Source organism: Janthinobacterium sp. GW821-FHT03C10 (assembly GCF_059420865.1).
On sequence record NZ_JBWKUN010000001.1, the window covers coordinates 1,707,383 to 1,765,053 of the forward strand.

Here is a 57,671-nt window from a genome sequence, read left to right on the forward strand (position 1 = left end):
TTCGGGTCGCGCTGATAGCGCTTGACCTCGTAGTCGAGGCCCAGCTCCTCGAGCAGCCAGAGCACGCGCTGCGAGCGCGAATTGTTCAGATGGTGGACGACGATCATGGCGATTTCCGTTGGCAATGGTTGAGTCCCAGTATAGCCGGGCGCTGCGCACAGGGCGCGCGCCGCTCCGATTCGGTCATTCAGACGAAATATATTACGCCTGAACAATATTTTTATTGACAACTTCTTGACAATCATGCATCTTAATTCTTTTTCAATTGCAAGGATTCCTGGCGTGGATATCGACACCAACAACCCGAACACCCAGCGCGAAGGCATTACCTTCAGCGCCACCGGCAGCGAATACTTCCGTATCTGGATCGTCAACCTGCTGCTGAGCATCGTCACCCTGGGCATTTATTCCGCCTGGGCCAAGGTGCGCCGCAACCGCTATTTCTATTCCAGCACCCACCTCGCTGGCAGCAGCTTCGAATACCACGGCAATGCCGTCGCCATCCTGAAGGGCCGCATCGCGGCCGTGGTATTGATCGGCGGCTACAACATCGCCTTCCAGGTCTCGCCCATCGTCGGCCTGATCATGCTCGTGCTGATGATGGCCGTGCTGCCATGGCTGGTCTGGAAAAGCCTGCAGTTCAAGCTCTACAACACCAGCTACCGCGGCATCCGCTTCGGCTTTGACGGCAGCGCCAGGGAAGCCTACAAATACTTCCTGTGGCTGCCGATCCTGAACACCTTCACGGCTGGCCTGATGACGCCGTTCCTGCACCAGCGCCTGAAGCGCTTCCAGCACACGCAGAGCCGCTTCGGCAGCAGCAATTTCAGCTTCGACGCCACGGTGGGCAGCTTCTACAAGACCTATTTGCTGTTCTTCGCCCTGCTGCTGGCCGGATTCCTGGTCCTGATCTTTGTCGTCTTCGCCAGCGTCTTCGCCACCTTTGCCACCGATGCCAATGATGTCACCAAGGCCGGCAGCATCTTCGGCGCCGTGGCCGCCCTGTATGCGTGGGCCTTTATCGTGCTGCCGCTGTTCCTGACCATGATCCAGAACCTGATCTGGAACCACACGCGCCTGCAGCAGCACCAGTTCCAGTCGCAGCTGACCTGGGGCCGCACCACCTTCGTCATGCTGACCAACCTGCTCGGTATCGTCGTCACCCTGGGCCTGTTTTCGCCGTTCGCCCAGGTGCGCTGGCTGAAGTACCGCCTGGAAGCGACATCGATGCTGGTGCATGGCAGCCTGGACGCCTTCGTCGCCGCCACCGGCGAGCAGGTCTCTGCCACGGGCGAAGGCATGGTCGACCTGCTGGACTTCGACCTGTCGCTGTAGCATGACGCTCGATCACCAAGCGCCGGGCGCGGCCCCCGTGCCCGCGCGCTATTTCGACGGCCAGACCTCGCGCCTGTACCACGTCACGCTCAGCGTGCACGATGGGATGGCCGTGCTGGCCGGCGACATCGCGCGCAGCTGCCCGCTGGGCGAGCTGCACGTGTCCGAACGCAGCAGCCACGCCGTGCGCAAGGTCAGCTTTCCCGACGGCGCCTACCTGGAGATCGCCGACCAGGCGGCCTTCAACAGCCTGCTGCACGACACGGGCCACCGCGACGGCTGGGTGGTGCGGCTGCAGCAAAGCTGGCGCGGCGCCCTGCTGGCCACGGTCGCCACCGTGCTGGCCCTGTGGCTCAGCTATCAGTACCTGCTGCCCGTGGTGGCGAAGGGGGTCGCGTATGCGATTCCCCAGTCCGTCGAGCGCCAGCTGGGCCAGGGCGTGCTCGATTTCCTCGACGGCCACGTGTTTGAGGCAAGCAAGCTCGATGGCAAGCGCCAGCAAGCCTTGCGCGCCCGGTTCGCGCGCCTGGCCACGCCCGGCGACAGCACGCCCGAACACCGCATCGTTTTCCGCAAGAGCAAGATCGGTCCGAACGCGTTCGCCCTGCCGTCGGGCGACATCGTGCTGACCGATGAAATGGTGGAACTGATGCCGGACGACGACGCCATCATGGGCGTGCTGGCGCATGAACTGGGCCATTTGCAGCAGCGCCACCTGACGCGCCGCCTGATCCAGACCTCGGCCGTGGGCGCCGGCGCGGCGCTGCTGTTCGGCGACGTCTCGACCGTGGTGGCGACCTTGCCGCCGCTGCTGCTGGACCTGAAATACTCGCGCGACGTGGAGCGCGAGGCGGACGACTACGCGATCGCCATGCTGCGCCAGAACGCTATTCCACTGGAACACCTGGCGCAGGTGTTTGTCGCCCTGGGCAAGCTGGACGAAGGCACGCCGTATCTGTCGAGCCATCCGGCCAGCACCGAACGGGTCGAGCGCATCCGCGCCGCACAACGGTGAACACCTGACCAAACCTACTGCGCGTCGCGCTTTGCGGCCGGCGATGCTCACCGTACTAAAGTACGGTTGCGCTTCTCGGCCACAAATCACTGCCGCTCGCTACGGTTTTGTCAGGTGTCGCATGCGTGGATAGCATCGCTCCAACCGCACACTTTCCCATTCAGCAAGATCCACAAATCACCGGTACACTCAGCAATATCAGTCTGACTTCCCCGGAGTGCCCATGCACCTAGTACCATTTCGCTACCTGACCTTCATTGCGACGGCAGCCATCTTTGTCCTGTCCCTGTTCTACTACGACCATTACTGGCTGCCCGTGCTGGCCGGTGCCCTGACCCTGGTCGGCATCAGCGACCTGCTGCAAACCAAGCGCGCCCTGCGCCGCAACTATCCCATCCTTGCGCATTTCCGCTTCTTTTTTGAGAGCATCCGCCCCGAAATCCGCCAGTATTTCCTGGAAAGCGACAGCGAGGCGACGCCGTTTTCGCGCAGCCAGCGCAGCATCGTCTACCAGCGCGCCAAGGAGCAGACGGACAAGCGCCCGTTCGGCACCCAGCTCGACGTGTATGAGGCGGGCTATGAATGGATCAACCACTCGATCGCCCCCGCCAAGGTCACGGGCCACGACTTCCGCATCGAGATCGGCAACCATCCGGACTGCCCGCGCGCCAAGCCGTATTCGGCCAGCGTCTTCAATATCTCGGCGATGAGCTTTGGCGCCCTGTCCGCCAACGCCATCCTGGCCCTGAACGGCGGCGCGCGCAGCGGCGGCTTTATGCACGACACGGGCGAAGGCAGCATCAGCCCCTACCACCGCGAAAACGGCGGCGACTTGGTGTGGGAAATCGGCTCCGGCTACTTCGGCTGCCGCAATCAGGACGGCACGTTTTCGGAAGAGCGCTTCATCGCCAACGCCAGCTCGGAGCAGGTCAAGATGATCGAGCTGAAAATGTCGCAGGGCGCCAAGCCGGGACATGGCGGCGTGCTGCCCGGCCCGAAAGTAACCATCGAGATCGCCACCACGCGCGGCGTGATGGTGGGCGAGGATTGCGTCTCGCCGGCGGCGCACAGCGCCTTTTCCACGCCGCTGGAAATGCTGCAGTTTATCGACCGCCTGCGCACGCTCTCGGGCGGCAAGCCGACGGGCTTCAAGCTGGCCATCGGCCATCCATGGGAATTTTTCGCCATCGTGAAAGCCATGCTGGAAACGGGCATCACGCCCGACTTCATCGTCGTCGACGGCAGCGAAGGGGGCACCGGTGCGGCGCCCCTGGAATTTACGGACCACGTGGGCACGCCCCTGCAGGAAGCGCTGGTGCTCGTGCATAACACCCTGGTGGGCGCCAACCTGCGAGACAGGATCAAGATCGGCTGCTCGGGCAAGATCATCACGGCCTTCGACATCGCCCGCCTGCTGGCGCTGGGCGCCGACTGGTGCAATTCGGCGCGCGGCTTCATGTTCGCGCTGGGCTGCATCCAGTCGCAAAGCTGCCACACTGACCGCTGCCCCACGGGCGTGGCCACGCAAGACCCGCAGCGCCAGCGCGCGCTGGTGGTATCCGACAAAATCGCCCGCGTGGCGCACTTCCACCAGAACACCATGAAGGCGCTGGCCGAGCTGATCGCCGCCGCCGGCCTGGCGCATCCGCAGGAACTGCGTCCGCACCACCTGGTGCGGCGCATCTCGCCGAACCAGGTGAAACTGGCGTCGGCCCTGCTGCCCTTCCTGGAAGCGGGCCAGCTGCTCGACCCGAGCCAGCTGCCGCAGTTGCCGCCCGTGTTCGGCCTGTACTGGCCCAAGGCGCAATCGGCCTCGTTCCAGCGCCTCGATTGATGGGGTGCTTGCGCAAGTGCATTAATACCACTTAATAACCACTTGCGCAAAAACCCAAATCCAATACAATACCAAAACAAGTACAAAACCAAGGCAGCTTTTCCGGTGACCGCCACGATGCGCCACCACGGTGCCAGAATACGTATGCCGTCGTCACAATCAATACCGGAGGAGTTGCAGCATGGAGCAGGGTTTGCGCGAGAAAATAGGACAGTTGTTCATGGTGGGCTTCGACGCCCTGCAGGCGGACGAGCATATCAAGACCTTGATACGCGAAAAGAAGGTAGGCGGCGTGATCCTGTTCCGCCGCAATGTGCACACGCCCGCGCAAGTGTCGGCCCTGTGCCGCGAGCTGCAGGAAATCAACGCGGAAGTGTCGGACATCCCGCTCTTGATCTCGATCGACCAGGAAGGCGGCATGGTGATGCGCATCGAGCAGGGCGTCACGCCGATTCCCGCGGCGATGGCCTTCCAGGCGGCCGGCTCCATCGAGGACTGCGAACGCATGAACCAGATCAGCGGCGATGAAATGCGCCAGGTCGGCATCAATATGCTGCTCGCGCCCGTGCTGGACGTGAACAACAACCGCAACAACCCCGTCATCGGCGTGCGCGCGTATGGCGAGGATGCCGCCACCGTCATCGACTACGGCATGGCAGCCATGCGCGGCCAGCGCGCCAGCGGCGTGGCCGTGACCGCCAAGCACTTCCCCGGCCACGGCGACACGGCCATCGACACGCATTACGCCATGGCGCTGGTCCCGCACGACAAGGAACGCCTGCGCGCCGTGGAACTGGCGCCCTTCCGGGCGGCCATTGCCGGCGGCGTGGACGCCATCATGACGGCGCACGTGGTCTTCCCTGCCTTCGAAGCCGACACCAGCGTGCCGGCCACCCTGTCGAAGGGCGTGCTGACGGACCTGCTGCGCGACGAGTTGAAATACCGGGGCGTCGTCATCACCGACTGCCTGGAAATGGCGGCGATTGCCGACGGCATCGGCATCGCCCAGGGCGCCATCGCCACCCTGCAGGCGGGCGCCGACATCGTCCTCATCTCGCACCGCGAAGCGCAGCAGACGGCCGCCATCGAGGCCGTCATCGCCGCCGTGGAGCGGGGCGACATTGCGCTCTCCCGCATCGACGCGGCGTGCGCGCGCGTGGCGGAACTCAAGCGCAACCGTGCCGTGCGCGACTGGCGCACACGCCCCCTCGCCCCGCCAGCGCTGATGCAGCCGGCCGCCATGGCCCTGTCTCAGCTGCTGCAAAAAGCGGCATTGCGCGTGCAGGGCGACTACCGCCCGCTCGACGCGGGCCTGCCCGTGACCCTGCTGACGGTGGAAGTGCGCTCGCGCAGCGAGATCGACGAAGTGGCGCTGGGCCGCAACAAGGAAGCGCGCAGCTCGATGCTGCCGGCCCTGCTGGAAGCGGGCCTGGATGTGCGCGAATACGCCTTGTCGGCCGAGGCGCTGGACGACGAAGTCGACGAGGCCATCGCCTTTGCGCAAGGCGCGGGGCAGATCGTGCTGCAAACGTATAACGCCATGTTCGTCGACGGCCAGCGCCGCCTGATCGACGCCCTGCCGCACGACAAACTGTGGCTGGTGGCAGGCCGGCTGCCCTACGACCTGGACCTGGCGCCCCACGCGCAAGGCCGCCTGGCCGCCTTCGGCTGCCGCCCGGCCGCGCTGGTGCCGGTCGTCGACAAGCTGGCCGGCAAGGCGTAAATCCACGCCGCCATCATGCACATGCCGGGCACTGCCCGGCATTTTTTATGCCGCGTCGCAATCGAAGCGCATGCCCGTCATCTGCTCGCTCTGCGCCCATAGCCGGCGTGCCTGCGCGGGGTCGGCGGCCCAGCGCCGCACGCCCGGCCCCGTGCTGTCGTCCGCCACCAGAGTGGCGATGTCGCAATCCTCGCAATACACGCCGCCCAGACCATCGAGCTGCGCGCTGGTGGCGCACCAGACGGCGGTGGCCGCGCCCTGCGCCACATTCTTGAAACCCGATTGCGGCGGTGGATTCACCTGGCCCTCGTCATCGAGCGCCCCGACCCGGCGCAAGTCGTCGAGGTCCAGATGGCGCACCAGCGGCGTCAGGATGGCGCCCGGATGCAGCGAGTAGGCGCGCACGCCGTGCGCCGCGCCGCGCCGGTCCAGCTCCAGGGCAAACAAGGCATTCGCGCTTTTCGACTGCGCATATGCGCGCCATTTATCGTACGGCTGGCGCAGGAAATGCGGGTCGTCCAGGTGGACGGCAGCCTGCCGGTGTCCCAGCGACGACACGCACACGACGCGCGCGCCTTGCGCCTGCCTAAGGGCGGGCCACAGGCGTGCCGTCAGCTGGAAATGCCCCAGGTGATTCGTTGCGAACTGCCCCTCGTAGCCGCGCGCATCACGCAGCAGAGGCGTGGCCATGATGCCGGCGCCGTTGACCAGCACGTGCAAAGCGCGGCCGGTGGCAAGAAAGGCGGCGGCAAAGGCATCGATCGATTGCGGATCGAGCAGGTCGAGCGCGGCGACCTCCACGCCGGCCATACCATCCAGGGCCGCTTGCGCCTGATGCGGGTCGCGCGCCGGCACCAGTACCTTGGCGCCGGCACCGGCCAGCACGCGCACCGTTTCCAGCCCCAGGCCCGACGCGCCGCCCGTGACGATGGCCTGCACGCCGGACAGGTCGCGCCCGGCCAGCGCCTCGGTGGCGGTCGTGGCGGCATCAAAGCCGGAGCGCAGGGGAATTTGTTGCTTGTTGATGCTGTCCATGGGATCTGCCTTTGCAAGTGGCGCCAGTCCGAATGGCTGGCGAGATGGATATGTTGCGCGCAAAGAACTGGACTGTGAATGGCATAAAATCTTCAATACTATCGCCATCGTCCAGAATTGAGCTCCGCCATGGATTTACTCTCCGATGTACTTTCGCTGTTTGATACGCGCAGTTCCTATTTTGCCGGCCTGAAGGCGGGCGGCGACTGGGCCATCGACTTTCCGCCGCCGGACGGCATCAAGTTCAACGCCGTGATCGAAGGCGGCTGCTGGCTGACGGTCGCGGGCATCGACGCTCCCGTACAACTGCATACAGGCGACTGCTTCCTGCTGGCGCAGGGGCATGCGTTCACCCTGGCCAGCGCACCCGGCTTGCCGGCCGCGCCGGCGCTGGAAGTGTACCGGCACGCGCAGCACGGCGTGGCCCGCCACGGCGCGCCACAGCACGATTTTTTCCTGATCGGCGGACGCTTCAGCTTTGGCGACGAGGCGGCCATCCTGCTCGACTGTCTGCCGCCGCTGCTGCACGTGCGCGGCGACACGGACCAGGCCGGCGTGCTGCACTGGGCCTTGCAACGCCTGGCGCAGGAGCTGCAGGCGACGGCGCCCGGCGCGGCGCTGATGACGCGCCACCTGGGCCACATGATGCTGCTGCAGATGCTGCGCCAGCATCTGGCAGCGCAGGCCTCGCACCCGGCAGGCTGGCTGTTCGCGCTGGCCGATCCCCGGCTGCGCGCGGCCATCGAAGCCATGCATGCGCAGCCGGCGCAGCGCTGGACATTGGCGCAGCTGGCCGCCGTCGCCGGCCAGTCGCGCTCCGCCTTTGCCCTGCACTTCAAAACCAGGGTGGGCGTGACGCCGCTCGACTACCTGCTGCGCTGGCGCATGCGCCTGGCCACGCGGCGCCTGAAGGACAGCGGCGCGCCCATCGCCTCGATCGCGCAGGCGCTGGGCTACGATTCGGACAGCGCCTTCAGCCACGCCTTCAAACGCGTCATGGCGTGCTCGCCGCGCCAGTACCGGCTGCGCCACGCGGGCATGCAGGCGTAAAAAAACCCGCAATGGCGGGTTTTGAAAAACGGGGTCAGGGTGGCGGCACGGGCGGCAGGGCCGCTACCGCCAGCAAGGCAAAGGGGCCGAGGAACAGGCCGATGCCGAACCACAGTCCCCCGTGGCGGCCGCGCCGGCTGGCCAGCAGCCAGGTGGCGACGGCAAACAGAAACATGAAGATCAACAGTATCGCCATTGCCACTCCTTGCCATGCGAAAAGCCCAGTGTAGCCCACGGGCGCACCCGTGGCTACACTGCAATACAGGCTTTAGCGCTGTACCTGCATCAGGATCACGCGCTTGCTGCTGCCGTCGGCCGGCGGTGTATTTGACGGCGGCGGCGGGCTGTCGCAGGAGCCGCAGGAACCACAGCCGCTGCCGCAGCCCGGCGCCACCTTGAAGAAGGCCGACAGCTTCGCCTCATCGAGGCCGCAGCGCACCAGGCCGCGCACGATGGCGCGGCGCACGCCGGCCGGCAGGTACCTGGTCGAAAAATGCAGCAGCGCGGCGGCGACGATCAGGGCGACGATAAGGGTTTGCCACATGGTTTTCTCCTAAGCGCCCAGCATCAGGGCGACGCGGTACGTGATGAACGAGGCGGCATACGCGAGGGCGAACATATAGCCGGCCATCAGCAGCGGATAGCGCCAGCCGCCCGTTTCGCGTTTCACGACGGAGAGGGTCGACAGGCACTGCGGCGCGAAGACGTACCAGGCCAGCAAGGACAGCGCGGTGGCCATCGACCACGAATGGGCGATCAACGGCTCCAGCGTGGACGCCAGCGCGTCGCCCGTTTGCGACAAGGCGTATACGGTGCCCAGCGCGCCGACGGCCACTTCGCGCGCCGCCATGCCCGGCACCAGCGCGATGCAGATCTGCCAGTTGAAGCCGATGGGCGCGAAGACCACTTCCAGGCCGCGGCCCAGGATGCCGGCCAGGCTGTAGTAGATGGGCGGATGGATCGCGTTGTCCGGCGCGCCGGGGAAGGTGCTGAGGAACCACAGGATGATCATCAGGCTCAGGATGATGGTACCGACGCGCGTGAGGAAGATCTTCGCGCGCTCCCACAGGCTGACGGCCAGGTTGCGCAGATGCGGCCAGTGGTAGGCCGGCAGCTCCAGCAGCAGCGGCTGGTTGCCGCGCACGCCCATGCTGCGCTTCATGACCCAGGCCACGGCCATGGCCGAGATGATGCCGGCGAAGTACAGCACGAACAGCACCAGGCCTTGCAGGCTCAGGTAGCCCCACACTTCGCGCTCGGGGATGAAGGCGGCGATGATCAGCGCATACACGGGCAGGCGCGCCGAACACGTCATCAGCGGCGCGATCATGATGGTGACGAGGCGGTCGCGCGGATTCTGGATGGTGCGCGCCGCCATCACGCCGGGAATGGCGCAGGCAAAGCTCGACAGCAGCGGGATGAAGGCGCGGCCCGACAGGCCCACGCCGCCCATCAGGCGGTCCAGCAGGAAGGCCGCGCGCGGCAGGTAGCCGCAGTCTTCCAGGCTCAAAATAAAGAAGAACAGGATCAGGATCTGCGGCAGGAACACCAGCACGCTGCCGACGCCGCCGATGATGCCTTCCACCAGCAGGCTTTTCAGGTGGCCATCGGGCATGTTCGCCGTCAGCAGGGCGCCCAGGTGGCCCACGCCATCGGTGATCATTTCCATCGGCGTGGCGGCCCAGGCAAACACGGCCTGGAAGATCAGGAACATCAGCACGGCCAGGATGATGGGGCCGAAGACGGGGTGCAGCACCACGTCGTCGATCTTTTCCGTCAGGTTGCCGCTGTCGCGCGTGTCGTTGCTGACGGCGGCCAGGATGCGGCGCACTTCGCGCTGCGTCTCTTCGACGCTGACGGCGTCGATGGCCGCCAGCGGTTTCGGTTCCACTGCCGGCAGCGGCAGCATGGCATCGATGGCGCCCAACAATGCCTTTTCGCCGTCATGCTGCACCGCGACGGTTTCCACCACGGGCATGCCCAGTTCCTGCGACAGCCTGGCCGTGTCGATGAGCATGCCGCGCTTGCGCGCCACGTCCGTCATGTTCAGCGCCAGCAGCATGGGCAGGCCCAGGCGCTTGACTTCCAGCACCAGGCGCAAATTCAGGCGCAGATTGGTGGCGTCGACGACGCAGATGATGGCGTCCGGACGCGGGTCGCCGCGGCGCAGCCCGCCCACCACGTCGCGCGTGATGGCTTCGTCGGGCGTGGTAGCCGACAGGCTGTAGGCGCCCGGCAGGTCGAGCACGCGCACGGGCTTGCCGGCGGGCGAGGTGAAATGGCCTTCCTTGCGCTCGATGGTCACGCCGGCGTAGTTCGCCACTTTCTGGCGCGCGCCCGTCAAACGGTTGAACAGGGCCGTCTTGCCGCAGTTCGGATTGCCCAGCAAGGCGATTTGTGGCTGGTGCGGCGGCTTGTGCGCGCCCGCTTCCACGATAGTTTCGACAGCACCCATGGTTATTCCGATTGAGACAGCGGTTGAATCGTGATCAGCGCCGCTTCGAAGCGGCGCAGTGCGAACGTGGCATTGCCGACCTTGATGGCCAGCGGATCGCCGCCGGGAATGCCGCGCTTGAGCATGCGGATGCGTTCGCCGGGAACGAATCCCAGCTCCATCAACCGGCGGACGAGGTCGACGCCGTCTTCCGTCTGTCCTGCCGCGTGGGGCGTGATATGCAACACCGTGCCGCTCTGGCCGACTGCCAGCGCGTCGAGCGTCATCATGGGTGGAACTAGAGTCATGAGCAAATTCCGTTCAAATTAAGAACACCGGGACAGACTGCTGCGCCTGGCGCATGTCCTGATGTTGTGAGGTAAAACGCAACTGTTGCGCATTACCGACAAGCGGCCTTTCAATGTGTCCGGACGGCGACCGTCCGAGACAATACCAGCATTATAAACATGAATGCGAATTGTTTTTATTTAGCCCGGAGAGCCGCCCCCATCAAGGGCTGCGCCATGCGCGCAAAGCGCATGGCAAGCTGCCGGGCCAGCCCGCCAACTGCCGCACATTTGATCAAAATCGCTTGCATTGTCCTGCACTTTGCGCGACAATGAAACGTAATGATAATGATTCTCATTAAAACACTAGCAACAATGCTTCACGGTACTAGTGTCTGTTCATCCTCCAGCCAGAAGGTGTATCAATGATTGTATGTGTCTGCAACAACATATCTGATCGTGAAATCCGTCAAGCCGTCGATCTTGGCCTGTCCAGCATGGCCGAACTGCGCCGCGACCTGGGCGTGGCCACCTGCTGCGGCAAATGCCACACCTGCGCGCGGGAAGTGCTGAACGATCACCTGACCGCCACCGTGGCGCTGCAAGAAACCGTATTGATGCGAGCTGTACTGACAAACTAAAGAAAGCGATGAACGCCATGACGATGATGCCCCCGCCCGTAACGGTGCAGGCCGTGCAGCAATTTGCCGACTTCGACAAGAAGCGCAACAAATTCGCGCCGCTGATGGCCATCGTCGTCCTGCATATCGCCGGCTTCTACGCCATCCAGAGCGGCCTGCTGAGCCGCGTCGTCACGGCGGCCATGCCGACCATCACGACCATCAGCATCATCGCCCCGCCGGCACCACCGAAACCGCCGGCGCCGTCCGTACCGAAAACCGTGGAACTGAGCGCACCCGTGCCGCGCGCCGTGATCCCGCCGCTGCCGCTGATCGCCGTGGTGCCCACCGAACCGACGATCACGCCGCCGCAGCCGACGCGCGCCGAAGCGGCACCGGTCGCCACCGCCGCGCCGACGGCGCCAGCGGCACCGGCGCCGACGCCACCGGCGCCAGCGACGCCGCGCACCGTCAGCAGCGTCGAATACATCAAGGCGCCGCAGCTGATCTACCCGAATCTGTCGCGCCGCCTGGGCGAAAGCGGCACCGTGGTGTTGCGCATCCTGATCAATGAAAAGGGCTTGCCCGAGCAAATCCTGATCCAGAAATCGACCGGCTACACGAATCTCGACGAAGCGGGCCGCCAGGCCGCGCAGCGCGCGCTGTTCAAGCCCATGATCGAAAACGGCAAGCCCGTGCCCGTGTACGTGCTTGTCCCCCTGACCTTCCAGCTGAGCTAGCCTTCCTGCGGCCCTAGGGCCGCTGCCAGCCCGCAAGCACCGCACCCTGTGCCCTGCTTGCTTTTTTGCGCCCGTTTTTAGTCAAGCGATTTGCTTGTTTCAGTCTGCCAGCCTACATCCCCGGGCCAGGCAGACTTTTTTTTGCCGGTGCATCACGCAGTATCGTAGGTCGGATTAGCGAGGCCAAAGGCCGCGCGTAATCCGACATCACCACGATTACATCTCCGCCCACATGCGCAGCAAATTATGATAATGCCCCGTCAGTCCCACGGTGGCCGGCGAATCGCCATGCTCTGCGCGCACGCTCTGGATGTTTTGATCGAGCTCGAACAGCATGCTGCGCTTCCAGTCCTCGCGCACCATGCTTTGCGTCCACAGGAAGGAGCAGATGCGCTCGCCGCTGGTGACGGGCAGCACCTGATGCACGCTGCTCGACGGATACACGATCACATCGCCGGCCGGCAGTTTCACTTCGTGCGTGCCGTAGGAATCGACCACCACCAGCTCGCCGCCCTCGTACTCGTCCGGCTCGCTCAGGAACACGGTCGACGAGACGTCGGCGCGCATCGACTGCATGCCGTTTTTCGGCGTGCGGATGGCGCCATCGATATGCAGGCCATAGTGCTCGCCGCCCGCATAGCTGTTGAAGAAGGGCGGCAGGATGCGCAGCGGCAGCACGGCCGCAAAGAACAGCGGATGGGCCATCAGCGCGCGGCTGACGATCTCGCCCAGCTCCAGCGCCAGCGGCGAACCTTCGGCCAGCTGGCGGTTGCGCTTGACTTGCGCCCCTTGCGCCCCGACGCTGGCGCGCCCGTCGACCCAGTCCGTCTGCGCCAGGCGCTGGCGAAACTGCGTCACCTGTTCCGGCGTCAGCACGCCGGGTATATGCAGCATCATCTTGCTATCCTTTTTTCAGTAAATAACGCTGCCTGATTATCGCATCGCCGGCAGCGGCCAAGAAGCCACAAAAGCAAGAATGGCCCAACATTTCCCGCCTGTTCAGCGCGGTCATGCACGCGATCCGGCGGCGCCAAAAGCGGGCCAGAAACGCGAATGAGAATGGCCTTCATTTTCCTTAACAAATAAAAAACGGCGCAAGCGGGCAATCCACTTGAGAATGGGTTTTATTCGCACGATATTTACGTTAAAAAGACGGAAAAATGCCGTTTCACACCGAAAACCACCCATATTTTGCGCTATCATGCGGGCATAGCGAAACCGGCAACCTGCGCGCCACCAGGCAGCCCTGCGCCACCCGGCCGTGAACGCCAGCAGCCTGCGGTTTCATCATCGAACGCGACACAGAACAAAGGAAATGCCATGAAGGGCGATAAAGAAGTCATCCGCATGCTCAATGCACAGCTCACCAACGAACTGTCGGCCATCAACCAGTACTTCCTGCATGCGCGCATGTACAAGCACTGGGGCCTGGAAAAGCTGGGCAAGAAGGAATATGAAGAATCGATCGGCGAAATGAAACACGCCGACAAGCTGATCGACCGCATCCTGATGCTCGACGGCCTGCCTAACCTGCAAGCGCTGCACAAGCTGCTGATCGGCGAGAACACGCCGGAAATGCTGGAATGCGACCTGAAGCTGGAACGCGCCGCGCACGCCACCGTCAAGGAAGGCATCGCCATCAGCGAAAAAGCGGGCGACTACGTCTCGCGCGACCTGTTCCTGATGATCCTGGAAGACACGGAAGAGCATATCGACTGGCTCGAAACGCAGATCGACCTGATCGCCAAGGTCGGCATCCAGAACTACCTGCAAAGTCAGATGGCGATTGAAGAGTAATCTTTTTCGCAGCATCAAAAAAAAAAACCGGCAGTGCCGGTTTTTTTTCGTCCGTCCTCAAGTCTTTGTGGCCTGCGACGGGCGCAGCTTGACGAACAGCACCGCCACCGCCGCGCACAGCAGCAGGGCGCCGGCCAGCCGGATGACGTTCTCCGGATTGCCACCCAGCCAGCTGCGGTAATACAGGGGCAGGGTGAAGATCTGGATGATCATCGGGATGACGATGAACATATTGAAAATGCCCATGTAGACGCCCGTGCGCTCGGGCGGAATGCAGCCGGCCAGCATGATGTAGGGATTGCCCATGATGCTGGCCCAGGCCAGGCCCACGCCCAGCATGGGCAGCAACAGCAACGCCGGACTGTGGATCAGCGGGATGCTCAGCATGCCCACGCCGGCCGCGCACAGGCACAGGCTGTGCATGCGCTTGGGGCCGAAGCGGCGCGTGAACGGCACCAGCGCAAAGGCGGCGACAAAAGCGACGAAATTATAGAACGCGCCCACCTGCCCGTTCAGCAGGCCCGCGTCGCGAAAACCTTGCGACGCGGGATCCGTCGTGTGAAACAGGGTCGCCGCCAGCGACAGCGCGATGTACTGCCAGTAGCAGAACAGGGCGTACCACTGGAACAGGTTGACGAGGGCCAGCTGCTTCATCGTCGGCGGCATATCGCGCAGGGCCGCGCCGATATCGGCCAGCGTATGCCGCCAGCCCGGCGGGCGGCTGCGGATGGCCGCCAGCTCGGCCGCCGTGAGCGGATTTTCCGGCGTCGTCTTCAGGGTCCACAGCACCGAAGCGAGGGAGAACACGGCGCCGATCAGGAAGGCGGCGATGACGATGTGCGGGATATGGCTGCCATTGACGGCATCCTTGTTCATGCCCAGCATGACCAGCAGCGACGGCGTCAGGTAGGCCAGCGTTTGCCCCAGCCCCGTAAACGCGCTTTGCGTGAGAAAACCCAGCGAGTGCTGCTTCTTGTCGAGCTTATCGCTGACAAAGGCGCGGTACGGCTCCATCGTCACATTGTTGGCCGCGTCGAGTATCCACAGCAGGCTGGCGGCCATCCACAGGGTGGGACTGAACGGCATGGCCAGCAGGCCCAGGCTGCACAGGATGGCGCCGATCAGAAAATAGGGCGTGCGGCGGCCCCAGCGCGTCACCGTGCGGTCGCTCATGGCGCCGATCAGCGGTTGCACGAGCAGCCCCGTCATGGGACCGGCAAGCCACAGGTACGGCAGGCTCGCCTCATCGGCGCCCAGGTATTTATAGATGGGGCTCATGCTGCTTTGCTGCAGCCCAAAACTGAACTGAATGCCGAAAAATCCGACGTTCATGTTGACGATCTGCCAAAACGACAGATGCGGACGGTGCGCGCTGGCGTTGCTCATGCTGGCTCCCGATCTTGCTCCCGCTCCAGCCACAGCATATGCCATGGCTGCAGGCCTACCGTGCCGGCCAGCACGCTGCCATCGAGGCTGTTGCGCCATTCGCCCGCGGGCAAAGTGAAACGCTGGCTGACGCCGCTGAAGTTGCTCAGGTTGAGAAATCCGTCGCCGCGCAGCAGCGCCAGCACGGCCGGCGCATCGGCCTGCATCACGCTGCGCGGCGCGGCGGCGGCCAGTGCCGGCAAGCGCCCGCGCACGTCGATCAGCTGGCGCAGCGCCAGGTACAGCCGGCCGCTGGCGCTCACGCCATCGTGGCGCCATGCCAGCAGGCTGTCGTCGAACGCGGGACGCTGCAGCCAGCGGCTGTCCATCGCCCGGTCGGCACGCTGCGTGTAGCTGTGATCGTTGGTCATGCCCAGTTCATCGCCCATGTACAACACGGGCAAGGCGCCAAAGCTCAATGCCAGGCCATGCAGCAGCAGCAGGCGCCGCAACGCGTATTCCTGCTCCTGCACCGTGACGGCGCTTTCCAGGCCGGCCAGCGAGGCGGCCATGCCGTTGCTGCCATGCGCCCTGTCGGCGCTGCTGCTCTGGAAGGCGGCGCCGCGCGCATAGCTGCCGGTGGCGCCGGCAAAGAACTGCGCGATGCGCGCCAGGCGCGCCGGTCCGTCCGCGCCCGCCTCATTGAGCAGCACGTTCCAGCCGATGTCGTCGTGGCAGCGCACATAACTGAGCCAGCTTGCGGCCGGCGGCAGCGGCGGCGTGGCCGCGATCACCTGCTGCAGCAAGTCCGTGCTTTCCTCCGCCAGCGCGCCCCAGCCGGCGGCCATCAGGCTGCTGTGATAGGCGATATGGCACTCGGGCGCCGCATCGCTGCCAAAGTAAGCGGGCAGCTTGGGCGTGGGCACGATGGCTTCGGCCTTGAGCAGCACACCCGGCGCGACGATGGCGGCAATCGCCCGCAGGGCTTGCAGCAGGCTGTGGGCTTCGGGCTGATTCATGCAGTCCGTGCCGTCGCGCTTCCACAGGAAGGCCGTCGAATCGAGGCGGAACACTTCGATGCCCTTGTTGGCCAGGCCCAGCATGGCGCCGGCCATGGCCGCGAAAACGGCCGGATTGGCGTAGTTCAAATCCCACTGGTACGGATAGAACGTGGTCCAGACCCAGCGCTGGAGTTCCGGCACGAACGTGAAATTGCCGGGCGCCGCCTGCGGAAAGACCTGGCCCACGGTGCGCTCGTAGCGGTCCGGCTGCACGCGGTCGGGATAGGTGTGGAAAAAATCGCGCAGCAGCGCGTCGCCCGCCTTGGCGCCCAGCGCCCACGCATGGTCGTCGGCCACGTGATTGAGGATCAGGTCCGAGCACAGGCTGATGCCGGTCGCGCGCAGCTGCGCCGTCAGCGCCAGCAAGTCGGCATTGCTGCCCAGGGCGGGGTCGACTTCCTCGAAGCTGGCGACGGCAAAACCACCATCGCTTTCGCCGGCGCGCGCACGCAAGAACGGCAGCAGGTGCAGATAGGTCACGCCCAGTTCGCGCAGATGGGCAATGCGCGCCGCCACGCCCTGCAGATTGCCGCCGAAGCGCTGCACGTAGGCGCTGTAGCCCAGCATGGACTGGCTGGCAAACCAGTCCGGCTGTTCTTCGCGCTGCGCATCCTGGCGCAGCAGCGCCGGCGCGCGCGCCGCATACAGCCGCCCCACGCTTTCCATCAGGTCGCCCAGCCAGGGCAGGAAATCAGGCCGCTGGCCATACAGGCTGCCCAGACGGTCGAGCAAGACCGCCTCCTGGCGCGCATAGCGGCGCGCCGCATCGGCGCGCAAGTGCGTGGGGAGCGGCGCGAGCAGGCGCGCCAGGGGGCTGCGTATCGACATCATGAATCCTATCCTTGCTTAAAATGCGTATTTCAGGCTGACCTTGACGGCGCGCCCCGTGATCGAGCGGGCCGCATGGCCATCGCCCTCGACTTCCGTATAGCCGATCTTGTTGAGCAGATTATTCGCCGTCAGCGCCACCTGCATTTGCGGCGTGAGCTGGTAATTGACGAAGGCGTTGAGCACCTGGTAGGCGGGCAAGGTGATCGTGTGCGCATCGTCGCCCCACGACTTGCCCGTGCCGACCAGGCTGGCGCCCAGGGTGGCGGCTCCCCATTCATAGGTGGGCGCGATCTGGTACACGACGCGCGCCTGGCGCCGCGGCATATTGCCGATCAGCGCCACGTCGGCCGCCGCCGTGCCCGTGATCTCGGCATCCGTGAACGTCAATCCGCCGTTGATGCGGAAGTCGCCGGCGCTGTAGGCCGCTTCCAGTTCCACGCCCTTCGCTTCATAGCTGTTGGCCGTGCGCAGCTGGGTGGTCGCTTCGTAATTGCTTTCCCTCGTCTTGGCCTGGAACACGGTGACGAAGGTACTCAGGGGACCCTGACGCCATTTCACGCCACCTTCGAGCTGGCGCACGGTGTTGATGGCGACCGGCACGCTGCCATCGAGCGGCGTGCCGAACAGGATGCGGTCAGCATTGAAGGCCACGCCTTCGCTGACGCGGGCAAACACGGCCAGGCTGGCTTGCAGCTTGTAGTTCGCGCCCAGCGAGTACGACGTGTGGCCCAGGGTGTAGTCGACCTGCTGCACCGTCGACAGCAGGTACGCTTGCGCGCCGGTGGCGATATTGGCCATGCCGCTGGCATGCTGGCGGTCGCGCCGCAGGCCGCCGTCGAGGTTCAGCGCGCCGCTTTCCCAGGCCAGGTTCAGGTAGGGCGAGGTCGTGCGGTATTCCATGTCGACGGCGCGCGAACAGCAGGCGCCGAAGGCCGGGCCGATGTAGCCGGGCGTGCCGCTGGCCGCTTGCAACAGCGCCGGCTGGTCGCCCGTGGCCTGCATCAGGTATTCATTGAAGTTCCAGGTCAGGCCCAGCTTTTGCTGCGACAGGTACAGGCCGGCCGTGGTGGTCAGCTTGCCGCTGTCGAGCACGAACGTCCTGGCCAGCTTGGTGTCGCTCAAGATATTGCTGGCGTCGTCGATGGACGTGTTGAACACCACGGCGGAAAACGCGCGGCCGATATAAGGCTTGCCCCGATTCGGGCCGCTGGCAAACACATAGCTGCCGTCGCTGCCGTTATTCGACGGGAACACGCCGGTGAAGCGCCCCGAATTGTCGGCGTAGCGGAAGTTTTCGCTCACGCTCCAGCCCTGCCCCAGCTTGAACGATGCCTCCAGGCCCACGGTATCGCTTTTGACGTGCAAGCCGTCGTTGACGCGGGTGGCCACGCGCTGGTTATCCTTGTTCAGCACCATGTCGGGCACCCAGTACGGCGAATAGAAGCTGGCCTTGCGCGGGTCGATGCCGGCGATTTCCGCGATGCGGCCATCGCGCACGCTGACCGGCACCGGCAGGGCCGTGGGCGACTGGTCGTCGAGGTGCTTGAACGACAGGCGCACGAAGCCGCTGTCGAATTCATGCGTGACATTGCCGCGGATCTGACCGCCCTTTTCGCTGTTGACGCCACTGTGGCGGATGCCTTCTCCCGTGCGCCAGGAGCCGCCGATGAAGAAGCGCGTGCGCTCCGACACCGGCGCGCCATAGTCGAAGTCGACCCTCGTCTGGTCGTAGCCCAGGCCGCGGCTGATGGCCACGCTGCCGCCCTTCTCCTTGCCGTTCTTGCTGATGAAATTGATGATGCCGCCCGGCGAATTGGTGGCCAGGGTGGAAGCCGAACCGCCGCGCACCACTTCCAGGTGGTCGAGCGTGGAATCGATCTTGACGAAGCTGTCGGGCGTGGTGAAGTTGAAGTCGCCGAACTGCAGCACGGGCAAGCCGTCTTCCTGGATCTGCACATAGCGCGCGCCGCCGGCGGAAATGGGCAGGCCGCGCACGGTGATGTTGGCATTGCCTTCGCCGCCCGAAGACTCGGCCCGCAAGCCCGGCACCGAGCGCAGGACTTCGGCGGCGCTGGTCGGCGCATTGTGCAGGATGGTATCGAGCTCCATGCTGCTGACGGAATTGCTCGATTTCATTTTGGACGTGCCGCCGGTGGTGCCCGTGACCACGATGCGTTCCAGGTTCAGGCCATCGGCAGGGGCGGCGCTGGCGGTGTTGCCGGTCGATTGCGCCTGGGCTGCGCCCAATTGCAGCATGGCCAGGGCGACGGCGGCGGCCATGCCGCCGCGTTGAGCAGTACGTGTCTTCATCTTGTCTCCAGTGTTGTATGCCGATACGTCGAGGTATCGGCTTGTTATGAGTCCTGGCCGCCGCATGCCGTGTCGCGCTGACTGGGCCGGTACGTCATTATTCAACGAATAAGAATTTATTGCAATCGATTGCAATCGAGCACTGCAACATGGAAATGTTGTTGTTTTTAAGAGAAAAACACGGGCAACATAGAGGAAAACAGGCGGGATGTCAGGCGAATTCAGCCTTTTTTATGCTGCTGTGCAGCATAAAAATAACGGGGGAAATTTGAAATTATTGCAATCGGTTGCAATGACTGACAACGGTGCTTCAGCGGCCCGAGGCGCGTACGATCAGCTCGGTTGGCAATTGCCGGGATGGCGCAGGCGCGCCGTCGACCAGCGCCAGCAGCGAAGCCACCAGCGCGCGTCCGGCAGTACGGATCGGCTGGCGCACGGTGGTCAGCGGCGGATGGAAATACGCGGCCAGTTCGATATCGTCGTAGCCGACCACGGCCACCTGTTCCGGCACGGCCACGCCGCGCGCACGCAGGGCGTTGATGGCGCTCATGGCCAGCAAGTCGCTGCAGGCAAAGATGGCGTCGAACGGCAATTGGCGGTCCAGCAGTTCCTGCACGTCCGTCGCGCCGCCCTGCGGCAGGAAGGAACCGGCCACGTACAGTTGCGGGTCGGGCGCCAGTCCCTGCGCGGCGAGCGCCTGCGCATAACCCTGGTGGCGCTGCGCCACTTCGGGCAGCTTGGCGTCGCCAAAGAAGGCGATGCGCCGGCGCCCCGCCGCCAGCAAGTGTTCCGTGGCCAGCCTGCCGCCCGCGACGTTATCGCCGCCGACGGTGCAATACAGCTGCTGCGGCAATTGCGCGCCCCACACGACGATGGGCACCTGGCGCGCGGCCAGCTGGTTCAGTTGTTCATGGTGGCGCCACTGGCCGATCAGGATGATGCCGATCACGCGGCCGCTGTCGAAGGACTGGGCCGCCGCATCGAGCGTTTCCGCATCGACGCGTGAAATGAGCATGTCGAAGCCCTGCTCCGTCAGCGCATCGGCCAGGCTGCCCAGCATGCTCAGAAAGAAAGGATCGGACAGGTGCTGGCGCGTGGCCGCGTCATACGGCACCACCACGCCCACCGTGCGGTTCTGTTTCAGGCGCAGGTTTTGCGCGCCGATATTGATGGAATACTTGAGCGAACGGGCCAGCGCGATGACGCGCGCGCGCGTTTCTTCATTGACCAGCGAACTGCCGCTCAGCGCGCGCGACACGGTCGACGTGGACACACCGGCCAGGCGCGCGATATCGGCCATCTGCAGGCGCTGCTGCGCCTTCGAGTCGGAACCGGTCATCGTGCGCTCACTGCGGCACGGTGTCCTTGAACGATGGCCGTTCGGACAGTTTGTCGAACAGGCGCGCCAGCGCCGGGTGCTCCGCGCGCCAGTCGATTTCCGGGAAGCGGAAGCTGAGCCAGCCCAGGGTACAGCCCACGGCCACGTCGGCCAGGGTGTAGTTCTTGCCGGCGCAATACGCGCTCTCGCCCAGGCGCGCCTCGAGCGCGGCCAGGCCCAGCGTGACCTTGTCCAGCTGGCGCGCGATCCAGGCGGCGCTTTGCTGCTCGGGCGGGCGCTGCGTGCGCTCCAGGCGCACCAGCACGCCCGCGTCGAGGATGCCGTCGGCCAGCGCTTCCCAGTTCTTGATATCGGCCCGCTCGCGGCCATTGCCGCCGGCCGGCAGCAGTTTACAGACGGGCGTGAGGGTGTCGAGGTATTCGACGATGACGCGCGAATCGATGAGCGCGCTGCCATCTTCCATCACCAGGCAGGGCACCTTGCCCAGCGGGTTGGCCTGGGCGATGCGGGTTTCCGGCACCCACACGTTTTCCAGCTCAAAGACATAGTCGAGCTTTTTTTCCGCCAGCACGATACGGGCTTTGCGGACATACGGGCTGGCGAGGGAGCCGATCAGTTTCATAGGTACTTTAAGGTAAGGAGCAGCGCTCAGTATAGCATCGGCGGCAGCCGCCTTTTGGCGGCACGCACCCGGCGCACCGCCCAGTGTGGCAGGCATGCCGCATCGGGGCCGGATTCGGCCAAAATGGGAGGCGCCGGCAGCCGACGGACGGCTGGCAGGCCCCCAGCGGTGGTAAAATCGCCCTTTACTGTGGCGCCGTCAGTGTTGCTGTATTGCAATAGCCCTGCCCTCCCCGCGCGCCACACGCCAACCGTTTCTTTAACTTGCGTCCGCTCTCATGACTTCTACTACTCCGTATTCCACGCTGTCGGCCCTGTCTCCGCTCGATGGCCGCTACGCCAGCAAGACCGATCTGCTGCGCCCGATCCTGTCCGAAGCCGGTTTCATGCACCACCGCGTGAAAGTGGAAATTTCCTGGCTGCAAGCGCTGTCGCAAGCCGGTTTCGCCGAAATCAAGCCGTTCTCGGCCGAAGCGAACGCCCTGCTCGACAAGATGGCGGCCGACTTCTCGGAAGCCGACGCGGCCCGCATCAAGGCCATCGAAGCGGTCACCAACCATGACGTCAAGGCTGTCGAATACTGGCTGAAGGAACAAGTGGCGGACGTGCCGGAACTGGTGGCGGCGTCGGAATTCATCCATTTCGCCTGCACCTCGGAAGACATCAACAACACCTCGCACGGCATGATGCTCAAGGCCGCGCGCGACGGCGTGATGCTGCCGGCATTGAACGGCCTGGTGGCCAAGCTGACGCAGATCGCGCACGACAACGCCGATGTGCCGATGCTGTCGCGCACGCACGGCCAGACGGCCAGCCCGACCACCCTGGGCAAGGAATTCGCCAACGTCGTGGCCCGATTGCAGCGCGCCGTGAAACGCATCGAACAAGTGGAAATCCTCGGCAAGATGAATGGCGCCGTTGGCAACTACAACGCCCACCTGTCGGCCTACCCGGGCTTCGACTGGCCCGCATTCTCGCAGGCCGTCATCGAACAGCGCCTGGGCCTGGTCTTCAATCCGTACACCATCCAGATCGAGCCACACGACTACATGGCCGAGCTGTTCGACGCCTTCGCGCGCGCCAACACGATCCTGCTGGACCTGAACCGCGACATCTGGACGTATGTCTCGCTGGGCTACTTCAAGCAAAAGCTGAAAGCGGGCGAAATCGGCTCGTCGACCATGCCGCACAAGGTCAACCCGATCGACTTCGAAAATTCGGAAGGCAACCTGGGTCTGGCCAATGCCGTGCTCAAGCACCTGTCGGAAAAACTGCCCGTCTCGCGCATGCAGCGCGACTTGACCGATTCGACCGTGCTGCGCAACATCGGCGTGGGCCTCGGCTACACCCTGCTGGCGTATGACAGCTGCCTGCGCGGCCTGAACAAGCTGGAAGTGAACCACGCGCGCCTGGCGCAAGACCTGGACGCGACCTGGGAAGTGCTGGCCGAACCCGTACAAACCGTGATGCGCCGCTACGGCATCGAGAACCCGTACGAGCAGCTGAAAGAGCTGACGCGCGGCAAGGGCATCTCGAAAGAGGCGCTGCAAACCTTCGTCAATGGCCTGGCCATTCCGCAGGATGCCAAGGACGTGCTGCTGAGCATGACGCCGGGCAACTACATCGGCATCGCGGCGCAATTGGCCAAAGCCATCTAAGCCGTTTCCACATGGGGATCGTCCGATCCCGCTCCCGCGGGGCGGCCAGCATACAAATGCTGCCCGCCCCGCGGTTTTTCCCGCACTCTTTCTTGTAGAATCTCCAGCACGCAGCGCAATTTGCTTTTCTTTGGTATATTAGGCCGAATTAGTCCTAACACGTACTACATTCAAGAAAGCCGCCGATGCAACGCTACACCACCACCGCCATCATCCTGCACTGGCTGACCGCCCTGCTGATCATCAGCGCCTTCGTCATGGGCCTGGTCATGACGGATATTCCCGGCCTGACGCCCACCAAACTCAAATATTTCTCCTGGCATAAATGGCTGGGCGTGACCGTGCTGGCCATCGCCGCCATCCGCCTGCTGTGGCGCAAGGCCAACGTGCCGCCGCCGCACCCGGCCAGCATGGTTGCCTGGCAAAAGAAGGCGGCCGATGCCATGCATGTGCTGCTGTACATCCTGATCTTCGCCGTGCCCATCTCCGGCTACCTGTACACCCTGGCCGCCGGCGTGCCGGTGGTCTACCTGGGCCTGTTCCAGTTGCCCGTCATCATGGCGCCGAATCCGGAACTTAAGCCGCTTTTAAAAGAAATTCATTATGTTCTGAACATGACGATGGCCGCCGCCGTGGCCGCCCATGTGCTGGCGGCCCTGAAGCACCAGTTCATCGACCGCGACGGCGTCCTCAAGCGCATGCTGCCCTGACATCGACTTCCCCTTGCTCACTGAAACTACAGGAAAAAAACAAGATGAAAACCACCCAACGTATCGTCCTCGCTTCCCTGCTGGGCCTGTCCGTAGCCGCCACCGCCGCCACCCTGCTGAAAGTCGATCCCGCCAAGACCAGCGTGTCGGCCGTGTTCAAGCAAATGAACGTGCCCGTGGAAGCGAAGTTCAAGAAATTCAATATCGCCATCGATTACAACCCGGCCGCGCCGGACGCCTCGAAGGCGTCGGTGGAGATCGAGACGGCCAGCATCGATATCGGCGACCCCGAGTACAACAAGGAAGTGGCGAAGAAGGAATGGTTCAATTCGGCCCAGTTCCCGAAAGCCACCTTTGTCTCGAACAGCATCAAGGCCGCCGGCGCGGGCAAGCTGACGGTAAGCGGCAAGCTGAGCATCAAAGGCAAGACCACCGACGTCACCTTCCCCCTGACGGTGAAGGCTGATGGCGGCAAATACGCGTTCGACGGCGCCCTGCCGATCAAGCGCCTGACCTACAACATCGGCGAAGGCGAGTGGAAAGACACGAGCATGGTTGCCGACGAGGTCACGATTAAATTCCACGTCGCTGCTCAGTAACACCTGAGAAAACGTCCATGACTGCGTTGCTCTTGCCCTGAACGTTTTTCAGGCGTTACATATCAGATCAACGCCCAAAAATCTGTTGTTTAACTTAGTTAGGAATTCAATGAAATTGAAGCACTTGATGATCGCCGTGCTGGCAGCCGCCGGCGCGGGTTCGGCCATGGCCGCTACCGACACCTACAATCTCGACCCGACGCACACCTTCCCCAGCTTCGAAGCCGATCACATGGGCATGTCCGTGTGGCGCGGCAAGTTCAACAAGACCAAGGGGACGGTGACCCTGGACCGCGCCGCCAAGAGCGGCAGCCTGGATCTGGTCATCGATGCCGATTCGATCGACTTCGGCCTCGACGCCATGAACACGCACGCGAAAAAAGCGGACATGTTCAACGTCGAGAAATTCCCGCAAATCACCTACAAGAGCACCTCGCTCAAGTTCAACGGCGAGCAGCTGGTGGAAGTCGATGGCGAACTGACCCTGCTGGGCGTGACCAAGCCCGTCAAGTTGAACGTGAGCAAGTTCAAGTGCATCATGCACCCGCGCTACAAGCGTGAGGTGTGCGGCGCCGATGCCACGGCGGAATTCAAGCGCAGCGACTTTGGCCTGAACTACGGCATGCCGGCGTTCTCGCCGGAAGTCAAGCTGGCCATCCAGGTGGAAGCGATCAAGGCCGACTAAACACGATCTTGCCGCATGATAAGCCCGCTTCGCTGCCCGCAGCCAGGCGGGCTTTTGCATGCGCCATGCGAATCCGCTGGACTTTTCTATCGTGCGGCATCACTATCGATTGGCATGATGTTGTTCTGACATGCCACACCCACTTATCCACCGCGCGGAGGACTACATGAATTTCATTATCTGGATCGTTATTGGCGGCGTCATCGGCTGGCTGGCCAGCATGGTCATGAAAACCGATGCGCAACAGGGCATCTTCCTCAATATCGTCGTCGGCATCGTCGGCGCCTTCCTGGGCGGCTGGCTGCTGGCGCCGCTGTTCGGCACGGGCACCATCAATAGCGACAATTTCAGCCTGTCTTCGCTGCTCGTTTCGTTCCTGGGCGCCGTGATCCTGCTGGGCATCGTCAATCTTTTGCGCCGCGGCAAAATACGCTAAGCAAGCAAAAAGCAGGGCATGGCAAGTGGCCGGGCCGCGCAAGCGCCCGGCCATTTTTCATTGCCGCCAGGACACGTATGGACAAATACCACAACCGCCGCACGAGAAAATGCGGGTTGCCAGCCGCTTCCAGCGCCTCCGCCAGCGCAAAACATATCATTCAGGCAAGCACTTGCGAATATGCTGCCAGGAAAATGTGATTGACTAGTGCGAGTCCGATACGGATACTCTATGTCGCCCGCTGCATAATCAGCGGGTACACCGCTGATTCCGACTTCCCTACAATGTAAAAGAACAGAACTCGAATGAAAAAATCTCTCATCGCGCTCGCCATCCTGAGCAACTTCGCACACGCCGACGAAGGCATGTGGATGCCCCAACAGCTGCCACAAGTAGCCAAGGAACTGAAAGCCGCCGGACTGAAACTGGACCCGGCCACCCTGACCAAACTGACCGAATTCCCGATGGGCGCCATCGTCAGCCTGGGCGGCTGCTCGGCGTCGTTCGTCTCGCCGCAAGGCCTGGTTGCCACCAACCACCATTGCGTCTACAACAGCGTGGCGGTCAATTCGACCAAGGAGCGCGATTTGCTGGCCAACGGTTTCCTGGCCAAGACGTTCGCTGAAGAATTGCCGGCCGCCCCGGGCAGCCGCATCTTCGTCACCTCGGCCGTGACGAATGTCAGCGACAAGATCATCAGCGCCGACGTGGCCAAGCTGCAAGGCAAGGCCCGCATCGATGCGATCGAGAAAAACCAGAAGAAACTGGTCGCCGAATGCGAAAAAGAAGCGGGCTTCCGCTGCACCGTGTCGAGCTACTACGGCGGCCTGGAGTTCTACCTGATCAAGCAACTGGAAATCCGCGACGTGCGCCTGGTGCACGCGCCTCCAGCGGGCGTGGGTAAATTCGGCGGCGACACCGACAACTGGATGTGGCCGCGCCACACGGGCGACTACGGTTTCTACCGCGCCTATGTCAGCAAAGACGGCAAAGCTGCCGACTTCAGCAAGGACAACGTGCCGTACCAGCCAAAACACGTGCTGAAACTGGCCAAGGATGGCTTGAAGGAGGGCGATTTCGTCATGGCGCTGGGCTACCCGGGCCGCACCAACCGTCACCGCCTGCCATCGGAAGTGGCGTTCACGTTTGACTGGAACTACCCGGCCTTCGTGAAAGCGTCGGGCGAAACCCTGGCCATCATCGCGCGCGAAACCAAGGACAACAAGGACGTTGCCCTGAAATACGCGGGTCAGGTGGCTGGCGTGAATAATTACTACAAGAACCGCCAAGGCATGCTCGATTCCTACGCCGGCAGCGACTTCCTGGCGCGCAAGACGACGGAACACGAAGCCCTGAAAACCTGGGTCAACGCCAATCCTGCCCGCAAGGCGGAATTTGCCGGCGACATCGAGCAAGTGGAAAAGCTGATCGCCGAACGCGATGCCGACACCAAGCGCGACTTCTTCCTCAGCTACGCCCAGCCACGCCTGCTGAACACGGCACGCAGCCTGTACCGTTTATCCAACGAAGGCACCAAGACCGATACGGAACGCAAGTCCGGCTACCAGACGCGCGACTTGCCACGCCTGGAAGCGGGCATCACCTCGGTCGAGCGCACCTACGATGAAAAAGTCGACAAGGCGCTGGTACTGAACAGCCTGACCAAGTACGCCGCGCAACCGGCCGCACAGCGCCGCGCCAGCTTCGACGCCGCCATCGGCATCAAGGACGGCATGTCGCAAGCCGACCTGGCCGCCGCCCTGGACAAACTGTATGCCGGCAGCAAGCTGGGCGACAAGGCCGAGCGCGCAGCCTGGCTGAAACGCACGCCAGCCGAATTCCAGGCCAGCAAGGACAGCTTCATCCAGGCCGCCGTCGCCATGTATCCGGATTCGCTGAAAAACGAAGCGGAAGAGGAAGAACTGGCCGGCAAGATCCAGCAAGCCTACGCCAACTACATGAAAGCAAAGATCGCCTTCATGAAGAGCAAGGGCCAAGCCGTCTACCCTGACGCCAACAGCACCCTGCGCGTGACGTTCGGCCGTGTTGCCGGCCGTGACCATGGCGCCGACGGCACCACCTGGACCGCCTTCACCACCGTCAATGGCGTCGCCGCCAAAGCCACGGGCGAAGGCGAGTTCAATGCACCGGCGAAGCAGCTGGCCGCGATCAAAGCCAAGGACTTCGGCAAATTTGTCGATCCGAAGCTGAAAACCGTGCCGGTCGACTACCTGGCCACCCTGGACATCACCGGCGGCAACTCCGGTTCGGCTGCCCTGAACGCGAAAGGCGAATTCATCGGCCTGGCATTCGATGGCACCCTGGACTCGATCATTTCCGACTGGGACTACAACAAGGCCAACACCCGTTCGATCCAGGTCGACCTGCGCTACATGCTGTGGAACATGAAACACATCGACCACGCAGACAACCTGCTGAAAGAAATGGGCGCCGAGTAATTCGCGGATAACAACAACTAATAAGCCCGGCAACGGGCGGTTGTTCCCTGAGCCACTCCTGCGGGAGTGGCTTTTTTTCGTCTAACGTTTTATTTTGGTGAAACGGTAAGGCGCGGCTTGCTCCTCGCCAAACACGTGCGCGCGGCCGCTTCCCAGCGGCAGCATCACGCGCCGGCCATCCTGCAGCAGCAAGGCCAGGTCGGCGCCGGGAAAGCGCTGAGCCAGCAGCGGATAGGCTGGCCGGGCGATGCCCGTGGCGGGAATCACGATGCGGTAATCGCCATCGCCAAAGTCCAGCAGCAGCGCGGCCACCTCATCCGGCCCCGGCAGCGCCGTGATGCGCAGGCGCGTGCTGCCCTTGACGAGTTCGAAGGCCGACCATACGGGCAAGGCACGCTGCATCGCGCCGACCCGCAGCTGCGGCACTTGGCCCGCCTCCGCCGACGTCAGCAAGACGTCGGGCCGCTCCTCCGATACGGCGCCATCGACGGCCAGCAGCCAGCCCCGGTAGCGTATCAGCGCGCCCTGTGCGGCGGCCGTCACGGAGCCGCCCTGCGCCATCGGTTCCTTGCCCGCTGGCAAGCGCAACGGCGCCGCCTGTGCCGCCAGGCATATCCCCCACACCAGTGCCGCCATCGCCGTCTTGCCCATGCCGCCTCCCTTGCGCGTGAAACGTATTCATAACACAAGTTCGACCCGGCCCATCTGCCGCGCCTCAAGGCGCCAACGCCGGTGCTACAATTGGCCCCTAGCGGGCGTACTTACCCAGCGCGCCTTCCCCCTCCCAGACTCAGACCGCTATGCCACCAGACTTGCGCACGACCTACGAACTCGGTAACCACAACCAGACCACGACCTGGCTGGAATGCATCACCTTCTATCAAGATCTCGCCGCACGCTATCCGCAGGTGCTGCACTTCGAACAGATCGGCCTGTCCGACTCGGGCGTGCCCATCCACGCTGGCGTCGTCAGCGCGGACGGCGTGTTCGACCGCGAGCAGATCAAGCGCGCGGGCCGCACCGTGTTCTTCAACAACAACGGCATCCACCCAGGCGAACCGGAAGGCATCGACGCCTGCATGGCCATCGTGCGCGACCTCTGCACGCAGCCGAAACGCCTGGCGGCGCTGGGCAGCACCGTGCTGCTGTTCATCCCGATCTACAACGTCGACGGCAGCCTGAACCGCGCCAATACCTCGCGCGTGAACCAGGATGGCCCGGAGCAATTCGGTTTCCGCGGCAACAGCCGCCACCTGGACTTGAACCGCGATTTCATCAAGTGCGACAGCCTGAACGCGCAAGTGTTCAACCGCCTGCTGGCCAGCTGGGACCCGGACGTGATGGTCGACACGCACACGTCGAACGGCGCCGATTACCCGTACACGATGACCCTGATCCACACGCAGACGGATAAGCTGGGCAATGGCCTCGGTCCCTTCCTGCAAGACACCATGCTGCCGCACATCTTTGCGCAGATGGAACAGGCCGGCTGGCCCACCTGCCCGTATGTGAACCCCGTCAAGGACAGCCCCGACCACGGCATCGCCGAATTCCTCGAAGTACCCCGTTTCTCGACCGGTTTTGCGGCCCTGCATCACGTCATCGGTTTCATGCCGGAAACGCACATGCTCAAGCCCTTTGCCGACCGCTACGCTTCCATGCGCGCCCTGCTCGACATCACCATGGCCTTTACCATCGAACATGGCGAACAGATCAAGCAACTGCGCGCGCAAGCCAAAGCAGCGGGACGCACGCAAGCCGAGTGGCCGATCCACTGGGCCATGAACGAAGAGCAACCGTCGACCTTCCCCTTCAAGGGCTACGCAGCAAAATACACGCCAAGCGTGCTGGGCGACTACCAGCGCCTGTCCTACGACCGCTCGCAGCCGTGGGAACGCGACATCGCCTATTACAACCGCTTCGATGCGGACGTCACCGTGGCCGCGCCGAAAGCCTATGTCGTGCCGCAAGCGTGGCGCGAAGTGATCGAGCGCCTGCGCTGGAACGGCGTCGACATGACCCGCATCACCGCCGAACAGACGGTAACGGCGCGCTACTACCACATTGCCAACGTCGGCACGCGCGCCGCCGCCTACGAAGGCCACATGTTCCACGACACGGTGGAACTGGAAGCGCGCACGGGCCAGTTCACCTTGCAGGCGGGCGACTATGTGGTCAGCCTGGAGCAGGACAACGCGCGTTATGCCGTGGAAACGCTGGAACCGCAGGCGCACGACAGCTTCTTCCGCTGGGGCTTCTTCAACAGCGTGCTGGAGAAGAAAGAAGCGTTTTCGGATTACGTCTTTGAAGACATGGCGTCGGAACTGCTGCGCGACGAACCGGCGCTGGCCGCTAAATTTGCCGAGTGGAAGGCAGCGAATCCGGCCCTGCTGAGCAATCAGGAAGCCGTGCTCGACTTCATTTTTGAACACTGCCAGCGCTTTGCCGAGCCGGAATGGCGGCGCTATCCCGTCATCGCCCTCATGTAACTGGGGACTGTAGCGACTGCAACATCCTGGCGCCGCATCGGAGACCCCGGTGCGGCGCCTCTTTCTGTGCCCTGCCCACAAGGTAATCCCATGCACTACGCACTGAACCTGCGCACCTTTATCTACAGCCATTATTTTTACCTGGGCTTGCGCGTGGCCATCGGTCTGGTCGGCCTGGCCTTGCTGACCCAGGAAATCAGCGACAGCGCCACCGCCATGACGGTGTGCATCGGCGCCCTGTGTACGACCCTGATGGACATGCCCAGCCCGCTGCGCCACAAGTTCAATGAAATGCTGGCCTCGGTCCTGCTGTGCAGCGCCGTCACCTTGTTGATCAGCCTATGCGGTCCCGTGCAGTGGCTGCTGATGACGGTGCTCGTGCTGGTCAGCTTTCTCGCCAGCATGATGGTGGTGTACGGCAAGAAATCCATGCCCTTGCAACTGGCCGCCCTGTTCATCATGACCATGTCGATGGAACACCAGATGACGTGGCAGCAATCGTTTCACCACGCGGGCCTGTTCATGCTGGGGGGATTGATCTATCTGGCCTATGCCATGGCCATTGCCTGGGTCTTGCGCCACCGTATCAAACAGCAAGTGCTGGCCGAAGCCCTGTTCGAATTGGCCGCCTACATCGACATCAAGGCCGATTTCTACGACACGCGTTTTAATTTGACGGAACAGTTCAACAAGCTGGTGCGCCATCAAAGCATTCTGGCCGACCGCCAGCAGGCGTCGCGTGACTTGATTTTGCGCAGCCACAAGAACAGCAAGGATGCCATCGTCGTGCAGGTGCACGTGTGCATGCTGGATCTGTATGAACTGATCCTCTCCACGCATACCGACTACGCGCTGCTGCGCCAGCACCTGGCCGATTCCGATGTCTTGAAATCTTTGCACGACCTTGCCTACAAGGCGGCGCGCGATATCGAAGCCGTGGCGTATGCCGTCACGCGCAAGCGCGCCTCGTATGCGCAGATCAGCTATGACAAGGAATGGGCCGACATCGAAGCGGAGATCGCCCGCCTGCACGCCAAAGGCGACGGTGCGCAGGAAGCGCTGGCGACCCTGCGCGCGCAGCGCAACAAGATCCGCGCGATTCTGAAAATGATCGCCGAGCTGCATCTTGCCACGCAAAAAGTCTATGCCGACGTGCCGTTCTGGAGCGGCGCGGACATGGCGCCCTTCTTGTCGCAGCAGAAATACGAACTGAAGACCTTACTATCGAATCTGCGCCTGGATTCGCCCGTGTTCCGCTTCGCCCTGCGCGTGTCGATGGCCATCTCGGTCGGATTGCTGATCGGCCACTGGCTGCCGTATGCGGCGCACAGCTACTGGATCGTCTTGACCATCGTCATCATCCTGCGCCCTACCTTCAGCATGACGCGCCAGCGCCGCGCCGACCGCATCATCGGCACCATCATCGGCTGCGTCATCACGGCCATCGTGATCCGCTTCGTGCACAGCAATATCGTGCTGATGGCCATCTTGTTCCTCTCCATCGTCGCCACGCCCACCTTCATCTATCTGCGCTACCGCTACACGGCCATTGCCGTGAGCCTGATGATCTTGCTGCAAATGCACCTGGTGGCGCCCAGCAACCCGAACCTCGTCAGCGAACGTTTGATCGACACCCTGATCGGCGCGGCGGTGGCCACCGTGTTCAGCTTTGTGCTGGCCAACTGGGAATACCAGAGCCTGCCGCGCCTCGTGCGCCAGGTACTCAACGTGAACCTCAGCTATATGCAGGCCAGCTTCGCGCTGCTGCAGGGAAAATGTTTCGACGATTTCGCCTACCGCATCGAACGCAAGCGTTTGATGGACAGTCTGGCCGCGCTCAGCTCGGCGCTGGTGCGCATGCTCGACGAACCGGCCAGCAAGCAGCGGGCCGTGGAAGACATCAACCTGTTCATCGTGCAAAATTACTTATTGGTCGCCCACGTGGCGGCGCTGCGCTCGATCCTCGGGCGGCATGCCAGCCAGCTGCCCGTCGCGCCCGTTAACGCCTTGCTCAGCCACAGCCATACGCAAGTGTGCCTGACCCTGTCGCGCGCGCTGGAACAGCTCGACGACAAGATCGCCATCAGCGCGCCGCTGGCCCCTCCTGCCGCGCCGCCCGTCAGCGACGTGGCCTGGTCGGGCTGGCCGCTGGTGCAGCGCCGCATTCGCCTGTTGCAGGCAGATGCGGACAAGATCGTGGTACATAGCGCGGCGATCGTGCACATCGTTGCACCGCGCGCCTGACAAAAAGTCCATGGCGTTGTTGCCGCGCCTCGTCGTACATTCGTACTGCCTTCGGCACGGCGCCTAGCCCTGAACATGTTGTCAGCCGCTTTATCCAGGCTGGCCTGCCTTTGGCAGGCCACTGATCACTACTTCAAGTAGCGTTCAAACCAGCCGATAGTACGCTTCTGCAAGTCGCGCTGGTGCTCAGGCTTGCGGAAGGAATGGCCTTCACCGTCGTAGATGAACAGGCTGGACGGCACGCCCATGGCGCGCAAGCCATGCCAGAATTCCAGCGACTGGGCAGCCGGCGTTTCCACGTCGCGCTCGCCCACATAGATCAGGGTCGGCGTCTTCGCCGCCTTGATCGATTCGATGGGCGAAGCCTTGCGATACACGGCCGGATTGTCATAGGCGGAGGCGCCAAAGAAGGGGATCATCCACTGGTTGATGCCGTTCTGGCCGTAATAACTGATCCAGTTCGATACACCAGCACCGGCCACCGCCGCCTTGAAGCGGTCGCTGTGCGTGACGCCCCACATGGTCATGAAGCCGCCATACGAATGGCCGATCAAGCCCAGGCGCTGGCCGTCGACGGGCGCCACTTTTTCCACGGCGTCGATGCCGGCCAGGATGTCGCGCCAGTCGCCGCCGCCGAAGTCGGCCATGTTGGCGCGCGTAAATGCCTGGCCTTGGCCAAAGCTGCCGCGCGGATTGGGCAGGAAGACGAAATAGCCCTTCTCCGTCAATTCGCGGATCAGGGAGCTCGCCGCCACGTAGCGGGGCGAGGCGGCCGCGCCCGGGCCGCCATGCACGTTGACGACCATGGGGTAGCGCTTGCCCGCGTCCGTCTTCAACGGCCCCAGCAGCCAACCTTGCACCTTGTATTGTTCGTTGTTCCAGCCCACGTTGCGCACCGTCAGCTGGGGCGCGAAGCCGTCATTGTCGCGCGTGATTTTTTTCAGCTGGGCCACCGGTCCCGCCACCAGATAGCTGGCGTGCGTAAAGTCTTCCTGCGCGGCAGCGGCCTGCAAACCATCGGCGCTGAACGACAGACGGCCATCGCTGCCGCCGCTGCTGATTTCACCGAGCAGCACCGGCTGGGCCGGACCCGTTTGCACGTCGACGGGCACCAGCGCCAGCTGCGAATCGATCAGGGCCGTCGCCAGCAAGCCGGCGCCGCGCCAGACGACGCCATTGAAGGTGCCACGGTAATCGGGTGTGAGATTGCGCGGCGTGCCGCCGGCCAGCGGGACGGTATAGATATCGCCGCCGATGGAGCCGAAATCGCTCATCAGGCCACCGATGAAGACCACCGTCTTGCCGTCCGGCGAGACCGAGGGCAGGTTCATCTGCATGGCCGGCGACGCGATCACGCGCAGGGCGCCCGTGGCGGCATCAATATGGCTGAGCTTGGCGACCCACCAGTTGCTGTCGCCATTGCCTTGCGCGCTGGTGGCGACAAAGCCGCCCCCATCGGGCGTCCAGCTGTATTCATACACATAGGTGTCGGCGGGTGACAGCAGACGCGGTTCGCCGCCGCTGACAGGCACGACGGCGATGCGCTGGGCATCGTCTTCGCTGCCCACTTCGCCCACCTGGCGCGCGCCCGCCTCCACGGCGCCGGCCAGCTTGCGCGCGCCCACCGTCGCCAGCAGCGCCAGCTGCTTGCCGTCCGGCGACCAGCGCGCCGTACTGGCCACACCTTTGATACTCGTCAACACGCGCGCCTGTGCCTGCGTCATCGTGGCCAGGTACAGCCGCGCCATGCCCGCCTTGGCATCGTAGCCGACAAAAGCCAGTTGCCTGCCGTCAGGCGACCAGCTGGGCTTGTCGTAGGAACACACGGCACACGGGTCGAATTGCTGCACGATGGCGCCGTTGGCGGCGTCGCGCACGACGATGGCCGCGTGCGGGCGCTGCGGCTGTGGCTGTGGCTGTTCCGCCTTGCTCGACTCGATGGCGGCGATGCGCTGGCCATTCGCCGACAGGGCGACGGCGCGGTAATCGCGCAGCACCGGGCCGCTGGCAGGCGCGGCTTGCGCCATGGTTCCCATTAAGCTGCTTGCCAGCAAGCCGCAGGCGGCCAGATCAGTTATTTTCATCATGTAAATTCCGGTTAGAAATAAAAAAAACCGCCAGCAGGCGCGGCGGTTTTGGATGGAACAGACTGCATCAACGGGCCTTCTTGCCCAGGTGTGAATGCCGCATGCTGTACAGGAAGTAAATGGCCACCGTCACCGCCATCCACACGCTGAACACGACAAACGTCGTATGCGGCAAATCGCGCATGATGTACAGGCAGGCAAACACGCTCAGGCCCGGTATCGCGTAAGGGCCGAACGGCACGCTGAAGCCTTCGATGCGGTTCGCGCCCTGCTTGTGGCGCAGCACGGGCACGGCGATCGAGACCACCATGAACGCCGTCAGGGTGCCGATGCTGACCATGTCCCACAGGTAAGTCGCATCGACGGAACCGGCCACCAGAGCCACCACCAGGCAGACGATGATGGTATTGCTGACGGGTACCAGGGTGCGCGGGTGGATCTTCTGGAACGATTTCGGGATCAGGCCGTCGCGGCTGACGGCAAACAGGATGCGCGTCTGGCCATAGATCGTCACCAGGGTCACGCTGAAGACGGAAATGACGGCGCCGGCCGACAGCACCAGCGCGGGCCAGGTCTTGCCCGTGACGTTTTGCAGGATCACCGCCAGGCCCGCTTCCTGGCCTTCGAACAATTTCGCCTGTTGCGCGCCGAGGGCGGCCACGGCCACCAGCAAATAAAACACGGTGACGATGAGCAAGCCATACAGGATGCCGCGCGGCACGTTGCGCTTGGGATCTTTCACTTCATCGCCCGCCGTCGCCACCGTATCGAGGCCGATGAACGAGAAGAAGACGGTGCCGGCCGCAGCCGTGACGCCCGTCATGCCGGCAAAGCCCTTGCTATTGTCGGTATTAAAGAAGGGGAAGAAATTGTCGGCATTGAAGCCGGAAAAGGCAATGGCAATAAAGAATACGAGGATGGACAGCTTGATGATGACCATGATGGCGTTCATCAGGGCCGATTCCTTGGCGCCGCGCAGCAGCAAGAAGCCGCACATGCAGATCAGAAAGATCGGCGGCAGGTTGATGTGGCCGGCATGAAACTCCATGCCATGCGGGCCGGAAACGATCATCGGCGTGCGCAGCATCTCGGGGATGTGCCAGCCGAAGGCATTTTCCAGGAAGTTATTCAGGTAGGACGACCAGCCGATGGCCACGGCACTGCCCGCCAACCCGTATTCGAGCAGCAGACAGGCGGCCATGATGAAGGCAAGAAACTCGCCCACGGTGGCGTAGGCAAACGAATACGAGGAGCCGGAAGCGGGGATGCGGAACGACAATTCCGCATAGCACAAGGCCGTCAGGCCGGCCGTGATGGCGGCGATCAGGAAAGACAGGACGACCGACGGGCCCGCCTTGGGGACGGCTTCGACCATGGTAAAGAAAATGCCCGTGCCGATGGTGGCGCCGACGCCGATCATGGTGAGGGAAAACAGGCCGATGGACCGGCTCAAGCCGCTGCTGCTGAGGCCTTCACCATATTCGACCGTGGTATCGATCGGCTTGGTGCGGCAGAGTTTCTGGACCAGGGTTTGGCTCACTAGACTTCCTTTATGAGGCATGCACTTGAACACCTGCCAAAACCTACTGCGCGTCGCGATTCGCGGCCTGCGATGCTCACTGTGCATTCGCACAGCTGCGCTTCTTAGCCACAACTCACTTCCGCTCGCTACGGTTTTGTCAGGTGTTGTTCGGAACATGACGGGTAAAAACACATAAAAACGGCGCTCCGGCCCTACCTGGCAAAAAACCGGAAAGATCGCGTCCATTCTCAAAACTAAGCGATTATAGGGCTTTCACCGGTTCAGCTAAACAGAACTTTGATGCAAGGAAACAACGCCAGGCGTGCGCCGGCCAAGCCGCAACAGTGCGGGCACGGCCGAAGTTGCTTCTATGAAAGAAAAAGCGCGCCGCTGCAGGGGCAGGGGCGCGCTTCTGGCTCAGCTCAACGACGCTGGCTTACTTCTTGCCGTGTGGCGCATCGGCCGGCGGCCAGCCCGCTTCGTAGCCTTGCGGCACGTCATCGCGCTTGTCCTTTGGCGCCAGGCCCAGCGCGTAGTACAGCACCGTCAGCAGGATCAGCCAGGCCGGTCCCACCATCAGGGCGATGCGCGTATCGGGGAAATACGCCATCAGGCCGATCACCAGCGCCAGGAACGCCAGCGAAATCCAGGAACCATACGGCGCGAACGGCATGCGGAAGGCCAGGTTCTTGATTTCCAGCGGCGTCAAGGTCTTGCGGAACTGGATCTGCGTGACCAGGATCACGCCCCAGGTCCAGACGGCGCCGAAGGTGGAGATCGAGGTGACCCAGATAAACACTTTTTCCGGCACCAGGTAGTTCAGCAGCACGCCCAGCAGCAGCGCGAAGACCGACACGAGGATGGCGCGGCGCGGCACGCCGCTGGCCGTCGTTTCCGCAAACGCCTTCGGCGCCTGGCCTTGCAGCGCCAGGTTGTACAGCATGCGGCCCGTGCTGAAGATGCCGCCATTGCACGACGACAAGGCTGCCGTCAGCACGACGAAGTTGATGATGCCGGCCGCCGTCTTGATGCCCAGGCGTTCGAACGTCATGACGAACGGGCTGCCGGTGGTGCCGATTTCATTCCATGGGTAGATCGACAGGATGACGAACAGCGCGCCGACATAGAAAATCAAAATACGCCAGAACACGGAATTGATGGCGTCGGGAATCGATTTCTTCGGGTTCGCCGCTTCGCCGGCCGTCAGGCCGATCATTTCCACGCCCAGGTAGGCAAACATCACCATCTGCAAGGACATCAATACGCCCTGCGCGCCATTCGGGAAGAAACCGCCATGCGTCCACAGATTCGAGATGCCGACGGCCACGCCGCCGTTGCCGAGACCGAAGACGATCATGCCCGTGCCGCCGACGATCATCAGGATGATGGTGACGACCTTGATCAGGGCGAACCAGAATTCGAACTCGCCGTAGGCTTTCACGGCCAGCAGGTTGATCGCGCCCATGGAACCCAAGGCCGCCAGGGCCCAGATCCAGCGCGGCACGTCGGGGAACCAGATGCCCATGTAGATGGCAACGGCGGTAATTTCCGCCACGCACGTGACCAGCCACAGGAACCAGTAGTTCCAGCCCGTCAGATAGCCTTGCAGGGGGCCCAGGTAATCCTGGGCATAGCGGCTGAAGGAACCGGCAACCGGGTTGTGCACGGCCATTTCGCCCAGCGCGCGCATGATCATGAAGATGACCGCGCCACCGATGATGTACGACAGCATGATGCCGGGACCGGCCATCTTGATCGCGTTGCCGGAACCCAAAAACAGGCCCACGCCAATCGCGGCGCCCAGCGCCATCAGGCGGATTTGCCGCTCGCCCAGGCCGCGGTGCAAGCCTTGTTCACTCGTTTTCATTACGTGTCTCCGTTTTTTTCTTGAATACACCGATCCCTCCACCCCAATGGCGGTTCCGCTCTTGCTGGAAAGGAGGAAAGGGCGAGCCGGCGGCAAGCGCCGGCATGCTCAGCTGATTAGGCCAGTTCGGCGATCAGCTCGATCTCGACGCATGCGCCCAGCGGGATTTGCGCCACGCCGAAGGCGGAGCGGGCGTGCTTGCCGCTGTCGCCGAAGACTTCGACGAACAGTTCCGAGGCGCCATTGGTCACCAGGTGCTGCTCCGTGAAGTCGGAGGTGGAATTGACCAGGCTCATCACCTTGACGATGCGCTTGACCTTGTTCAAGTCGCCGCCGCATGCATCTTGCAGGGTAGCGATCAGTTCGATGGCGATGCCGCGCGCCGCGATCTTGCCTTCTTCCGTGGTGACGTCCTTGCCCAGTTGGCCAACCCAGACCTTGCCATCCTTCTTGGCCAGGTGGCCGGACAGGAAGACGGTGTTGCCTGTGCGGGCATGCATCACGTAGGCGGCAGCTGGCGCGGCAACGACTGGCAGTTCAATGTTGAGGGCTTTGAGTTTTTCGTAAAACGACATGCTATTTCTCCAAGAAAACAATATAAGCGAAACCAAAATTCATGCACGGCAGGGCACGCAGGATGACGCCCTGGCAGCGCGGTAGTGACCGACAACAGTGCCAGATTAAACGTCATCATATTGGTGAACCAGCAGTTTTAGTTCACAAATAGGCCCGGTTATTCAGTGGATTATACCGACAATCAAACAAAATTCAGCATCGGTTCATGAAGCATGCTCTACAGGCATCGAGCGTGACTTTTTTCATTAAATTGTCACTTGTGCAATGTCAAGCCCTCGGGGTCAAGGTTTATCGCCTGCAAAAATGCCTGGTCGTGCGAAACCACAAGTAACGCCCCCTGGTATTGCAGCAGCATCTGCTCCAGCGCCTGCAGGCTGGCCAGGTCCAGATGATTGTCGGGTTCGTCGAGCAGCAGCAGTTGCGGCGGCGCCTGCGCATACAGTTCGGCCGCCAGCGCCACCTTCATGCGCTCGCCGCCGCTGAGCAAACGGCTGGGCATGGTGGCGCGCGCGCCGGCGATGCCCAGCAGCGCCAGCCGCGTGCGCAGCTCGCCTTCCGGCACGATGCTGTTGCGTGCCTGCAAGCGTTGCACGGCGCTCCACTCGCCATCTTGCAGTCCCGCATGCTGGTCCAGCCACGCCACCCGCGCATGGCGGCGCAGCTCGCCGCTGGCGGGCGCCAGCTGTCCGGCGATCACGCGCAGCAAGGTCGACTTGCCGCTGCCATTGTCGCCCGTCACGGCCAGACGGCGCGGCCCGCTCAAGACCAGGTTCACAGGCTGCGCCTGGCCGTGCGGCAAGACCAGCTCGCGCAACTCCAGGATCAGCTTGCCGTTCGGCACGGCGCTGTCGGGCGCCAGCAGCAGCCGTTCGGCCTCGGGCGCGCAGCGGGCGCTGGCATCCATCACGCGCTGCTGGCGGGCCTGCTGCGCCTCTTGCGCGCGCACGCGCAGCTTGCCCTGGCTATCCTGGCTTTTCTCCTTTTTCGCGTCCAGCAGCAGCTTGCTCTGGTTGCCTTCGCGCCCTTCCCTCTCGCCGCGTCCGACTCGGCGCTGCTGGCGCTCGGCGTGCTGCTGCGCTTCGCGCTGCTCGCGTCTGGCGCCGGCCTTTTCCGCCTGCAGGGCGGCAGCAAAACCGGCCTGTTCCAGCGCGCGCTGCTGCGCATACAGCGCGTAATTGCCGCCATAGCTGCGCAAGCCCTGCGGCGACAGCTCGACGATCGTATCGACGTGCTCGAGCAAGCCGCGGTCATGGCTGACCAGCAGCAAGCCGCCCGGCCAGCGCGTCATCTGCGCCACCAGGCGGGCGCGCTGCCGCGCATCGAGATGGTTGCTCGGCTCATCGAGCACCAGCCAGTCCGCCTGCGACAGCCAGGCGCCTTGCAGGGCGATGCGCTGGCGTTCGCCACCGCTCAGGCTAGCCGTTGGCGTGCCGGCATCGACATGGCGCAAATCGAGCGCATCGAGCGCCTGGCGCAGGCGGGCGTGGGCATCCCAGCGTTCACCCACCAGGGCATAGTCGGCCTCGTCGACGCTGCCTTCAGCGATGCGCGCCAGCGCCGCCAGCAAGTCGTCCATGCCGGCGAGCGCCGCCACGGTGGGATAGCGCTCCGGATCGAGTTCCTGCGCCACGTAATGCACGGCGCCGTCGCAGCGCACGGCGCCAGAAGACGGCTGCGCCCGGCCTGCCAGCAGGCGCGCGAGCACGCTCTTGCCCACGCCGTTATCGCCGACGAGGCCGATACGTTGCGGGGCAAAAGCAAATTGCAAATCGGAAAACAGGGCACGGCCATCGGGCAGCGCAAAGGAAAGACGGTCGAGTTGCAGTAATGCGGGCATGGATACTCCTTGAGCAAGGCTGGCGAACCCGCGCGGCGCAATGGCGCGCTGGCGGGAAGGGCGAGGCCGTGCACAGCACGGCAGTATCAATGGCGCATGTCGAAGCGTCCTGGAGAAATGGGAAAGAAGCGTCAGTGTAGCAGAGCAGACCTGTTAGCGCTGGCCCAGGGTCGTGTCGCCGAACAGGTGCTTGTATTCGCGCGGCTGCGAGCGCCAGTACTGCGGCGGCGCCGACACTTGCGCGCCCAGCTGGGCCGCAGCGTGCCAGGGCCAGCGGGGATCGAACAGGATGGCGCGCGCCAGCGCCACCATGTCGGACTGGCCATTGGCGATGATGTCTTCGGCCTGCTGCGCTTCCGTGATCAGGCCCACGCTGATGGTGGGCAAGCCGCTGTCGCGCTTGATGCGTTCGGCAAACGCCACCTGATAACCGGGTCCCACGGGAATCTGCTGCTGCGGCGAAATACCGCCGCTGGAGACGTGGATGAAGTCGGCGCCCAGCTGCTTGAGTTCCTGCGCGAAACGCACGCTTTGTTCGATGTCCCAGCCGCCATCGACCCAGTCGGTGGCGGAAATGCGCACGCCCACGGCCATGCTGGCGGGCACGGCGGCGCGCACGGCTGCATAGACTTCCAGCGGAAAGCGCATGCGATTGTCCAGGCTACCGCCATACGCATCGCTGCGCTGGTTGGACAGGGGCGACAGGAACTGGTGCAGCAGGTAACCATGCGCCGCGTGCAGTTCGATGCCTTCGATACCGAGCGCATGCACGCGCTGGGCGGCGGCCACAAACGCCCCCTTGATTTGCAGCAAGCCCATCTCGTCGAGGGCGAGCGGCACCGTTTCGCCAGGCGCGTGGGCGATGGCGGACGGGGCCACCGTTTGCCAGCCGCCCTCGGCCAGATGCACGCAGGCGCCGCCCTGCCAAGGCGCGCGGCTCGACGCCTTGCGTCCCGCATGACCCAGCTGCACCACCAGCGGGATCGGGGAGTGGCGGCGGATCGCCTGCACCACCTTGGCCAGTGCAGTTTGATTCGCGTCCGACCACAGGCCCAGGTCGTCGGCCGAGATGCGTCCCTCGGGCGAGACGGCCGTCGCTTCCGTCATCAGCAAGCCCGCGCCGGACAGGGCCAAATGGCCCAGGTGGATCATGTGCCAGTCGGTGGCGTTGCCGTTGTCGGCCGAGTACTGGCACATGGGCGCGATGGCAATGCGGTTGGCCACCGGCAGCGGCCCCAGTGCAAACGGCGTGAATAACTGGCTCATGGCGCACTCCGGAATAGGGGAAGCCCCGATTCTACTGTGCTTTGGAAAGTACGGCTTACACCTGCTTACGTTTGATACAGCGCAAGGGCTAGCCTTTGGCAGGCGCGGCCGCTAATCTGGACACATCAACAACACCCGCAATACCACCCCAGGAGAACACATGAACACGACGACTACCGCCAGCCGCATCCACCCTTTGATGGCCGGCGCCGCCATTTCCGTGACCGTTCTGTGCCTGGTGGGCGCGGCGTCCATCGCCGGCATCCTGCCCAATTCGCGGGCGAACGTGCCTGCCGTACCTGCCGACGTGGCCGCCCTGGCAGCGCCAGTGGCGGCACCGCTGGCCGCTCCCGTGGTGGCACAAGCCGCCCCCGCTCCGGCGCCGGCACCCGTCGTGCACAAGCGCGTCGTGCACCACACGCAAGTGGCGCAGGCGCGTCCTGCCTACCGTGACAACAATGACGACTACCGCGAGACGGCCTACCGCGAACCCGTACGCCAGCCGCAACCGGTGCCTGCGCCCGCCCAGCCCAACTACGTGGGCATCGGCACGGGCGCCGTCATCGGCGGCTTGATCGGCAATCAGGTAGGTGGCGGCCGCGGCAAGGCGCTGGCGACGGTGGCCGGCGTGATCGGCGGCGGCATGCTGGGCAATGCGGTGCAGGACCAGGTTCAGCAGCAAACGCAACGTTAATCGTACGGTCCCAGATAATCGAGCTTGCCCACGGCCACGCCATTGTTGCGCAGAATGGCGTGGACCATGGAGACGTGGAAATAGAAATTCGGCAAGGCAAAGCTGAGCAGGTAATCGTCGCCCGAGAATGTTGTCCCCTCGTCAGTCCAGTTCAGTACGACTTCCTTCTGCGCGCTGCCGGCCATCTGGCCCGCGTTGACGCTGTCGATATAGGCGATGGTGTTGGCGATGCGCTCCTGTAACTGCTCGAACGACGCTTCGTTATCCTCGAACTTCGGCGCCGGCACGCCGCTCAGGCGCTCGACCGACATCTTCGACGTATCGCTGACGCGCTGTACCTGCGCCGTCAAGTCCAGCATGTCGGGCGCCAGCTGCGCACCCAGTAAAATCTCGGGCACGATGCCATCTTCCTCCACGTGGGCCTGCGCTTTTTCCAGCAGGGCCGAGACGACCCGCAAGCCGCGGATGAAGACGGGGATGGTGGCCTGATACATGGACACGGACATGGCGGACTCCTGATAGTGAACGATGAGCCAGTGTACCCGAGGCGCTGTCTTCCGGCAGCGCGCACAATGCCACTCCTGTGCGCCGGCGCACCAAGCGGCACAGTTGCCCTTATTTTTCCAGATTCACCTTGCCGTCCGGCGCATGGCCGGGCTGTTCGGCTGCTTCCTGCTGCTGTACTGGCTGCGGCTGCGGCTTGTCCTTGCGCTTGCCGCCGAAAAACTTGACGATGGCCGCACCGGCGCCGACCACGGCCAGGATCAGTACTTTCTTGAAGGCCAGCAGCAGCGCCAGCAGTTTGCCGAACAGGCCCAGCTTGCTGGCCACGCCGCCGGCCACCAGCGCCGCCAGGCCGTATTCGGCCACCTTGTCCGTCTTGCTGTCGAAATCCGTGTAGCGGTTACCGTCGGTAAATTCCGTGAACGCCGTCACTTGCTGCATTTCCTTCTTGATCGCCTCGATCTGCTGCATGCTGGCGATCGCATTCAGGTTCAGCACGCCTTCGCGGCCCAGCACGCGCACGTTGTAGTTCAGCGAGTGCTCGCCGCCATCGACCATCAAATCCTTGGCCCAATACAGCTTGTGCGTATCCTTGGCATAGCTGGGTTTTTCCGCCCAGCCCATCAAATGGATGCCGGGATAACCCTGCTTCTTGCGCTCCGCATTGTTTTCCAGCACGGACGCCTGCATATCCTTGAGCAATTCGTCGTATTTGATGCTGTCCGCATCGTCATCCTTGATATGCCCTTCCTTTTCATACGTGACGATGACACCCCAGCTATCGCGCTCGAGCACGCTGGTCTTGGCAGGCACGATCATGCCCAGCGATTCCATGCCCGGAGGATTGCCCCAGGCATCGACCAGCACGCGCTCGGCATCGGCCGGCGACAGGTAACGGAAGTTGGCGGGCAAATCCAGGGTGGCGATGCCGCCCGGCAAGGTGATCTTGCCGCGCTGCAAGTGCAGCTGGGCGAGGAATTGTTCGGCCGTCATTTCCGGCGCGGCGGCCTTCTCATCGGCAGGAGCGGCGGCCGTGAGGCCGGAGAGGGTCAGACACAGCAAGGCTGTCAGCAGGCGTTTCAACATGATCGGTCCAAAAATTGCAAAGGGTAAATATTTTAAACCAATCAATTGCTTAATGGATAATTATTTCCGTGCGGCATTTTTTATGAAAAAAGCGCCAATCGGGTTTCCCCGGCTGGCGCCTGATACGGCGTCATCGCTGAACAATCACGCCACGCGCACCACCATCAATCCGGCGCGCAAGCCCACCCGCACATCGGGGTTCGGGAACACCACCAGCTCTTCCGCGTGCTGCACCGTGTAGACGTGGTCGCCATCGCTGGCGATCACGGCGTGCTGCGGCAAGGAGGTGAAATTCTGCGTGCCGCGATCGAAGGCCATACGGAATTCATCGCTGTGCTTGATGATTTCCTGCGCCACCTTGAACACGTGCGGTTGCGCCTTGACGGGCTGCGCGGGCAAGCCGCGCAACAAGCCGTCCAGCGCCCGCGACACGTCGTCGAACAGCGATAAATCGTTCTGCCCCAGGGTGCCCACGCGGCCCAGCTCCACCGTGCTGGCGGCCGCGCCGCAATGCTCGGCCGAATAATAACTGTAGGTGCCGGCCGACTGCGGGTTCATGATGATGGCGCCGATGGCCGCCTGGCCCAGCCAGGCTATCAGCTGCGCCTTGGCGTCGTCGGCCACCAGGTCCGGCACGATGGCAAACGTGGGGTACACGGAAGGCCGGATGGCCGTGTGCAAATCCAGGTGCCAGCGCACGGGACCGGCCGCGTCAAAGAACGCTTTGGTCGCGGCGATCATTTCATCGGCGCGCGCGCTTTCCGCCGCTTGCGCCAGGCCGCCCCGCACGGGGCGGAACATGCGATTGAGGTCGGCGTCGATGAAACGCTTGCCGGCCCGGATCGCATCGACATTGCCCACGCAGACGAGCAGGTCGACGGCCAGCTGCGACGCATCGCGCGACAGCGCGTCGAGCAGATGCGCCAGCACTTCGATCGGCCCCGTCTCGTCGCCATGCACGCCGACAGAAACGGCCACGCTGGCGCGGCCTGCTCCCGGTTTGACGACTTGCAGCATGCCGGGCGCCGGCAAGGCCACCGTGAAACCGGCGTTGGCGAACAGCTGCGCCACGCCGCTGAAATCGGCCTGCGCCAGCGCCTGCACGGCCGGCGGCAAGCCGCCAGCGCCCTGCACTACCTGGGTTACTACTTGCGTTGCTTCTTGCGTCATTACACCGCCGCTTCCGCTGGGGTTTTCGCCGTGATTTTATTCACGGCTTCCGACAAGGTCCACACGTCCAGCATGGCTTGCTCCAGTTCCGTCGCCGCCACATAGGCCGACAGGCCCAGCGCGCCCGTCACCGCATCGACGGCCTGGCCCGCATTGCCTTGCTCGGCGCGCGCCAGCACCTGCGTCAGCAGACGCTGTTGCGTGCGGCGCAGGGCTTGCTGCGCGTAGTTGCGCAACTGTTCCTGCGACTTGCCTTGCGCGGCCAGCTTCAGGCCACGCTCCAGCGTGTCGATGCCCGCCTGGCTGCGCAGGGCCAGGCCCACTTGCAGGAAGGCGGCCAGATCCATCGAGGCAGGGCGCGGCACGGACAGGGCCGGGAACAGGAAGCCGGCAACGACTTCCAGCGCATCGACCGCATCCCACGCCTGCACGAAGGCGGGCGTCAAGCCCGGCACCAGCGCCGCTTCCGACTTGATGCCGACGGCTTTGAGCAGCTCGCGCTTCGATTCCGCACCGAACAAACGCGTCAGTTCGGCCAGTCCCGCGCCGCGCAATTGCTCGGCCGGCACGGACAGCACGCCGGCGATCATCGTTTGCTGCAGCACGCGCGTTTGCGCATCGACCTTGATCGACACGTCGCGCGGCACCGTCAAGGCGTCCGCGTCGAGCGCGTCGAACACGGGCGCCAGGTTCAGCGCCACCCAGGCCTGGCCCCAGGCCAGGATCACGGCCGACTCGTCCACGCCGTGTTCCGCCGCCAGGTTGCGGATCATCAGCGGGCCGCAACGGTTGATCACTTCATTGGCCAGCACGGTCGCCAGGATGGCGTTGGCCAGCGGGTGGTCCAGCGCCGAACGGGTTGCCACCAGCAACGACGGGAAGTACGGTTTCAGGACCGGCTCGGCCCACGTTTCGTCCGTCAGCGGCAGGGCGGACAGGATGCGCTTGAAGCGGTTCTTCACGTTGGCGATCACCACCGCCAGTTCCGGCGTGGTCAAGCCACGGTTGTCCAGCTTGCGGCGTGCCAGTTCGGCCACCGACGGCAGTTGCTCCAGTTCGCGCGACAGGGCGCCCTCCTCTTCCAGGCTGGCGATCAGGGCGGCATAGCCATCCTGCACGGCGCTCTCGCCTTGCGCCTGCAGCTCGCGCACCAGCAAGTGCGTCTGCTGCGTGTTGTCGCGCAAGACCAGGCGCTCGACGTCGTCCGTCATCGCATACAGCTCGCGGTTGCGTTCCGCTTCCGTCAGCTTGCCCGCATTGACTTCCACGTCCAGCCAGATTTTCACGTTCACTTCATGGTCCGAGCAATCCACGCCGGCCGAATTGTCGATCGCATCGGTGAAGATGCGTCCGCCCGCCAGCGCGAACTCGATGCGGCCCGCTTGCGTCGCACCCAGATTCCCCCCTTCGGCCACGACCTTCACGCGCAGCTCATTGCCATTCACGCGGATATGGTCATTCGCGCGGTCCTTCACCTGTGCGTGCGTCTCGGTCGAGGCCTTGATGTAGGTACCGATGCCGCCGTTGTAGAACAGGTCCACCGGGGATTTCAGGATGCGATGCATCAGCTCTTCCGGCGCCAGCGAGGTCTCGGCGATATCGAGCGCGGCGCGGATCTGCGGCGACAGTTCGATCGTGCGGGCGGAGCGCGGATACACGCCGCCGCCAGTTGATATCAAGTCCTTGTTGTAGTCGTCCCACGAGGAGCGCGGCAAGGCGAACAGGCGCGCGCGTTCCTCGAACGAGACGGCAACATCCGGTGTCGGATCGAGGAAGATGTGGCGGTGGTCGAATGCGGCCACCAGTTTCAGCTGGCGCGACAGCAATACGCCGTTGCCGAACACGTCGCCCGACATGTCGCCCACGCCGACCATGGTGATCGGGGTGGTGTTCAGGTCGTGGTCCATTTCATAGAAGTGGCGCTTCACGGCTTCGAATGCGCCCTTGGCCGTGATGCCCAGCTTCTTGTGGTCGTAGCCGTTCGAGCCGCCCGAGGCGAACGCGTCGCCGAGCCAGAAACCGCGCTGCACGGCGATGCCGTTGGCGATGTCCGAGAACGTGGCAGTGCCCTTGTCGGCGGCCACCACCAGATACGGGTCGGCATCGTCGAAGCACACGGTATCGACCGGCGGGACGATATTGCCGAGCGAACGGTTGTCCGTCACTTCCAGCAGGCTGGAAATGAACAGGCGGTAGACGGCTTCGCCTTCGGCCGCGATGGTTTCACGCACGGCATCCTTCGGCATCATCTTGCAGACAAAACCGCCCTTCGCGCCGGCCGGCACGATGACGGCGTTCTTGACCATCTGCGCCTTGACGAGGCCCAGCACTTCGGTGCGGTAGTCTTCCATGCGGTCCGACCAGCGCAAGCCGCCGCGGGCGACGGGGCCGCCGCGCAGGTGCACGCCTTCGAAGCGGCGCGAGAAGACAAAGATCTCACGGTACGGACGCGGTTCCGGCACCAGCGCCAGGCTGCTGGTGTCGAACTTGAAGATGATCTTGTCGCCTTGTTGATTGTTCTGGAAGTAGCTGGTGCGCAGGGTGGCTGCCATCAGGTCGGCCAGCGCGCCGAGGATTTCCTCGGTATCGGCGTGGTTCACGGAGGGCAGGCCAGCCTTGATGGCGGCGATGCTTTCCAGGGCTTGCGCGTGCTGCGCGTCGGACAGCGAAGGATCGAAGCGCTGCAGGAAGGCTTCGACCAGGGCTTTCACATGGGCCGGCTGCTTGCGCAGGCTTTCGGCGATGTAGCGCACCGAGAAGCGGCTGCCCGTCTGGCGCCAGTAGCTGGTGTAGGCGCGCACCAGCTGCACTTCGCGCGTCGACAAGCCGCCTTCGATGACGAGGCCGTTCAGGCGGCCATCTTCGGCCGTGTCGTTGAACAGGGCGGCAAACAATTCCTGCGCCACGGCGACGACGGATGGCTGCGCCAGTTTCGCCGCGCTGGCGGCATCGACCGTCAGGCTGGTGACGAAATAGCGCGTGCCGTCGGACAGCGAAACCGAATACGCCTGTTCGCGGTCGATGGCCACGCCCGCATTGTGCAGGGCCGGCAAAATGGTCGACAGCGGCGGCACCTTGTTGGCCGAGTACAAACGGATGGTGGTGACGGCGCCCGTCTCGATGCGTACGGCCACATGCGCCGGATCGGTATTGCGCAGGATGGTGTCGAGGTCGCGGAAGGCGACGGCCGGCGCGGTGGCGGCCACGTAGTCGAGCGGCAAGGTGGCGCAGAGTTTGCGCAGGCTGGCGCGCAGGGCCACGTCGGGCACGGCGTCGGCCACGACGGCAAAGCCGTTATGCCAGCCATCGAGCACGCCCAGCAGCGGCTGTTCGATATCCGTTTCCAGGTCCAGCGGGTAACGGGCGGCATGGGCGATCAGGTAGACGCGCGCCAGGGGACCGTCGGCCACCAGCGTTTGCGTGCTCACGTGCGTGGCGCCGGAACTGGCTTGCAGGGCTTTGGCGAGGCTCGATGCGACGCTGGCGCTGTAGCGCTCGCGCGGCAGGTAGACCAGCACGTTCAGGTGGCGCGCGTACACGTCGCGGCGCGCGAAGACCTTGGTGCGCGGCTGCTTGTACAGCGAAACGACGGAACCGCACACTTGCGCCAGCCAGTCGAGGTCCGCTTCCAGCGCCTCGGTGCGCGGCAGGGATTCGAGGATTTCGCGGAATTTCTCGGCACGGAAGCCATGCTGGCGCACGCCGGCCAGGCTCAGTACCTTGGCCACGCGGCCGCGCGCAAACGGCAGCGCCGCCAGCGGGGTGGAATTACCGGCGCGGGTGAACAGGCCGACGAAGCAATGCTCGCCCAGGATCGCGCCTTGCGTATCCATGTCGCGCACGCCGATGAAGTCCAGCTGCTGGTCGCGGTGCAAAGTACCCGCCACGTCGGCCTTGACGATGGACAGCGCCGAGTCGCGCTTGGCCAGGGTGTCGAAGTCGCCGGGGATATTCGCCAGGCAGGTGCCATACACGGGGTGCGCCGTATCCTGCAGCACGCCGACGCGGCTCGGGATGTCGCGTTCCAGTTCGCGCACGCCCGGCTTGACGCGGTAGTAGGCGTAGCCGAATACTTCAAAGCCGCCGCTGCGGGCCCATTCCAGGAAGGCGGCCACTTCCGCGCCCTCTTCGCCATGCTGCGATGCGGCCGCGGCGACGGTGGCCAGGCGCTCGCTCATGGCGGCGGCATCGCGGCGCACGACGGCAGCGTCACGCGCGACCGTTTCCAGCGCGGCGACCAGCGCGGCCAGGGCTTCCGGCGCCAGCTCTTCGTCGAGCAGCACCAGCACATACGATTCGAGCGGATCGCCAGGCTGGCGCACCGCTTCGACACTGCCGTCAGCGGCGCGGCGCACGGGCAGCACGGTGTTCATCACGCCGCGCACGGCCAGGTGCTGGCGGCGCATGGCCATGACGATGGAGTCGACCAGGTAAGGCATGTCTTCGTTCAGGATCAGCAAGGCGCTCGCCATGCCGCCACGGCCATCCGCATAACGCAGGGTGGCAATTTGGCAGCCGCTGCCGGTGCGCTTGGCCGCTTGCGTGAAGCCGTCGACCAGCACGGGCGCCAGGCTGTCGGGCGCGATGTCGGCCAGGTCTTCGGCGTCGAGCGAGTCGAGCCATGCCTGCACCAGCTGCACGACAGGCGCTGCCGCCTTGCCCGCATTGCCAGCCGCGTTAATCAGCTCCAGCGTTTGTGTACGCAAATCTTGTGGCGTGTGATTCATCTTGCATCTCCATTACGGTAATGTGAATGTCCAACGCTGTCGTTTGGGCTTGTGGCTGGGCGGCAGCGGTGTCAAGAGACGGGGGTCGCCCGTCCAATTCTGTGCTACGGATAGTCTGTCTCGGATTTTCTGTGTGTTTTTCTATCGCCTACAAGTCGTACAATCCAGGTAAGTTGAGGATGATCGTCAATTCTTCAAGCGCAGCATGCACTTCCAGCGCCAGCTGCGGATCGGCCAGGTCGCCCGGCTCCAGATGGTCGCGGTAGTGCTTTTCCACCCACTGCACCAGCCGATGGTACAGCGTTTCCGTCATGATCACGCCCTGGTGCATGGCGCGCGCCTCGGTTTGCGTCAGGGCCACGCGCAAACGCAGGCAGGCGGGCCCGCCGCCGTTGCGCATGCTCTGGCGCAGGTCAAAATGGATCAGTTCATCGATGGGGCCAGCGCTGGCCACCAGGCCTTCCAGGTAGCGCGACACGGCGCGGTTTTCCTGGCATTCCTGCGGGATCACCAGCGCCATCTTGCCGCCCTCTTTCGTCAGCAGCTGGCTGTTGAACAGATAGCTGCTGACGGCGTCCGCGATCGGTACCTGGCCCGTGTCCACGCGCAAGGCTTGCAGTTCCGTCCCGGTGGCGGCGACGGCGCGGCGCAGCTGCGACAGGCTTTCCCCTTCATCGGCAAACGCCTGCTCGTGATAGAACAGCACATTGCCATTGCCGACGGCGATGACGTCGTTATGGAACACGCCCTGGTCGATCACGTCCGGGTTCTGCTGCACGTACACGGTGCGCTTCGCATCCAGGCCGTGCAGGCGCGCCACGGCTTGCGACGCTTCCAGGGTCTGGCGCGCCGGATAGCGCTTCGGCGACGGCGCGGAGGGATCGAACTCCACCCGGCCATACACGAACAATTCAACGGACGGCGCGCCGTGGCTCGCGCCCAAACGCGTGTGGTTGGCCGCGCCCTCGTCGCCAAAGGCTGGCGTCGACGGCAGCGCGTCGTGCACGGCGAAGTGCTTGGCATCGCTGAAAATGGCGCGCAGGCTGCGCGCCGACTGCGCGTGCTCGAAAGCGCGGTGCAGCTTGTTATTCAGGTTGGCGGCCGTGAAATGCACGCGGCCATCCTGCGTGTCCGCCGACGGGCTGACCGTGGCGGCATTCGCCGTCCACATGGGCGAGGCGGAATAGGCGCAGGCCAGAATCACAGGGGATTCCTTGTAGGCGCGCGCCAGCACTTCGGCATCGCTGCCCGTGAAACCGATGGAGCGCAGCAGGCGGAAATTCGGCCGGACCTGCGGCGGCAGCAAGGCTTGCGCAAAGCCGCGCGCGGCCAGGGCGCGCATCTTGGCCAGGCCCTGCAAGGCGGCCTGCTTCGGATTCGAGGCGCTTTTCACATTGCTGAACGAGGCCACGTTGCCGAACGAGAGTCCGGCATAGTTATGCGATGGCCCGACCAGGCCGTCAAAATTGTATTCGCGCGTGCTGTGCATGGGAGTTCCTTAAAAATTCAGGCCGGGCGACAGCTTGGCCGGCAGTTCCAATACGCTGTTCTCGATCGAAGCGACCGGGTAGGCGCAGTAATCGGCCGCGTAATAGGCGCTCGGACGGTGGTTGCCCGACTTGCCGATGCCGCCGAACGGCGCCGTGCTGGCCGCGCCCGTGGTGGGACGGTTCCAGTTGATGATGCCGGCGCGCGCGCGCGTCTGGAAGGTTTGCCACAGGGCCGGATCGTCGGACAGCAGCGCCGCGGCCAGGCCGAATTCGGTGGCGTTGGCAACCTTCAGGGCAGCATCGAAATCGGCCACGCGGATCACCTGCAGCAGCGGGCCGAACCATTCCTCGTCGGGGATGCCGACAGCGTTGGTAACGTCGACGATGCCGGCCGTGACAAAACCCGCCTCGGGATTCAACTGGCGCATCTGCAGCAGGGTGTTGCCGCCCCTGGCGACCATGTCCGCCTGCGCCTGCACCAGGCGCGCGGCCACGGCACTCGAGACAACGGGTCCCATGAATGGCTGCGGCTGCGCATCGGACGCGCCGATGCCCAGTTTCGCCGCCACTTCCACCAGGCGCGCGACGAAGGCGGCGCCGGCTGCGTTATCTTGTACCACCAGGCGGCGCGCGCAGGTGCAGCGCTGGCCGGCCGAGACAAAGGCGGAGAAGATCGCGTGGTGCACGGCGGCGTCCACGTCCTTCACGTCCCATACGACGAGGGCGTTGTTGCCGCCCATTTCCAGCGCCAGCATCTTGCCCGGCTGGCCGCCGAACTGGCGGTGCAGGCTGATGCCCGTCTGGCAGGACCCCGTAAACAGCACGCCATCGAGGTGCGCATTCGCGCCCAGCGCCACGCCCGTGTCGCGCCCGCCGTTGACGAGGTTGACGACGCCGTCCGGCAGGCCTGCCTGCTGCCACAGCTGCACGGTTTTGATGGCCGTGCGCGGCGCATATTCGCTGGGCTTGAAGACGATGGTGTTACCGGCGATCAGGGCCGGCACGATGTGGCCATTCGGCAGGTGGCCGGGGAAATTGTATGGGCCGAAGACGCCGAACACGCCATGCGGACGGTGGCGCAGCACGGCGTCGCCATCGGCGATCTTGCTTTGCGTGATGCCCGTGCGCGCGTGGTAGGACTGCACCGAGATATCGATCTTGTTGGCCATGGTGGCCACTTCCGTGCGCGACTCCCACAGCGGCTTGCCCACTTCTTCCGAGATCAGCAGCGCCAGCGCCTCGGCGTGTTCCTTCAGCAGCTCGCGAAAGCGCACGCAGATGGCGATGCGCTCGTCGACGGGCGTATCGGCCCACGCTTCAAAGGCGGCGCGGGCGGCCTGGCAAGCTTGCCCGACTTCGTTTTCCGTCGCTTCCAGGCTGGCCCAGGTCTGCTTGCCGTTCGACGGATCGATGGTGACCAGTTCGCGGCCCGTGCCCGGCAGCCAGGCGCCGTTGATGAAGTTCGATTGCGTGGTATTCACATTAGACATGGGGATGCTTCCTCGGGTTGAGTGACAAGGTGCGCACGGTATCGCCTTGATGGCAGCGCAGCAGATGCAGTTCATCGTCGTCCAGCGCGAGCTTGCCGCTGTGCGGATTGGCGCTGGTGACAATCATGCGGAAATCTTTCAGGTCGGTGTTCGACACCAGGTAAGGTTCGGCCTGGGCGGCGTCGCCGCACGCTTCAGGCGCAGGCACTGGCACAGTCGCGGCATCGAGGACGGCCGGCATGCTGTCGCGCATGGCGCGCAGTTCGGAGACGCGCGCCTGCAGCACGGGACCGGCGTCGAAGATGTCGACATAGCCTTCGAAGTGCAAGCCTTCCTGTTCCAGCAGGCGGCGCGCAGGCGCCGTGCTCAGATGGACCTTGCCGATCACTTCCTGCGCCTCGTCGGGCAGGTAGGCCACGTACATGGGCTGGCGCGGCATCAGCTCGGCGATGAAGGATTTCTTGCCCAGGCTCGTCAGGTCGTCGACGTGGTGGAAATCCATCTTGAAGAAGTGGCGGCCCAGGCCCTCATAAAACGGCGAGCTGCCGTCCGGCGCCTGGTAGCCGCGCATTTCGGCGATCAGCTTTTCCGTGAACAGGTGCGGGAACTGGGCGATGAACAAAAAGCGGCTTTTCGACAGCAGCTTGCCGTTGTTGCCGCTGCGGTAATCGGGATGCAAAAACAGCGAACACAGTTCCGTGCTGCCCGTCAGGTCGTTCGACAGGTACAGGGTTTCCATGCGCGTAAACACGTCGAGTTCGCGGCTGGAATGCACCAGGGTGCCGATGCGGTAGTTATAGAACGGTTCTTCCAGGCCCACGGCGCCCTTGATGGCGCACACGCCGGCCAGGCGGCCCGTGTCCGTATCCTCCATGACGAACATGTAGTCGCGCTTTTCGGGCGCGATGGTTTCGGCGAACGAGGCGCAGGCGATGGCCAGGCGGTCGCCCAGCATTTTCATGTCCGGCTTGAGGGTGGTCATGCCGGTGCCGACCTGGCTGGCCAGGCCGTACAGGGCATCGAGGTCATTGGCGTTGATGGCGCGTACTACTAGCATAATGTTCTCTCGGTTAGATGCGCACGCAAATGACGCTGTCGCCTTCGGCCACGGCCAGCGCTTCCAGCAGCTCGGGCGGCAAGCCGACGGTGTCCTGCGCTTCGAGCGCATCGCAGGTGAAGGTGACGGCGCGGAAGTTGCGCTCCGCGCCCGACGCGATCGCGTAATGCACTTTCAGGCCCGTGCGGCTGGGCGTGACGCCTGCGACGACGCGGCGCGTGAGCGACCCCGTAAACGAGCGCAGCGCATGCTTGTGCGCCTGGAGGATCGGGCCGCCATCGAAGATGTCGATGTAATCGTCCGCTTCAAAACCTTCTTCCGTCAGCAGATTGAACGCCAGTTCGCCGCTCGGGTGGATCTGGCCCATGGCCGCCTGCGCGTCGCCGGGCAACAGCGGCACGTACACGGGGTAGTGCGGCATCAGTTCGACGATCAGGGTGCGGTTGCGCGCGCCGCCGATGACTTTTTCGGCATCGAGGAAATCCATCTGGAAGAACTTGCGGCCCAGCGCATCCCAGAATGGCGACTGGCCGTTGGCGTCCGTGATGCCGGCCAGCGGCACGAAGAAGCGGTCGCCGAAACGGTGCGGCGCCAGCACGGCGAACAGCAGCCGCGCGCGCGACAGCAGGGCCGCTTCCAGGCCCGCCTGCTCCATGTTGCGCACGTAGAAGCCGGACAACTGCGAATAGGCCGTCAGTTCCGAGCACAGGGTCAGCGCATGCACGCTGTGGCTGATGTTCAGGTCGCGCGAGACTTGCTGGATGACGTCGTTGCGAAAGGAAAAATAGGTGCCGTTCGAGCCGGCCGAGGCGAAGATGGCGGCCGTGCCGGCGATGCTCTTGTCGAGCAGGGATTCAAGCACGAAGAGATACGACTCTTCGCTGGGGATGTCGACATGGGCGGCAAACGAGGCGATGGAGCGCTCGACGGAGGCGGCGATCTTCTCGCGCGTCTTCGGCAGGGTATGGACACCCGGCATGGTTACCGCGGCCAGCGCTTCGAGGGCTGCAATATCCGCAATTTCTACCGGACGGACAACATACATGGGTACTCCTTCAATGCTGACGATACATGGGCTGAAAACCCGGGTAGAACCAAGCCGGCCCGCGGCAAAGCGGCGGGCCGGTGATCAAACAGGGAGCGAGGCTAGCCTCAGGCTTTCAGCATGCCGTCGATGGCGGCGCGCAGCAAGCGGCCCGCTTCGGCAATCTGCTCGTCCGAAACGATCAGGGCCGGTGCCAGGCGCACCACGTCCATGCCGGCGATCAGCACCATCAAGCCTTGCGCTTCGGCCGCTTTCTGGATGTCTTTCGCGCGGCCCTTCCAGGCATCGCTGACGACCAGGCCCAGCAGCAAACCGCTGCCGCGCACCACGGAGAACACTTGCGGGTAATCCGTGATCAAGCCTTGCAGCATGGCGATGGTGTTGACGCTGGCTTCCTTGACGCGCGCCAGGAATGCCGGCGTGTTGATCGTCTCCAGCACGGTCAGGGCCACGGTGGCGGCCAGCGGGTTGCCGCCGTAGGTGGTACCGTGAGTGCCGACGGCCAGCGTTTGCGCCAGTTCATTCGTGGTCAGCATGGCGCCGATCGGGTAGCCGTTACCCAGCGCCTTGGCGGCCGTCAGGATGTCCGGCGTGACGCCGTAGCCCATGTAGGCGAACAACGCGCCAGTGCGGCCCATGCCGCTCTGGACTTCGTCGAAAATCAGCAGCGCGCCGGTCTTGTCGCACAGGGCACGCAGCTCCTTGAGGAACTCCGGATTGCCCGGCACCACGCCGCCTTCGCCCTGTACCGGCTCGACGATCACGGCGCACACGTCATCGCCGATGGCGGCGCGCGCCGCTTCGATGTCGTTGTAGGCGATATGGTCGATCGACGGCGGCAGCGGCTCGAAGCCTTCCGTGTACTTGGCCTGGCCGCCGACGGAGACCGTAAACAGGGTGCGGCCGTGGAAGGAGCTGAAGCACGAGATGATGCGCGACTTGTGCGCGCCGAACTTGGTGTGCGCGTACTTGCGCGCCAGCTTCAGGGCCGCTTCGTTGGCTTCCGCGCCCGAGTTGCAGAAGAAGGCGCGGTCGGCGAAGGTCGCTTCCGTCAGCGCCAGCGCCAGACGCAGCACAGGCTCGTTCGTATAGCCGTTGCCTAAATGCCACAAATTATTGATTTGCTTGGTCAGCACGTCGACCAGGGCCGGATAGCAGTGGCCCAGGCTGTTGACGGCGATGCCGGAGGTGAAATCGAGGTAATGCTTGCCCGACTGGTCCCACAGATCCAGTCCGGAACCGCGCACGGGCACCATGGCTGCAGGGGCGTAGGTAGGAACGAGGACCTGGTCAAAGGTTTCCCGGGTGACTGGACGAGCCGTTACGGTCGAATCAAGCTTGGCATTCATAGCATTTCCCCATCAATATGTTAGGTACTCCGCAGCTACGACAGCTACGTGTGTACTGCATTATAAAAAGCGGGATGCTAAAACTCTTTTGAATCTGCGACAAGGATTTTCACAATTCATCACAGCTGCCTGGATGCTGGCTAGACCGGCGGCATCAGCTTGCGCTGCCGCTCTTCGCGGGGGGTATTGCCAAACAGGGTGCCGAACGCCGTGGAAAAGTGCGAGCCGGAGGAAAAGCCGCACATCAGGCCAACTTGCACGATGGAATAATGTGTATCAAGCAACAGTTGCCTGGAGCGCTGCAAACGCAGCTCCAGGTAGTAGCGCGACGGCAGGCTGCCCAGGTACTGCTTGAACAGCCGTTCCAGCTGGCGCCGCGACAGGCCCACCAGGCTGGCGATGTCGTCGGTCGACAACGGCTCCTCGATATTGGCTTCCATCAAGGTCACCGCTTCGGACAGCTTCGGCTGCAATACGCCGAAACGCGCCTGCAGGGCCACGCGCTGGCGCTCTTCCTTGCCGCGCACCTTGTCCACGCACAGCGCTTCCTTGACGAGCGCCTGCACGTCGGCGCCAAAGATGGTCTCGATCAGGGTCAGCGAAAAATCGATGCTGGCCGCGCCGCCGCAGCAGGTGATGTGCGGGCCGTCGATGTCGAACAAATGCGGCGTCAGGATGGCCCGTTCTGCCTTCGCTTCCGCATCGGCATACAAGGCCCACGGCAAGGCGATGCGCACGCCATCCATGACGCCCGCGTCGGCCAGCCACAGCACGGCGGCGCCCACGCCGCCCCAGAACGGCGCCGAACGGCAGCGCTCGATCACGGCCCGGCACAGCTCGGCGCGCAGCGGCGCCTGCGTTTCATCGGCCACCAGCAGCGCGATATGCCAGTGGCCGCCCTGCGCGGCCACCTGTTCCGGCGTACGCACGTCCAGCTGGAACGCCTGCGACCCCAGCGCCCGCGCGCACAGGCGCAGCGGCTGCACCAGGCCGGCCCAGGTGATCGACTCGGCATCGCCGGCATGCACCAGCAGCAAACGCAGCGGTTTGTCGAGGCCGATACGGGAAAGATTAGCGAAGGACATCGGCGGGGCGGGATCGGGGCAAGGGCTGAGTTGCCCACATGATACCGGACTTCCGCCCCAGCGAGACCCTCATACGGGGGCGCATCTTGGCGCGGCGGAAAAAAGCGGGGCGGAAGGATATAATCACTGCCATGGGTGAACG

At 63.8% G+C, this 57,671-nt stretch carries 47 protein-coding genes (2 of these 47 running past the window's edge); 18 read left to right on the forward strand and 29 right to left on the reverse strand.

Features of this window, described 5'->3' with window-relative positions; genetic code table 11:
- Positions 1-107 carry the beginning of a glutathione S-transferase gene (locus tag AC07VH_RS07375; protein WP_475414149.1) on the reverse strand. The gene continues 565 nt to the left of window position 1, outside the view, so 107 of the gene's 672 nt are visible here — the first part of the coding sequence; its start codon is at positions 105-107; its stop codon lies beyond the left edge, outside the window.
- Between the two features lie 175 nt (positions 108-282).
- Here AC07VH_RS07375 and AC07VH_RS07380 point away from each other — a divergent pair, with 175 nt between their 5' ends.
- The 4 genes from AC07VH_RS07380 (at position 283) to nagZ (ending at position 5,907) form a co-directional block, all read left to right on the forward strand.
- Positions 283-1,335, forward strand: a complete 1,053-nt coding sequence (locus AC07VH_RS07380) for a YjgN family protein (RefSeq protein WP_475414150.1) — start codon at positions 283-285, stop codon at positions 1,333-1,335.
- 1 nt (position 1,336) lies between these two features.
- Positions 1,337-2,350: a M48 family metallopeptidase gene (locus AC07VH_RS07385; RefSeq protein WP_494788164.1), complete on the forward strand. Its 1,014-nt coding sequence runs from the start codon at positions 1,337-1,339 to the stop codon at positions 2,348-2,350.
- Positions 2,351-2,573: 223 nt separating this feature from the next.
- Positions 2,574-4,184, forward strand: a complete 1,611-nt coding sequence (locus AC07VH_RS07390; protein WP_494788163.1) for an FMN-binding glutamate synthase family protein — start codon at positions 2,574-2,576, stop codon at positions 4,182-4,184.
- A 181-nt stretch (positions 4,185-4,365) separates the two neighbouring features.
- Positions 4,366-5,907 carry a beta-N-acetylhexosaminidase gene (gene nagZ, locus AC07VH_RS07395; protein WP_494788162.1) on the forward strand — a complete coding sequence of 514 codons (1,542 nt, stop codon included), beginning with the start codon at positions 4,366-4,368 and terminating at the stop codon, positions 5,905-5,907.
- Between the two features lie 45 nt (positions 5,908-5,952).
- Here nagZ and AC07VH_RS07400 read toward each other — a convergent pair whose 3' ends face one another.
- Positions 5,953-6,933, reverse strand: coding sequence for an oxidoreductase (locus AC07VH_RS07400; protein WP_494788323.1), 981 nt, complete (start codon positions 6,931-6,933; stop codon positions 5,953-5,955).
- Positions 6,934-7,071: 138 nt separating this feature from the next.
- On the opposite strand from AC07VH_RS07400, the gene AC07VH_RS07405 reads away from it, so the two are divergent.
- On the forward strand, positions 7,072-7,992 hold the full coding sequence (locus tag AC07VH_RS07405) for an AraC family transcriptional regulator (protein ID WP_494788161.1): 921 nt from the start codon (positions 7,072-7,074) through the stop codon (positions 7,990-7,992).
- A gap of 34 nt (positions 7,993-8,026) precedes the next feature.
- On the opposite strand, the gene AC07VH_RS07410 is transcribed toward AC07VH_RS07405, so the two are convergent.
- From AC07VH_RS07410 to AC07VH_RS07425, 4 genes are all read right to left on the reverse strand, one after another.
- Positions 8,027-8,188: a hypothetical protein gene (locus AC07VH_RS07410; protein ID WP_475414155.1), complete on the reverse strand. Its 162-nt coding sequence runs from the start codon at positions 8,186-8,188 to the stop codon at positions 8,027-8,029.
- A gap of 72 nt (positions 8,189-8,260) precedes the next feature.
- On the reverse strand, positions 8,261-8,536 hold the full coding sequence (locus AC07VH_RS07415) for a DUF6587 family protein (RefSeq protein WP_494788160.1): 276 nt from the start codon (positions 8,534-8,536) through the stop codon (positions 8,261-8,263).
- Between the two features lie 9 nt (positions 8,537-8,545).
- Complete coding sequence (gene feoB / locus AC07VH_RS07420) at positions 8,546-10,447, reverse strand: ferrous iron transporter B (RefSeq protein ID WP_494788159.1); 1,902 nt, start codon at positions 10,445-10,447, stop codon at positions 8,546-8,548.
- A gap of 2 nt (positions 10,448-10,449) precedes the next feature.
- A complete protein-coding gene (locus AC07VH_RS07425) occupies positions 10,450-10,734 on the reverse strand; it encodes a FeoA family protein (protein WP_475414157.1) in 285 nt (94 codons plus the stop codon).
- A gap of 404 nt (positions 10,735-11,138) precedes the next feature.
- On the opposite strand from AC07VH_RS07425, the gene AC07VH_RS07430 reads away from it, so the two are divergent.
- Both AC07VH_RS07430 and AC07VH_RS07435 read left to right on the forward strand, forming a co-directional pair.
- On the forward strand, positions 11,139-11,354 hold the full coding sequence (locus AC07VH_RS07430) for a (2Fe-2S)-binding protein (RefSeq protein ID WP_152250664.1): 216 nt from the start codon (positions 11,139-11,141) through the stop codon (positions 11,352-11,354).
- A gap of 17 nt (positions 11,355-11,371) precedes the next feature.
- On the forward strand, positions 11,372-12,073 hold the full coding sequence (locus AC07VH_RS07435) for an energy transducer TonB (protein WP_494788158.1): 702 nt from the start codon (positions 11,372-11,374) through the stop codon (positions 12,071-12,073).
- Positions 12,074-12,289: 216 nt separating this feature from the next.
- On the opposite strand, the gene AC07VH_RS07440 is transcribed toward AC07VH_RS07435, so the two are convergent.
- Complete coding sequence (locus AC07VH_RS07440) at positions 12,290-12,970, reverse strand: Fe2+-dependent dioxygenase (RefSeq protein WP_489629543.1); 681 nt, start codon at positions 12,968-12,970, stop codon at positions 12,290-12,292.
- 423 nt (positions 12,971-13,393) lie between these two features.
- On the opposite strand from AC07VH_RS07440, the gene bfr reads away from it, so the two are divergent.
- On the forward strand, positions 13,394-13,870 hold the full coding sequence (gene bfr / locus AC07VH_RS07445) for a bacterioferritin (RefSeq protein ID WP_034745609.1): 477 nt from the start codon (positions 13,394-13,396) through the stop codon (positions 13,868-13,870).
- 57 nt (positions 13,871-13,927) lie between these two features.
- Here the strand turns inward: bfr and AC07VH_RS07450 are convergent, their stop codons facing one another.
- From AC07VH_RS07450 to AC07VH_RS07470, 5 genes are all read right to left on the reverse strand, one after another.
- Positions 13,928-15,256 carry an MFS transporter gene (locus AC07VH_RS07450; RefSeq protein ID WP_475414160.1) on the reverse strand — a complete coding sequence of 443 codons (1,329 nt, stop codon included), beginning with the start codon at positions 15,254-15,256 and terminating at the stop codon, positions 13,928-13,930.
- Positions 15,253-17,127, reverse strand: a complete 1,875-nt coding sequence (locus tag AC07VH_RS07455) for an alpha-amylase family glycosyl hydrolase (protein WP_494788157.1) — start codon at positions 17,125-17,127, stop codon at positions 15,253-15,255. Before AC07VH_RS07455 ends, AC07VH_RS07450 begins: the two co-directional genes overlap by 4 nt.
- Before the next feature lie 15 nt (positions 17,128-17,142).
- On the reverse strand, positions 17,143-19,437 hold the full coding sequence (locus AC07VH_RS07460; protein ID WP_494788156.1) for a TonB-dependent receptor: 2,295 nt from the start codon (positions 19,435-19,437) through the stop codon (positions 17,143-17,145).
- Positions 19,438-19,747: 310 nt separating this feature from the next.
- Positions 19,748-20,776, reverse strand: a complete 1,029-nt coding sequence (locus AC07VH_RS07465; RefSeq protein ID WP_070220621.1) for a LacI family DNA-binding transcriptional regulator — start codon at positions 20,774-20,776, stop codon at positions 19,748-19,750.
- Positions 20,777-20,783: 7 nt separating this feature from the next.
- Positions 20,784-21,398 carry a glutathione S-transferase N-terminal domain-containing protein gene (locus tag AC07VH_RS07470; RefSeq protein ID WP_475414164.1) on the reverse strand — a complete coding sequence of 205 codons (615 nt, stop codon included), beginning with the start codon at positions 21,396-21,398 and terminating at the stop codon, positions 20,784-20,786.
- A 277-nt stretch (positions 21,399-21,675) separates the two neighbouring features.
- On the opposite strand from AC07VH_RS07470, the gene purB reads away from it, so the two are divergent.
- From purB to AC07VH_RS07500, 6 genes are all read left to right on the forward strand, one after another.
- A complete protein-coding gene (purB, locus tag AC07VH_RS07475) occupies positions 21,676-23,055 on the forward strand; it encodes an adenylosuccinate lyase (protein WP_494788155.1) in 1,380 nt (459 codons plus the stop codon).
- Positions 23,056-23,240: 185 nt separating this feature from the next.
- Entirely contained in the window at positions 23,241-23,765 is a 525-nt protein-coding gene (locus AC07VH_RS07480) for a cytochrome b (RefSeq protein WP_070311507.1), read from the forward strand.
- 44 nt (positions 23,766-23,809) lie between these two features.
- Complete coding sequence (locus AC07VH_RS07485) at positions 23,810-24,364, forward strand: YceI family protein (RefSeq protein ID WP_475414166.1); 555 nt, start codon at positions 23,810-23,812, stop codon at positions 24,362-24,364.
- Positions 24,365-24,473: 109 nt separating this feature from the next.
- Entirely contained in the window at positions 24,474-25,049 is a 576-nt protein-coding gene (locus AC07VH_RS07490) for a YceI family protein (RefSeq protein ID WP_326455971.1), read from the forward strand.
- A gap of 166 nt (positions 25,050-25,215) precedes the next feature.
- Positions 25,216-25,485 carry a GlsB/YeaQ/YmgE family stress response membrane protein gene (locus AC07VH_RS07495; protein WP_071075198.1) on the forward strand — a complete coding sequence of 90 codons (270 nt, stop codon included), beginning with the start codon at positions 25,216-25,218 and terminating at the stop codon, positions 25,483-25,485.
- Between the two features lie 305 nt (positions 25,486-25,790).
- Positions 25,791-27,944 carry a S46 family peptidase gene (locus AC07VH_RS07500; protein WP_489629536.1) on the forward strand — a complete coding sequence of 718 codons (2,154 nt, stop codon included), beginning with the start codon at positions 25,791-25,793 and terminating at the stop codon, positions 27,942-27,944.
- An 81-nt stretch (positions 27,945-28,025) separates the two neighbouring features.
- Here AC07VH_RS07500 and AC07VH_RS07505 read toward each other — a convergent pair whose 3' ends face one another.
- A complete protein-coding gene (locus tag AC07VH_RS07505; RefSeq protein ID WP_489629535.1) occupies positions 28,026-28,595 on the reverse strand; it encodes a hypothetical protein in 570 nt (189 codons plus the stop codon).
- Between the two features lie 149 nt (positions 28,596-28,744).
- Here AC07VH_RS07505 and AC07VH_RS07510 point away from each other — a divergent pair, with 149 nt between their 5' ends.
- Positions 28,745-30,433: a M14 family zinc carboxypeptidase gene (locus tag AC07VH_RS07510; protein ID WP_494788154.1), complete on the forward strand. Its 1,689-nt coding sequence runs from the start codon at positions 28,745-28,747 to the stop codon at positions 30,431-30,433.
- A gap of 90 nt (positions 30,434-30,523) precedes the next feature.
- The gene (locus AC07VH_RS07515; protein ID WP_494788153.1) at positions 30,524-32,677 is read left to right on the forward strand and encodes an FUSC family protein; all 2,154 of its coding nucleotides are present in this window, start codon (positions 30,524-30,526) and stop codon (positions 32,675-32,677) included.
- 128 nt (positions 32,678-32,805) lie between these two features.
- Here the strand turns inward: AC07VH_RS07515 and AC07VH_RS07520 are convergent, their stop codons facing one another.
- The 6 genes from AC07VH_RS07520 to AC07VH_RS07545 all read right to left on the reverse strand — a co-directional run bounded on the left by AC07VH_RS07520 (position 32,806) and on the right by AC07VH_RS07545 (position 41,832).
- Positions 32,806-34,764 (reverse strand): S9 family peptidase, encoded by a 1,959-nt coding sequence (locus AC07VH_RS07520; RefSeq protein WP_494788152.1) that lies wholly within the window; start codon positions 34,762-34,764, stop codon positions 32,806-32,808.
- Between the two features lie 67 nt (positions 34,765-34,831).
- Positions 34,832-36,304: an amino acid permease gene (locus AC07VH_RS07525; protein WP_475414172.1), complete on the reverse strand. Its 1,473-nt coding sequence runs from the start codon at positions 36,302-36,304 to the stop codon at positions 34,832-34,834.
- 418 nt (positions 36,305-36,722) lie between these two features.
- Positions 36,723-38,153 carry an amino acid permease gene (locus AC07VH_RS07530; protein ID WP_494788151.1) on the reverse strand — a complete coding sequence of 477 codons (1,431 nt, stop codon included), beginning with the start codon at positions 38,151-38,153 and terminating at the stop codon, positions 36,723-36,725.
- A gap of 116 nt (positions 38,154-38,269) precedes the next feature.
- The gene (locus AC07VH_RS07535; RefSeq protein WP_070220653.1) at positions 38,270-38,728 is read right to left on the reverse strand and encodes a RidA family protein; all 459 of its coding nucleotides are present in this window, start codon (positions 38,726-38,728) and stop codon (positions 38,270-38,272) included.
- A 254-nt stretch (positions 38,729-38,982) separates the two neighbouring features.
- Positions 38,983-40,566, reverse strand: coding sequence for an ABC-F family ATP-binding cassette domain-containing protein (locus AC07VH_RS07540; RefSeq protein WP_494788150.1), 1,584 nt, complete (start codon positions 40,564-40,566; stop codon positions 38,983-38,985).
- Positions 40,567-40,719: 153 nt separating this feature from the next.
- Positions 40,720-41,832, reverse strand: coding sequence for an NADH:flavin oxidoreductase/NADH oxidase (locus tag AC07VH_RS07545; protein WP_494788149.1), 1,113 nt, complete (start codon positions 41,830-41,832; stop codon positions 40,720-40,722).
- Positions 41,833-41,992: 160 nt separating this feature from the next.
- Here AC07VH_RS07545 and AC07VH_RS07550 point away from each other — a divergent pair, with 160 nt between their 5' ends.
- Positions 41,993-42,526 carry a glycine zipper 2TM domain-containing protein gene (locus tag AC07VH_RS07550; protein ID WP_494788148.1) on the forward strand — a complete coding sequence of 178 codons (534 nt, stop codon included), beginning with the start codon at positions 41,993-41,995 and terminating at the stop codon, positions 42,524-42,526.
- On the opposite strand, the gene AC07VH_RS07555 is transcribed toward AC07VH_RS07550, so the two are convergent.
- From AC07VH_RS07555 to AC07VH_RS07600, 10 genes are all read right to left on the reverse strand, one after another.
- Positions 42,523-43,032 (reverse strand): DUF1993 domain-containing protein, encoded by a 510-nt coding sequence (locus tag AC07VH_RS07555; RefSeq protein WP_494788147.1) that lies wholly within the window; start codon positions 43,030-43,032, stop codon positions 42,523-42,525. The two genes, AC07VH_RS07550 and AC07VH_RS07555, sit on opposite strands and share 4 nt — an antisense overlap.
- A 109-nt stretch (positions 43,033-43,141) precedes the next feature.
- A complete protein-coding gene (locus tag AC07VH_RS07560; protein ID WP_475414178.1) occupies positions 43,142-44,116 on the reverse strand; it encodes a DUF2167 domain-containing protein in 975 nt (324 codons plus the stop codon).
- Between the two features lie 144 nt (positions 44,117-44,260).
- The gene (locus AC07VH_RS07565; protein WP_494788146.1) at positions 44,261-45,286 is read right to left on the reverse strand and encodes a succinylglutamate desuccinylase; all 1,026 of its coding nucleotides are present in this window, start codon (positions 45,284-45,286) and stop codon (positions 44,261-44,263) included.
- Positions 45,286-50,013 (reverse strand): NAD-glutamate dehydrogenase domain-containing protein, encoded by a 4,728-nt coding sequence (locus AC07VH_RS07570; protein ID WP_494788145.1) that lies wholly within the window; start codon positions 50,011-50,013, stop codon positions 45,286-45,288. The genes AC07VH_RS07565 and AC07VH_RS07570 overlap by 1 nt, the downstream gene beginning before the upstream one ends.
- 148 nt (positions 50,014-50,161) lie before the next feature.
- Positions 50,162-51,502 carry an N-succinylarginine dihydrolase gene (astB, locus tag AC07VH_RS07575; protein WP_494788144.1) on the reverse strand — a complete coding sequence of 447 codons (1,341 nt, stop codon included), beginning with the start codon at positions 51,500-51,502 and terminating at the stop codon, positions 50,162-50,164.
- 9 nt (positions 51,503-51,511) lie between these two features.
- Positions 51,512-52,993 (reverse strand): succinylglutamate-semialdehyde dehydrogenase, encoded by a 1,482-nt coding sequence (astD, locus tag AC07VH_RS07580; RefSeq protein ID WP_475414182.1) that lies wholly within the window; start codon positions 52,991-52,993, stop codon positions 51,512-51,514.
- The gene (astA, locus tag AC07VH_RS07585; protein ID WP_475414183.1) at positions 52,986-54,050 is read right to left on the reverse strand and encodes an arginine N-succinyltransferase; all 1,065 of its coding nucleotides are present in this window, start codon (positions 54,048-54,050) and stop codon (positions 52,986-52,988) included. The genes astD and astA overlap by 8 nt, the downstream gene beginning before the upstream one ends.
- Before the next feature lie 13 nt (positions 54,051-54,063).
- On the reverse strand, positions 54,064-55,095 hold the full coding sequence (locus AC07VH_RS07590; protein ID WP_326455989.1) for an arginine N-succinyltransferase: 1,032 nt from the start codon (positions 55,093-55,095) through the stop codon (positions 54,064-54,066).
- Between the two features lie 107 nt (positions 55,096-55,202).
- Positions 55,203-56,444, reverse strand: coding sequence for an acetylornithine/succinylornithine family transaminase (astC, locus tag AC07VH_RS07595; RefSeq protein WP_230539223.1), 1,242 nt, complete (start codon positions 56,442-56,444; stop codon positions 55,203-55,205).
- 140 nt (positions 56,445-56,584) lie between these two features.
- Positions 56,585-57,529 carry a GlxA family transcriptional regulator gene (locus AC07VH_RS07600; protein WP_475414185.1) on the reverse strand — a complete coding sequence of 315 codons (945 nt, stop codon included), beginning with the start codon at positions 57,527-57,529 and terminating at the stop codon, positions 56,585-56,587.
- 131 nt (positions 57,530-57,660) lie between these two features.
- Here AC07VH_RS07600 and AC07VH_RS07605 point away from each other — a divergent pair, with 131 nt between their 5' ends.
- Positions 57,661-57,671, forward strand: partial view of a MarR family winged helix-turn-helix transcriptional regulator gene (locus AC07VH_RS07605; protein ID WP_475414186.1) — the 5' end (the start) only. 424 nt of this gene lie beyond the right edge of the window; the window shows 11 of its 435 coding nt (coding positions 1-11); the start codon lies at positions 57,661-57,663; its stop codon lies beyond the right edge, outside the window.

Bases quoted from the DNA above. Each gene is read 5' to 3' on its own strand.
- AC07VH_RS07385 (WP_494788164.1), top strand. From the start codon at position 1,337: ATGACGCTCGATCACCAAGCGCCGGGCGCGGCCCCCGTGCCCGCGCGC.
- AC07VH_RS07390 (WP_494788163.1), top strand. From the start codon at position 2,574: ATGCACCTAGTACCATTTCGCTACCTGACCTTCATTGCGACGGCAGCC.
- nagZ (WP_494788162.1), top strand. From the start codon at position 4,366: ATGGAGCAGGGTTTGCGCGAGAAAATAGGACAGTTGTTCATGGTGGGC.
- AC07VH_RS07405 (WP_494788161.1), top strand. From the start codon at position 7,072: ATGGATTTACTCTCCGATGTACTTTCGCTGTTTGATACGCGCAGTTCC.
- AC07VH_RS07410 (WP_475414155.1), bottom strand. From the start codon at position 8,188: ATGGCGATACTGTTGATCTTCATGTTTCTGTTTGCCGTCGCCACCTGG.
- AC07VH_RS07415 (WP_494788160.1), bottom strand. From the start codon at position 8,536: ATGTGGCAAACCCTTATCGTCGCCCTGATCGTCGCCGCCGCGCTGCTG.
- feoB (WP_494788159.1), bottom strand. From the start codon at position 10,447: ATGGGTGCTGTCGAAACTATCGTGGAAGCGGGCGCGCACAAGCCGCCG.
- AC07VH_RS07425 (WP_475414157.1), bottom strand. From the start codon at position 10,734: ATGACTCTAGTTCCACCCATGATGACGCTCGACGCGCTGGCAGTCGGC.
- AC07VH_RS07430 (WP_152250664.1), top strand. From the start codon at position 11,139: ATGATTGTATGTGTCTGCAACAACATATCTGATCGTGAAATCCGTCAA.
- AC07VH_RS07435 (WP_494788158.1), top strand. From the start codon at position 11,372: ATGACGATGATGCCCCCGCCCGTAACGGTGCAGGCCGTGCAGCAATTT.
- AC07VH_RS07440 (WP_489629543.1), bottom strand. From the start codon at position 12,970: ATGATGCTGCATATACCCGGCGTGCTGACGCCGGAACAGGTGACGCAG.
- bfr (WP_034745609.1), top strand. From the start codon at position 13,394: ATGAAGGGCGATAAAGAAGTCATCCGCATGCTCAATGCACAGCTCACC.
- AC07VH_RS07450 (WP_475414160.1), bottom strand. From the start codon at position 15,256: ATGAGCAACGCCAGCGCGCACCGTCCGCATCTGTCGTTTTGGCAGATC.
- AC07VH_RS07455 (WP_494788157.1), bottom strand. From the start codon at position 17,127: ATGATGTCGATACGCAGCCCCCTGGCGCGCCTGCTCGCGCCGCTCCCC.
- AC07VH_RS07460 (WP_494788156.1), bottom strand. From the start codon at position 19,437: ATGAAGACACGTACTGCTCAACGCGGCGGCATGGCCGCCGCCGTCGCC.
- AC07VH_RS07465 (WP_070220621.1), bottom strand. From the start codon at position 20,776: ATGACCGGTTCCGACTCGAAGGCGCAGCAGCGCCTGCAGATGGCCGAT.
- AC07VH_RS07470 (WP_475414164.1), bottom strand. From the start codon at position 21,398: ATGAAACTGATCGGCTCCCTCGCCAGCCCGTATGTCCGCAAAGCCCGT.
- purB (WP_494788155.1), top strand. From the start codon at position 21,676: ATGACTTCTACTACTCCGTATTCCACGCTGTCGGCCCTGTCTCCGCTC.
- AC07VH_RS07480 (WP_070311507.1), top strand. From the start codon at position 23,241: ATGCAACGCTACACCACCACCGCCATCATCCTGCACTGGCTGACCGCC.
- AC07VH_RS07485 (WP_475414166.1), top strand. From the start codon at position 23,810: ATGAAAACCACCCAACGTATCGTCCTCGCTTCCCTGCTGGGCCTGTCC.
- AC07VH_RS07490 (WP_326455971.1), top strand. From the start codon at position 24,474: ATGAAATTGAAGCACTTGATGATCGCCGTGCTGGCAGCCGCCGGCGCG.
- AC07VH_RS07495 (WP_071075198.1), top strand. From the start codon at position 25,216: ATGAATTTCATTATCTGGATCGTTATTGGCGGCGTCATCGGCTGGCTG.
- AC07VH_RS07500 (WP_489629536.1), top strand. From the start codon at position 25,791: ATGAAAAAATCTCTCATCGCGCTCGCCATCCTGAGCAACTTCGCACAC.
- AC07VH_RS07505 (WP_489629535.1), bottom strand. From the start codon at position 28,595: ATGGGCAAGACGGCGATGGCGGCACTGGTGTGGGGGATATGCCTGGCG.
- AC07VH_RS07510 (WP_494788154.1), top strand. From the start codon at position 28,745: ATGCCACCAGACTTGCGCACGACCTACGAACTCGGTAACCACAACCAG.
- AC07VH_RS07515 (WP_494788153.1), top strand. From the start codon at position 30,524: ATGCACTACGCACTGAACCTGCGCACCTTTATCTACAGCCATTATTTT.
- AC07VH_RS07520 (WP_494788152.1), bottom strand. From the start codon at position 34,764: ATGATGAAAATAACTGATCTGGCCGCCTGCGGCTTGCTGGCAAGCAGC.
- AC07VH_RS07530 (WP_494788151.1), bottom strand. From the start codon at position 38,153: ATGAAAACGAGTGAACAAGGCTTGCACCGCGGCCTGGGCGAGCGGCAA.
- AC07VH_RS07535 (WP_070220653.1), bottom strand. From the start codon at position 38,728: ATGTCGTTTTACGAAAAACTCAAAGCCCTCAACATTGAACTGCCAGTC.
- AC07VH_RS07540 (WP_494788150.1), bottom strand. From the start codon at position 40,566: ATGCCCGCATTACTGCAACTCGACCGTCTTTCCTTTGCGCTGCCCGAT.
- AC07VH_RS07545 (WP_494788149.1), bottom strand. From the start codon at position 41,832: ATGAGCCAGTTATTCACGCCGTTTGCACTGGGGCCGCTGCCGGTGGCC.
- AC07VH_RS07550 (WP_494788148.1), top strand. From the start codon at position 41,993: ATGAACACGACGACTACCGCCAGCCGCATCCACCCTTTGATGGCCGGC.
- AC07VH_RS07555 (WP_494788147.1), bottom strand. From the start codon at position 43,032: ATGTCCGTGTCCATGTATCAGGCCACCATCCCCGTCTTCATCCGCGGC.
- AC07VH_RS07560 (WP_475414178.1), bottom strand. From the start codon at position 44,116: ATGTTGAAACGCCTGCTGACAGCCTTGCTGTGTCTGACCCTCTCCGGC.
- AC07VH_RS07565 (WP_494788146.1), bottom strand. From the start codon at position 45,286: ATGACGCAAGAAGCAACGCAAGTAGTAACCCAGGTAGTGCAGGGCGCT.
- AC07VH_RS07570 (WP_494788145.1), bottom strand. From the start codon at position 50,013: ATGAATCACACGCCACAAGATTTGCGTACACAAACGCTGGAGCTGATT.
- astB (WP_494788144.1), bottom strand. From the start codon at position 51,502: ATGCACAGCACGCGCGAATACAATTTTGACGGCCTGGTCGGGCCATCG.
- astD (WP_475414182.1), bottom strand. From the start codon at position 52,993: ATGTCTAATGTGAATACCACGCAATCGAACTTCATCAACGGCGCCTGG.
- astA (WP_475414183.1), bottom strand. From the start codon at position 54,050: ATGCTAGTAGTACGCGCCATCAACGCCAATGACCTCGATGCCCTGTAC.
- AC07VH_RS07590 (WP_326455989.1), bottom strand. From the start codon at position 55,095: ATGTATGTTGTCCGTCCGGTAGAAATTGCGGATATTGCAGCCCTCGAA.
- astC (WP_230539223.1), bottom strand. From the start codon at position 56,444: ATGAATGCCAAGCTTGATTCGACCGTAACGGCTCGTCCAGTCACCCGG.
- AC07VH_RS07600 (WP_475414185.1), bottom strand. From the start codon at position 57,529: ATGTCCTTCGCTAATCTTTCCCGTATCGGCCTCGACAAACCGCTGCGT.